The 57126-nt window shown below is 60.0% G+C and carries 54 protein-coding genes (1 of these 54 only partly in view); 21 read left to right on the top strand and 33 right to left on the bottom strand.

The annotated features are described in order from the left end of the window. From BLW66_RS15695 to recR, 3 genes are all read left to right on the top strand, one after another. Nucleotides 1-4, top strand: the end of a protein-coding gene (locus BLW66_RS15695) for a DNA polymerase III subunit gamma/tau (RefSeq protein WP_089948147.1). It extends 1742 nt beyond the left edge of the window; 4 of the gene's 1746 nt are visible here — the last part of the coding sequence; its start codon lies beyond the left edge, outside the window; its stop codon occupies nt 2-4. Between the two features lie 71 nt (nt 5-75). Further along, complete coding sequence (locus BLW66_RS15690; protein ID WP_089948144.1) at nt 76-420, top strand: YbaB/EbfC family nucleoid-associated protein; 345 nt, start codon at nt 76-78, stop codon at nt 418-420. 61 nt (nt 421-481) lie between these two features. Then, nucleotides 482-1078, top strand: coding sequence for a recombination mediator RecR (gene recR / locus BLW66_RS15685; protein WP_089948139.1), 597 nt, complete (start codon nt 482-484; stop codon nt 1076-1078). Here the strand turns inward: recR and BLW66_RS15680 are convergent. From BLW66_RS15680 to fdhF, 9 genes are all read right to left on the bottom strand, one after another. Then, nucleotides 1075-2721, bottom strand: a complete 1647-nt coding sequence (locus BLW66_RS15680) for a peptidoglycan-binding protein (protein ID WP_089948136.1) — start codon at nt 2719-2721, stop codon at nt 1075-1077. The two genes, recR and BLW66_RS15680, sit on opposite strands and share 4 nt — an antisense overlap. A 13-nt stretch (nt 2722-2734) precedes the next feature. Beyond that, complete coding sequence (locus tag BLW66_RS15675; RefSeq protein WP_394199042.1) at nt 2735-3832, bottom strand: phenylacetate--CoA ligase family protein; 1098 nt, start codon at nt 3830-3832, stop codon at nt 2735-2737. 93 nt (nt 3833-3925) lie between these two features. Next, nucleotides 3926-4747 (bottom strand): ABC transporter ATP-binding protein, encoded by an 822-nt coding sequence (locus BLW66_RS15670; protein ID WP_089948132.1) that lies wholly within the window; start codon nt 4745-4747, stop codon nt 3926-3928. A gap of 62 nt (nt 4748-4809) precedes the next feature. Further along, nucleotides 4810-6081, bottom strand: a complete 1272-nt coding sequence (locus BLW66_RS15665) for an ABC transporter substrate-binding protein (protein ID WP_089948129.1) — start codon at nt 6079-6081, stop codon at nt 4810-4812. Nucleotides 6082-6144: 63 nt separating this feature from the next. After that, on the bottom strand, nt 6145-7221 hold the full coding sequence (locus tag BLW66_RS15660; protein ID WP_089948127.1) for a branched-chain amino acid ABC transporter permease: 1077 nt from the start codon (nt 7219-7221) through the stop codon (nt 6145-6147). A 49-nt stretch (nt 7222-7270) separates the two neighbouring features. Further along, nucleotides 7271-8257: a branched-chain amino acid ABC transporter permease gene (locus tag BLW66_RS15655; RefSeq protein ID WP_089948125.1), complete on the bottom strand. Its 987-nt coding sequence runs from the start codon at nt 8255-8257 to the stop codon at nt 7271-7273. A 74-nt stretch (nt 8258-8331) separates the two neighbouring features. Further along, a complete protein-coding gene (locus BLW66_RS15650; RefSeq protein ID WP_089948122.1) occupies nt 8332-9153 on the bottom strand; it encodes an ABC transporter ATP-binding protein in 822 nt (273 codons plus the stop codon). A gap of 55 nt (nt 9154-9208) precedes the next feature. After that, nucleotides 9209-11140, bottom strand: coding sequence for an AMP-binding protein (locus tag BLW66_RS15645; RefSeq protein WP_244508672.1), 1932 nt, complete (start codon nt 11138-11140; stop codon nt 9209-9211). Nucleotides 11141-11421: 281 nt separating this feature from the next. Next, nucleotides 11422-14187 (bottom strand): formate dehydrogenase subunit alpha, encoded by a 2766-nt coding sequence (gene fdhF, locus BLW66_RS15640; RefSeq protein ID WP_089948118.1) that lies wholly within the window; start codon nt 14185-14187, stop codon nt 11422-11424. Nucleotides 14188-14357: 170 nt separating this feature from the next. On the opposite strand from fdhF, the gene BLW66_RS15635 reads away from it, so the two are divergent. Next, on the top strand, nt 14358-15404 hold the full coding sequence (locus BLW66_RS15635; RefSeq protein ID WP_089948115.1) for a saccharopine dehydrogenase: 1047 nt from the start codon (nt 14358-14360) through the stop codon (nt 15402-15404). Here the strand turns inward: BLW66_RS15635 and BLW66_RS15630 are convergent. The 10 genes from BLW66_RS15630 to BLW66_RS15585 all read right to left on the bottom strand — a co-directional run bounded on the left by BLW66_RS15630 (nt 15401) and on the right by BLW66_RS15585 (nt 27447). After that, nucleotides 15401-15715 carry a DUF3775 domain-containing protein gene (locus BLW66_RS15630; protein ID WP_089948271.1) on the bottom strand — a complete coding sequence of 105 codons (315 nt, stop codon included), beginning with the start codon at nt 15713-15715 and terminating at the stop codon, nt 15401-15403. The genes BLW66_RS15635 and BLW66_RS15630 overlap by 4 nt on opposite strands. 78 nt (nt 15716-15793) lie before the next feature. Further along, nucleotides 15794-17017, bottom strand: coding sequence for a DNA recombination protein RmuC (locus tag BLW66_RS15625; RefSeq protein ID WP_089948112.1), 1224 nt, complete (start codon nt 17015-17017; stop codon nt 15794-15796). Beyond that, on the bottom strand, nt 17014-18870 hold the full coding sequence (mutL, locus tag BLW66_RS15620; RefSeq protein WP_089948110.1) for a DNA mismatch repair endonuclease MutL: 1857 nt from the start codon (nt 18868-18870) through the stop codon (nt 17014-17016). The genes BLW66_RS15625 and mutL overlap by 4 nt, the downstream gene beginning before the upstream one ends. Before the next feature lie 47 nt (nt 18871-18917). Then, nucleotides 18918-20225 (bottom strand): M16 family metallopeptidase, encoded by a 1308-nt coding sequence (locus tag BLW66_RS15615; RefSeq protein WP_089948108.1) that lies wholly within the window; start codon nt 20223-20225, stop codon nt 18918-18920. Then, a complete protein-coding gene (locus BLW66_RS15610; RefSeq protein ID WP_089948269.1) occupies nt 20222-21571 on the bottom strand; it encodes a M16 family metallopeptidase in 1350 nt (449 codons plus the stop codon). The genes BLW66_RS15615 and BLW66_RS15610 overlap by 4 nt, the downstream gene beginning before the upstream one ends. Before the next feature lie 82 nt (nt 21572-21653). After that, on the bottom strand, nt 21654-22172 hold the full coding sequence (locus BLW66_RS15605; RefSeq protein WP_089948106.1) for a DUF3035 domain-containing protein: 519 nt from the start codon (nt 22170-22172) through the stop codon (nt 21654-21656). A gap of 69 nt (nt 22173-22241) precedes the next feature. Further along, nucleotides 22242-22712 (bottom strand): signal peptidase II, encoded by a 471-nt coding sequence (gene lspA, locus BLW66_RS15600; protein WP_342027829.1) that lies wholly within the window; start codon nt 22710-22712, stop codon nt 22242-22244. An 11-nt stretch (nt 22713-22723) separates the two neighbouring features. After that, the gene (purH, locus tag BLW66_RS15595) at nt 22724-24310 is read right to left on the bottom strand and encodes a bifunctional phosphoribosylaminoimidazolecarboxamide formyltransferase/IMP cyclohydrolase (protein ID WP_089948101.1); all 1587 of its coding nucleotides are present in this window, start codon (nt 24308-24310) and stop codon (nt 22724-22726) included. A gap of 29 nt (nt 24311-24339) precedes the next feature. After that, nucleotides 24340-26088 carry a heparinase II/III family protein gene (locus BLW66_RS15590; RefSeq protein WP_244508671.1) on the bottom strand — a complete coding sequence of 583 codons (1749 nt, stop codon included), beginning with the start codon at nt 26086-26088 and terminating at the stop codon, nt 24340-24342. A gap of 66 nt (nt 26089-26154) precedes the next feature. Further along, entirely contained in the window at nt 26155-27447 is a 1293-nt protein-coding gene (locus BLW66_RS15585; RefSeq protein WP_089948099.1) for an RsmB/NOP family class I SAM-dependent RNA methyltransferase, read from the bottom strand. A gap of 60 nt (nt 27448-27507) precedes the next feature. Between BLW66_RS15585 and BLW66_RS15580 the strand changes: the two genes are divergently transcribed. Next, nucleotides 27508-27681: a DUF1674 domain-containing protein gene (locus BLW66_RS15580; protein WP_089948097.1), complete on the top strand. Its 174-nt coding sequence runs from the start codon at nt 27508-27510 to the stop codon at nt 27679-27681. A 127-nt stretch (nt 27682-27808) separates the two neighbouring features. Here BLW66_RS15580 and BLW66_RS15575 read toward each other — a convergent pair whose 3' ends face one another. Then, entirely contained in the window at nt 27809-28651 is an 843-nt protein-coding gene (locus tag BLW66_RS15575) for a hypothetical protein (protein ID WP_089948094.1), read from the bottom strand. A gap of 177 nt (nt 28652-28828) precedes the next feature. Beyond that, complete coding sequence (gene dapB, locus BLW66_RS15570) at nt 28829-29629, bottom strand: 4-hydroxy-tetrahydrodipicolinate reductase (protein WP_089948090.1); 801 nt, start codon at nt 29627-29629, stop codon at nt 28829-28831. Nucleotides 29630-29707: 78 nt separating this feature from the next. Here dapB and rbfA point away from each other — a divergent pair, with 78 nt between their 5' ends. The 6 genes from rbfA (at nt 29708) to BLW66_RS15540 (ending at nt 34003) form a co-directional block, all read left to right on the top strand. Continuing rightward, nucleotides 29708-30127, top strand: coding sequence for a 30S ribosome-binding factor RbfA (rbfA, locus tag BLW66_RS15565; RefSeq protein WP_089948263.1), 420 nt, complete (start codon nt 29708-29710; stop codon nt 30125-30127). Next, the gene (locus tag BLW66_RS15560) at nt 30111-30845 is read left to right on the top strand and encodes a phosphodiester glycosidase family protein (protein WP_170833504.1); all 735 of its coding nucleotides are present in this window, start codon (nt 30111-30113) and stop codon (nt 30843-30845) included. Before rbfA ends, BLW66_RS15560 begins: the two co-directional genes overlap by 17 nt. A 79-nt stretch (nt 30846-30924) precedes the next feature. Then, nucleotides 30925-31851 (top strand): tRNA pseudouridine(55) synthase TruB, encoded by a 927-nt coding sequence (truB, locus tag BLW66_RS15555; RefSeq protein ID WP_089948088.1) that lies wholly within the window; start codon nt 30925-30927, stop codon nt 31849-31851. 186 nt (nt 31852-32037) lie between these two features. Next, complete coding sequence (locus tag BLW66_RS15550) at nt 32038-32505, top strand: hypothetical protein (RefSeq protein ID WP_089948257.1); 468 nt, start codon at nt 32038-32040, stop codon at nt 32503-32505. A 32-nt stretch (nt 32506-32537) separates the two neighbouring features. Beyond that, nucleotides 32538-33044 (top strand): DUF1643 domain-containing protein, encoded by a 507-nt coding sequence (locus BLW66_RS15545; RefSeq protein ID WP_089948086.1) that lies wholly within the window; start codon nt 32538-32540, stop codon nt 33042-33044. 56 nt (nt 33045-33100) lie between these two features. Continuing rightward, nucleotides 33101-34003 carry an alpha/beta hydrolase gene (locus BLW66_RS15540; RefSeq protein WP_089948084.1) on the top strand — a complete coding sequence of 301 codons (903 nt, stop codon included), beginning with the start codon at nt 33101-33103 and terminating at the stop codon, nt 34001-34003. A 12-nt stretch (nt 34004-34015) separates the two neighbouring features. Here BLW66_RS15540 and BLW66_RS15535 read toward each other — a convergent pair whose 3' ends face one another. After that, nucleotides 34016-35395 (bottom strand): calcium-binding protein, encoded by a 1380-nt coding sequence (locus BLW66_RS15535; RefSeq protein ID WP_089948081.1) that lies wholly within the window; start codon nt 35393-35395, stop codon nt 34016-34018. A gap of 366 nt (nt 35396-35761) precedes the next feature. Between BLW66_RS15535 and rpsO the strand changes: the two genes are divergently transcribed. Beyond that, nucleotides 35762-36031 carry a 30S ribosomal protein S15 gene (gene rpsO / locus BLW66_RS15530; RefSeq protein ID WP_089948078.1) on the top strand — a complete coding sequence of 90 codons (270 nt, stop codon included), beginning with the start codon at nt 35762-35764 and terminating at the stop codon, nt 36029-36031. A 287-nt stretch (nt 36032-36318) separates the two neighbouring features. Here the strand turns inward: rpsO and BLW66_RS15525 are convergent, their stop codons facing one another. After that, entirely contained in the window at nt 36319-37029 is a 711-nt protein-coding gene (locus BLW66_RS15525) for a DUF2971 domain-containing protein (RefSeq protein WP_089948076.1), read from the bottom strand. Nucleotides 37030-37361: 332 nt separating this feature from the next. On the opposite strand from BLW66_RS15525, the gene pnp reads away from it, so the two are divergent. Together pnp and BLW66_RS15515 are read left to right on the top strand one after the other, a co-directional pair. Next, complete coding sequence (pnp, locus tag BLW66_RS15520; protein WP_089948074.1) at nt 37362-39494, top strand: polyribonucleotide nucleotidyltransferase; 2133 nt, start codon at nt 37362-37364, stop codon at nt 39492-39494. A gap of 169 nt (nt 39495-39663) precedes the next feature. Further along, nucleotides 39664-40224, top strand: coding sequence for a L,D-transpeptidase (locus tag BLW66_RS15515; protein ID WP_089948072.1), 561 nt, complete (start codon nt 39664-39666; stop codon nt 40222-40224). A gap of 75 nt (nt 40225-40299) precedes the next feature. Here BLW66_RS15515 and BLW66_RS15510 read toward each other — a convergent pair whose 3' ends face one another. After that, the gene (locus tag BLW66_RS15510; RefSeq protein WP_089948071.1) at nt 40300-40950 is read right to left on the bottom strand and encodes a peroxiredoxin; all 651 of its coding nucleotides are present in this window, start codon (nt 40948-40950) and stop codon (nt 40300-40302) included. 81 nt (nt 40951-41031) lie between these two features. Here BLW66_RS15510 and BLW66_RS15505 point away from each other — a divergent pair, with 81 nt between their 5' ends. From BLW66_RS15505 to BLW66_RS15490, 4 genes are all read left to right on the top strand, one after another. Continuing rightward, nucleotides 41032-42456: an aldehyde dehydrogenase family protein gene (locus BLW66_RS15505; RefSeq protein WP_089948070.1), complete on the top strand. Its 1425-nt coding sequence runs from the start codon at nt 41032-41034 to the stop codon at nt 42454-42456. A 110-nt stretch (nt 42457-42566) separates the two neighbouring features. Next, the gene (locus tag BLW66_RS15500; RefSeq protein ID WP_089948069.1) at nt 42567-43451 is read left to right on the top strand and encodes an MBL fold metallo-hydrolase; all 885 of its coding nucleotides are present in this window, start codon (nt 42567-42569) and stop codon (nt 43449-43451) included. Between the two features lie 10 nt (nt 43452-43461). After that, a complete protein-coding gene (locus BLW66_RS15495) occupies nt 43462-43845 on the top strand; it encodes a rhodanese-like domain-containing protein (RefSeq protein ID WP_089948068.1) in 384 nt (127 codons plus the stop codon). 54 nt (nt 43846-43899) lie between these two features. Further along, on the top strand, nt 43900-44481 hold the full coding sequence (locus BLW66_RS15490; protein WP_089948067.1) for a VOC family protein: 582 nt from the start codon (nt 43900-43902) through the stop codon (nt 44479-44481). Between the two features lie 6 nt (nt 44482-44487). Here the strand turns inward: BLW66_RS15490 and BLW66_RS15485 are convergent, their stop codons facing one another. The 8 genes from BLW66_RS15485 to BLW66_RS15450 form a co-directional block, all read right to left on the bottom strand. Next, complete coding sequence (locus tag BLW66_RS15485) at nt 44488-45108, bottom strand: RluA family pseudouridine synthase (protein WP_089948066.1); 621 nt, start codon at nt 45106-45108, stop codon at nt 44488-44490. Nucleotides 45109-45124: 16 nt separating this feature from the next. Beyond that, on the bottom strand, nt 45125-46018 hold the full coding sequence (gene rarD / locus BLW66_RS15480) for an EamA family transporter RarD (RefSeq protein ID WP_089948254.1): 894 nt from the start codon (nt 46016-46018) through the stop codon (nt 45125-45127). A 37-nt stretch (nt 46019-46055) separates the two neighbouring features. Further along, nucleotides 46056-48497, bottom strand: a complete 2442-nt coding sequence (locus BLW66_RS15475) for a GcvT family protein (RefSeq protein ID WP_089948065.1) — start codon at nt 48495-48497, stop codon at nt 46056-46058. Nucleotides 48498-48527: 30 nt separating this feature from the next. Next, a complete protein-coding gene (locus BLW66_RS15470) occupies nt 48528-50981 on the bottom strand; it encodes a GcvT family protein (RefSeq protein WP_089948064.1) in 2454 nt (817 codons plus the stop codon). 99 nt (nt 50982-51080) lie between these two features. Next, the gene (locus BLW66_RS15465) at nt 51081-51701 is read right to left on the bottom strand and encodes a LysE family translocator (protein WP_089948063.1); all 621 of its coding nucleotides are present in this window, start codon (nt 51699-51701) and stop codon (nt 51081-51083) included. Nucleotide 51702: 1 nt separating this feature from the next. Then, complete coding sequence (locus BLW66_RS15460) at nt 51703-52275, bottom strand: helix-turn-helix domain-containing protein (RefSeq protein ID WP_089948062.1); 573 nt, start codon at nt 52273-52275, stop codon at nt 51703-51705. Between the two features lie 82 nt (nt 52276-52357). Beyond that, a complete protein-coding gene (locus BLW66_RS15455; RefSeq protein ID WP_089948061.1) occupies nt 52358-52813 on the bottom strand; it encodes a GAF domain-containing protein in 456 nt (151 codons plus the stop codon). Further along, the gene (locus BLW66_RS15450) at nt 52810-53976 is read right to left on the bottom strand and encodes a thiolase family protein (RefSeq protein ID WP_089948060.1); all 1167 of its coding nucleotides are present in this window, start codon (nt 53974-53976) and stop codon (nt 52810-52812) included. Before BLW66_RS15450 ends, BLW66_RS15455 begins: the two co-directional genes overlap by 4 nt. A 97-nt stretch (nt 53977-54073) precedes the next feature. Between BLW66_RS15450 and BLW66_RS15445 the strand changes: the two genes are divergently transcribed. The 3 genes from BLW66_RS15445 to BLW66_RS15435 all read left to right on the top strand — a co-directional run bounded on the left by BLW66_RS15445 (nt 54074) and on the right by BLW66_RS15435 (nt 56759). Then, nucleotides 54074-54427, top strand: a complete 354-nt coding sequence (locus BLW66_RS15445) for an STAS domain-containing protein (protein ID WP_089948059.1) — start codon at nt 54074-54076, stop codon at nt 54425-54427. After that, a complete protein-coding gene (locus tag BLW66_RS15440) occupies nt 54424-54957 on the top strand; it encodes an ATP-binding protein (protein ID WP_139254582.1) in 534 nt (177 codons plus the stop codon). The genes BLW66_RS15445 and BLW66_RS15440 overlap by 4 nt, the downstream gene beginning before the upstream one ends. A gap of 221 nt (nt 54958-55178) precedes the next feature. Continuing rightward, nucleotides 55179-56759, top strand: a complete 1581-nt coding sequence (locus BLW66_RS15435; protein ID WP_089948057.1) for a gamma-glutamyltransferase family protein — start codon at nt 55179-55181, stop codon at nt 56757-56759. Here the strand turns inward: BLW66_RS15435 and hspQ are convergent. Continuing rightward, a complete protein-coding gene (gene hspQ / locus BLW66_RS15430) occupies nt 56756-57085 on the bottom strand; it encodes a heat shock protein HspQ (protein ID WP_089948056.1) in 330 nt (109 codons plus the stop codon). The two genes, BLW66_RS15435 and hspQ, sit on opposite strands and share 4 nt — an antisense overlap. Nucleotides 57086-57126: the final 41 nt, after the last annotated feature.

Raw genomic sequence — 57126 nt, 5'->3', positions numbered from 1 at the left:
CTAGCCAGACCGATGCGCCGCCCCTATATGGCGCCTATCAACCACCGCACTCAAATTCTCAACGGAGACCTTCACATGCTCAAAGGACTTGGCAACCTCGGCGATATGGCCGGAATGATGAAAAAAGCCAAAGAAATGCAGACCAAGATGACGCAGATGCAAGATGATCTGCAAAACATCGAAGTCCAGGGCGAAAGCGGCGCGGGGCTGGTCAAGGCCACCGCAACCGCCAAAGGCATCCTGACGGCGCTCGATATTGATCCGTCAATTTTTCACCCTGACGAGAAAGAGGTCGTCGAAGATCTTATCCTCGCCGCAATCAAGGACGCGCAGTCCAAAGCCGCGGATAAAGCCGCCGCCGAGATGAGCAAAATCACCGAGGAAATGGGCATCCCCGCCGGAATGAAGCTGCCCTTCTAGGCATCACTGCTTCTTAAATACCTCCGCCGGAGGCTCCGACCCCAGCAAAAGGCGCATCCGCTTGAGCAATATGAAAGACATCGACGCGCTGATCGCGATGATGGCCAAGCTGCCCGGGCTCGGCCCCCGCTCGGCGCGTCGGGCGGTGCTGCATATGATCAAGAAGCGCGCGCTGCTCATGGTGCCGCTGGCGGACACATTGCAACACGTCGCCGCCACCGCCCGCGAATGCGTCAACTGCGGCAACGTGGGCACCGCTGATCTGTGCGATATCTGCGTCGCTGACAAACGCGCCAACGGCGAAATCTGCGTCGTGGAAGACGTCGCAGACCTCTGGGCAATGGAACGCTCCGGGGTATTTAAAGGCCGCTACCATGTCCTCGGCGGCACCCTGTCGGCGCTCGACGCCGTGGGGCCGGACGAGTTGCGCATCCCGAAGTTAATGGAGCGCGTCTCGGGCGAGCAGATCAGCGAAGTCATCCTCGCCCTGAACGCCACCATCGACGGCCAAACCACCGCGCATTACATCGCAGGGGAGCTGGAGACGCGCGGCGTCGCCGTCACGTCTCTTGCCCAAGGCGTCCCAATCGGCGGGGAGCTGGACTACCTCGACGACGGCACGATCACCGCCGCCCTGAAAGCCCGAAAGGCGCTCTAGCGCAAAACGGCATCTGCCAGCAGGCGCACCACCGTTTGCTGGTTCAAGTAGCCCGTACGCGTCAGGTTCCGCGCCTCCTGATAGCGGCGGATTGCGCGGCGCGTGTCATCGTCAAACGCTCCGTCCACGGGGCCAGGCTTCAGGCCAAGGCTCTCCAGCCGCCCCTCCACCAGTTTGCGTGTCGTATCTGTCAGGCCCAACCGATCCTCGTTGCGCTGCGCAGCTTCCAGCGCATCGGCGTTGTCTGCCTCGAACTCCAGCTCTTTGATTTGCGCACGGGCCTGCTCGACAAATGCCCCTTCGGGGTTGGCCTCGACGTAGTTGTTGTACGCCTCGAGTGTCCCTGCGGCCTCTGCCGCATCCCATTCCGCACGGTCCTGCTCTGCGGCCTCCGCGCGGCGCGCGTCCTCGAACGGCTCCAGCCGCTGCGTCGCGATTTCTGCAAACACCCCATCGGGGTAGCGTTCCAGATAGGCCCGCAGCCCGGCTTCATCGCCGTTCTGGCCCGTCGCGTCCCAATAGGCGCGGTCTTTGCGCTCCATCTCCAGCTTGCGCTTCTCGGCCTCTATCTCCAGCTCCTGCGCACGGCGGTCCGCCTGCGCGCGGAGCCGCTCAATCTGCGGCTGCGTCAGGAAGCCCGTGGCGTCCGCGCCGTTCACATTTTGCCATTTCTTGATCGCCGCGCGTGATCCGCGCCCGAAAATTCCATCAATGCCTTTGGGGTCATAGTCCAACAGCGACAAAGCCCGCTGAATTTCGCGTCGCGTGTCGCGGCTCAGGTTCAGCGCCTTCTCTGCCGCCTCCGCCCTCAACTCAGGCTGCGCATCTATCCGCGCGATCTCGCCCCGCGCCTCCTCGGCATAAAGCCCCTTCGGGTAACGTTTGAGGTAGGCCTCATAGGCCTCCCGCGACCCGATATCCTGCGTCACTTTCCAAAGCGCGTTCTGCGCCGCGTCAGGATCGGGCTTCGCAACAACAGGTGCTGCGCCGTCACCGGCCGGCGAGAACGGCACCAAAGGGGCCATAAACCCCGCACCACTCAGGCTCGGCCACGCCTCTAGCGCGGTGGCAATGGATTGACCCGTGACGCTGAGCGTGTCCTTCGCAAAATCCGCGACATCATCCGACGGGCCGGTGATCACAGTCACCCCTTGCGGAATGTCCATAAAGCCCACGCCAGCCTCTACGCCCCCGCCAAATTCAAACTCTGCGTCCTCAATGCCCAAGGCCACAACCGCGCCACCCGGCGCACGGGCCGCAATCTCCATAACCACGCTTAGGGGCAGCGCTTGACGGCCGACAGTGGCCAAATCAGGTCCGTCGGCATCCGCGCCCAGAAACCACGTGCCGTGCGCGCTGTGCCCGAAATTTCCGGACAAGGCGATAACAACCCGCCCCGATCCATCCGCTTTCGCGTTCACCTCCGAGACGTAGACCTCCAGCGCTTCCGCACTCAGATCAGCGCCGCTAAACACTTCAAAACCTGCCTCCCTCAAGGGGGCCACAGCGTCCAGCATCTCGTCGGCGGCGCGCAAATCGCGCCCGTTGGCGTAGTCTTCGTTGCCGACAACAAGCGCCACGTCTCCTGCCCAAACCGGCACCGACATCATTAGGAAAGTGGCTAGGCTGGTGCGGAGTTTCATGGCGTGGTCCTCTCTAATCGTAGCTGCGTTGGTCCTCGATCACGAGGCCATCGTTGGGCAGGCTGCCCACAGGTACAACTTCCACCGCGCCTTTTAGTTTCAAAACTTCTGCAACCGACGCCGCGTAGGTGTCCGCGTCACCGCCCTCTGCCTCGATCAAAACACGCATCACGTCCATCTCGCCGTCGCGCGCGGCCACGACCCGCGCACGCGCGATCTCAGGGTGTTTCGCCACCAGATCCGCGACTTGTTCGGGGCGCACAAACATGCCCTTGATCTTCGTGGTCTGGTCCGCGCGCCCCATCCATCCTTTGATGCGCATGTTGGTGCGCCCGCAGGGGGAGGCGCCCGCCATGACCGCACTCATGTCACCAGTCCCGAACCGGATCAGCGGGTAATCGGGGTTCAGGGAGGTCACGACAATCTCGCCCACCTGCCCCTCCGCCACAGGCGTTCCGGTGCCGGGCGTCACGATCTCGACGATAACGCCCTCATCAACGATCATCCCTTCCATGGCGTCGCTCTCAAAGGCGATATGGCCCAGATCGGCGGTGGCGTAGCACTGCAGGCAGGAAATCCCGCGATCTGCATAGGATTGGCGCAGCGACGGGAACAACGCCCCGCCCGAGACCGCCGCCTTGGTGAAACTCAAGGCCTCCCCCATCGCATCCGCTTTCTCAAGGATCACGTTCAAATAGTCCGGCGTGCCCGCATAGGCCGTCGCGCCCACGTCCCGCGCGGCGCGCACCTGCAACTCGGTCTGCCCCGTACCCGCCGGCAACACTCGCGCCCCAACGGCCCGCGCGCCGTTCTCGAACATCATGCCCGCCGGTGTCAGGTGGTAGCCAAAGCAGTTCTGCACCACATCATGGGCCCCGATACCGCAAGCATTCAAAAACCGCCCGAAGCGCCACCAATCGTGGCTCACCCCGCCCGGCTCATAAATTGGCCCCGGCGATTGAAACACATGCGCCACGTCGCCCACATGCATCCCGCCAAAGGGCGGCTTGGCCTTTTGCTTGGCCGACAGGTCGGATTTGCGCAACACAGGTAGGGACGCCAGCTCGGACAGGCTGCCCAGCTTGACCCCAAGACCGTTTAACGCCGCCACATGCGCCGCTTCGCGGGCGTCCGCGCTGCGGGTCTCCAGAGTGTCAAAGAATCCCACGTCACGTCTCCATTTGGTTAAAAATACTCAAAAATGCTACGACAGCCACCGCTTGCGACGTCTGTAGCTGCGCACATCGCGGAAGGATTTTCGGCCTTCATCCGACATGCCAAGGTAGAATTCCTTCACGTCGGGGTTCTCGCGCAATTCGGCGGCGGGGCCGTCCATAACCACGCGGCCCGATTCCAGAATATACCCGTAATGCGCAAAGCGCAGCGCCACGTTGGTGTTCTGCTCGGCCAGCAAAAAGGACACGCCCTCCTGCTCGTTCAGCGACTTCACGATGCCGAAGATTTCTTCCACCAGTTGCGGGGCCAACCCCATCGACGGTTCGTCCAGCAGGATCGTCTCCGGCTTGGCCATCATCGCGCGGCCAATTGCCACCATCTGTTGCTCCCCGCCAGAGGTGTAGCCCGCCTGCGACGTGCGCCGTTCGCGCAAGCGCGGGAAGTAGGTGTAGACCTTCTCCAGATCCGCCGCCACAGCGCCTCGCCCGTCGGACCGCGTGTAGGCGCCCGTCATCAGGTTTTCTTCCACGGTCAGGTGCTCAAAGCAGTGACGGCCTTCCATCACTTGAATAACGCCGCGCTTCACCATGTCGGCAGGGTCCAGCCCCGCGATGTGGTCGCCACGGTACACGATAGAGCCCTTGGTGACTTCGCCCCGCTCCGAGTGCAGCAGGTTCGACACTGCCTTCAGCGTCGTGGACTTGCCCGCGCCATTGCCGCCCAAAAGCGCCGTGATGCCGCCACGTGCCACTTTCAGCGACACGCCTTTCAGCACCAGAATGACGTGATTATAAATCACCTCAATGTTGTTGACCTCCAAGAGGGTCTCAGTTTTGGAACCATCCAGCATTTCAACATCCTGTCAAAGTTGGTGGATCCCCGGCCAGCACCTGCCAGCCGGGGAAGTTGCGTTTACTTGCAGCCGGCTTCGATGCCAGCTTCTGCTGCGAATGCGGCGCTGTCCTCGTCAACCAAGGCTTGGATCACGTCCTGATCCGACCCTTCGTAGCCGGTAATCAGCGACCAGGACTTGGCTTCTGCGTCCCATTGCGCCACAGCGCCAAGGCCGTTGCCGCCGTGGTTCTGGCAGGACACTTTGAACTCTGGCCCAAAGCCCGGAAGGCCGATAGCGGCCATTTTGGCCTCGGTCATTTCCAGCGCTTCCATGCCGTCGCGCATCAGTGCGGGGGTCAGATCTTTCTCGCCGGAAATCTCCTGCGCGGTCTTGGCAGCCTCTGCCGCCAACATCGCCGCGTACATGCCGCGGTTGTACAAAGCCGTGCCCAGCTGATCGCCAGCGCCCGCCGCTTTGCCCGCGTCGACCACGTATTTACGCAGATCGTCATACAGCGGGTAGTCGTCGCCCAAGTTGTGGAATGTCAGCGCCTTGTAGCCATTGGCACGGTCGCCCGCTGGCAGCACGTCATTTTCCGAACCGGACCACCAGATGCCGATGAAGTTTTCCATCGGGTAGCGGATGTTGGCCGCCTCTTGAATGGCCACTTGGTTCATAACGCCCCAGCCATACATGATGACGTTGTCAGGCTTTTGCTGGCGGATTTGCAGCCATTGCGACTTTTGCTCTTGGCCGGGGTGGTCAACAGGCACCAGCATCAGCTCGAAGCCATGCTTCTTGGCCAGTTCTTCCAACGTGCGGATCGGCTCCTTGCCGTAGGCGGAGTTGTGGTACACCAGCGCGATTTTCTTTCCCGCGATGTCGCCTTGCGACATGATGTGGTTCACCGCATGCGACGCGCCATCCCAGTAGTTGGCAGGGTAGTTGAACACGTTGGAGAAGACTTCGCCGTTCTTGGCGGAGGTCCGGCCGTAGCCCATAGTGTGCATCGGAATGCCGTCGGCCGTTACCTTCGGAATCAGCTGATAGGTGATGCCGGTCGACAGCGGTTGATAGACCAACGCGCCCTCGCCCTTGGTGGCTTCGTAGCATTCCACACCCTTCTCGGTGTTGTAGCCGGTTTCGCACTCAATCACCTTGGTTGGAACACCGCCGATACCGCCGTCACGTTCGTTCAGAAGGGTGAAGTAATCCTGATACCCGTCAGAGAACGGGATGCCGTTCGCCGCGTAAGGACCAGTCCGGTAGCTTAGGTCGGGGAACACAAGGTCCGCCATCGCGGGGCTTGCCGCCATCAAGGCCGTCGCTGCAAGAGTTGTTAGTTTCATCAAGTTTTTCCTCCCAAGGATGATTTGATATGTCGGACGGGGTTCACCCCGCCTCTGTTGTGATTAATGCGGGAACGGCCACAGCCGCAGCTTCTCTTTCGCCAGGCGCCACAGTTGCGCCAGCCCGTGTGGTTCCAGAATCAGGAACACGATGATCAGGCCACCAGAAACGATAAACTGCAAGTGCGCCGCCAGATCGGTGGGCCAGCCCAGTAGGCCGACAAAGACGTTCTTCAAGAACACTGGCAGCAGCACCATGAAGGCCGCCCCCGCGAAGGAGCCGAAAATAGACCCTAATCCGCCGATGATTACCATGAACAAGACAAGGAATGACTTGTCGATGCCGAAGCTCTCCCCCACTTCGGCGGCCCCCAGATAGACACTAAAGAACAGCGCACCTGCGATACCGATAAAGAAGCCCGAGACAGCAAAGGCCGTCAGTTTCGCCATCATCGGGTTCACCCCGATGATTTCGGCAGCGATATCCATGTCACGGATCGCCATCCATTTGCGCCCGACAGAGCCGCGCGTCAGGTTGCGCGCGATAAGTGCCGCCAAGGTCACGAAGATCAGGCAGATCATGTATTTCGCCCAAGCCTCGGTGTTCGGGCCGGTAATAATGATGCCGATAACGTCGCGCTCCGGCGCAGAGATTTGCCCCGATGCGGAGTAGTTGTAGAACCACGGAACCTTGTTGAAGAGCCACACCAAGAAGAACTGCGCCGCCAGCGTGGCCACCGCCAGATAAAAGCCCTTGATCCGCAAGGAAGGCAGACCAAACAGGGTCACGACCCCCGCGGTAATCAGCCCAGCCAATGGCACATGCACCAACATTGACACCTCTGGGAACGCCGTCATCAGCTTGTAGACAGCATAAGCGCCCACAGCCATGAAGCCCCCCGTGCCAAGTGACACCTGCCCACAGTAGCCGGTCAGGATGTTCAACCCAATCGCCGCAATCGCGTAGATCAGGAAGGGCACGAACACCGCGTTCGCCCAGTAGTCGTTGATGATGAACGGGATGACCAAAAACGCCACGGCAAGCACCGCGTAATATCGGTAGCGGTCAAACTTGATCGGGAAGGTTTGATTGTCTTCAGCATAGGTCGTGCTGAAGTCGCCTGACTCGCGATAAAACATTAGGACGCTCCCCTAGTGATTTCAGGTGTGATCAACAGCGCAGTCATACTCACACCCTCTCGATGATTTTTTCGCCGAACAGCCCTTGGGGGCGGAACACGAGGAACAGCAAGGCCAGCACATAGGCGAACCAGTTTTCGGTCGCCCCGCCGACCATGGGGCCGATCAGGAACTCGAACAGTTTCTCACCCACACCGATGATCAACCCACCCACGATGGCACCAGGAATGGAGGTGAACCCGCCCAGCATCAGCACCGGCAGCGCCTTTAACGCGATCAGGGACAAGGAGAACTGCACGCCCGATTTGGCACCCCACATGATCCCCGCGACCAGCGCCACGAAACCCGCGATGGACCAGACCAGAACCCAGATGAAATTCAGCGAGATGCCAACCGATAACGCCGCTTGGTGGTCATCCGCCACCGCCCGCAAGGCGCGGCCTTGCTTGGTGTACTGCGAAAAGATGATCAGCGCCGCCACCAAAATAATCGCCACAATCGTGGCCGAAATATCTAGGTTGTCGATGAAGAACCCGTAGCCGAATACCTCGAACGTGGTGATGTCGATCCAGTCGTTGATGCCCTGAGGCAAACCAACGTCCAGCTTCTTGATGTCGGACCCCCACATCAAGTCGCCCACGCCCTCAAGGAAATAGGCCAAGCCGATGGTCGCCATGAACAGGATAATCGGCTCTTGGTTGACCAGATGGCTGAAGATAAACTTTTGCACCAGCCACGCAAAAACCACCATGACGCCAGCCGTCAGGATGATCGCCAGCAGCGCGGGTACATGCCAGCCAAAGTGGTGCAACTCGGTCCCGAATATGGCGTTGATGATGTGGGCAAAAGGTATTTGCCCGTCCATGATCCCCACCAAGGTCAACGCCGCGAACAGCGCCATGACGCCTTGGGCATAGTTAAAGATGCCCGACGCCTTGAAGATCAGCACAAACCCCAACGCCACCAGCGCATAAAGCACACCGGCCATCAGCCCGTTCAGGGTCACTTCCATCGCAAAAAGTAGTTGCTCAGGCATGTTGGCCTCCGTTGATGAGTTCACGTTTCAGGGTCGGCTCTGCGCGCAACGCTGGTTCGGTGCAGACGTCGGGCCTAGTCATGCGCGACACCCAGATAGGCGTCGATCACCTCTTGATTGTTGCGTACGTCGTCCGGTGTCCCGTCGCCGATCTTCTTGCCGTAATCCATCACCACAACGCGGTCGCTCAGGTCCATGACCACGCCCATGTCGTGTTCGATCAGGGCGATAGTGGTGCCAAACTCGTCGTTCATGCTCAGGATAAAGCGGCTCATGTCCTCTTTCTCCTCAACGTTCATGCCCGCCATAGGCTCGTCGAGCAGCAGCAATTTAGGCTCTGCCGCCAAGGCCCGCGCCAGCTCCACCCGCTTCTTCAACCCGTAGGGCAAGCGGCCCACAGGGGTTTTGCGAATGGCTTGGATTTCCAGAAAGTCGATGATCTTCTCGACGATCTCGCGGTTCGCTGTTTCTTCCGCTTCGGCTTTGCCCTTCCAGATCATCTGGCTCAGCATCCCCGCCTTCATATGGGTCAAACGTCCCGTCATCACGTTGTCCAGAACGCTCATCCCTTCAAACAGGGCAATGTTCTGAAACGTCCGCGCAATCCCTTGCCGCGCCACTTGATAAGGCCGCATGGGGGGGCGTTTTTTGCCGTGGAACCAAACCTCCCCCTCCTGCGGGTTATAGAAGCCCGAGATGACGTTCAGCATGGAGGATTTACCGGCCCCGTTCGGGCCAATAATGGCGCGAATTTCGCCTTCGTTGATGTCGAAAGAGATGTCCTTGATGGCCACCACACCGCCAAACCGCAGCGTGATATTTTTCATTTCCATCATGGTGTTACCGATCTTGCGGCCGTCCGCAGTCGTGTAGTTTCCACCTGTCAAAGCGTTCATAGTGCTACCTCACGGGATGGCGGGCGGGGCGATGATGAAATCGAGCGTCGACCCGTCATTCCGCTGCCACTTTCTGGTTGGCGACAACGGCCGCATCGCGAATGTCCAACGTCGCCTTGATCGCGCCCTTGCGACCGTCTTCATAGGTCACCTCGGTCTCCGTCGAGATTTTCGAAGATCCGTCGTACAAGGCTCCCAAAATATCCGCGAACTTCTCCTCGATGATCCGGCGGCGCACCTTCAGCGTCCGCGTCAACTCGCCGTCATCCGCGTCCAACTGTTTGTGCAGCACCACAAAGCGGTGCACTTGGCAGCCCGACAACATCGGGTCTTCCGCAACACTCGCGTTCACCTCTTCCACGTGCGACTGCATCGTCGCCAGCACCTCTGGGTGCCCCGCCAACTCTTGGTAGCTGGAGTACGCGATGTTGTTGCGCTCCGCCCAGTTGCCAACAGCGGTCAGGTCGATGTTCAGGAACGCGGTGCAGTAGTCCTTGCCGTTGCCGAACACCACGGCTTCCAGCACGTTGGGGAAGAACTTCAGTTTGTTCTCCACATATTTCGGCGCGAACAGCGATCCGTCGGCCATTTTGCCAACGTCCTTGGCGCGGTCGATGATCCGCAAATGCCCGCTGCTTTCCTCGATAAAGCCGGCGTCGCCCGTCGCAACCCAGCCCTCGGCGTCCTTGGTGTCCGCCGTGCTTTCGTCGTTCTTGAAGTAGCGCACGAACACCCCGGGGGAGCGGTAGAACACTTCGCCATTGTCCGCGATTTTCAACTCCACACCCGGGCTTGGCACGCCCACCGTGTCGGAGCGCACTTCGCCGTCCGGCTGCTGCGTGATGAAAACAGAAGCTTCCGTTTGGCCGTAAAGCTGCTTCAGGTTAATCCCGAGCGAGCGGTAGAAGTCGAAAATTTCCGGCCCGATCGCCTCGCCCGCCGTGTAGCCAACGCGCACGCGCGAGAAGCCCAGCGTGTTCTTCAGCGGGCCATACACGAACAATTCGCCCAGCTTGTATTTCAACTTGTCCGCAAGCCCGACAGGCTTGCCGTCCAGCAGGTCCGGCCCCACCTTTTTGGCGTGCGCCATGTAGTGGTGGAACAGCCACTTCTTGAAACGGCCCGCGTCTTCCATCCGGATCATCACGTCGGTCAGTTGGGTTTCGAACACCCGTGGCGGCGCGAAGTAATAGGTCGGCCCAATTTCGCGCAGATCACTGTGCATAGTCGCGGGGCTTTCGGGGCAGTTGACGCAAAAGCCCGTCCAAAAGGCCTGCCCGATCGAAAAGATGAAATCCCCGACCCAAGCCATCGGCAGATAGGCCAGAATTTCATCGTCGGCGCGCAGGTCGTCAAACTCCGAAGACGCCTTGGACGTCTCGATAATGTTGCGGTTCGACAGCACAACGCCCTTAGGCTTGCCCGTGGTACCGGACGTATAGAGCATCACGCAAGTGTCGTCATATGTCGGTAAATCGCGGCGGCGGTTCAACTCGACGCGGTCACCGTCGGCACGGCCTTTTTCTTGCAAAACTTCGTATTTGGTCAGCGCCGTGTGGTCATACTTTCGCATGCCGCGCGGGTCCAAATAGATCATATGCTCAATAGCTGGCAGCTGGTCTTGGACCTCGAAAACCTTGTCGACCTGCTCTTGGTCTTGGGCCACGACAAAGCGCGCGCCGCAGTGATCCAGCACATACGCCAGTTCTTCGGCCACGGCATCTTGGTACAAGGGAACCGGTATAGCGCCGACCATTTCGGCGGCGACGAAGCTCCAGTAAAGGTAGGGGCGGTTGCGGCCGATGATGGCGATGTGATCGCCCTCGTTCACGCCCAGCGTCAAAAACCCCAGCGCTAAGGCTTCGATTTCTTCGGCAGCCTCTGACCACGTCCAGCTTTGCCAGATGCCAAACTCTTTTTCTCGGTAAGCAGGTTTGTCACCGTACTTGGCAACGTTCCGCGCCAAAAGGCGGGGTAGCGTATCCAAACCGGCCGAAGCAGATGAATCGTGAACCAAATCTTCCTCCCTGTGCCGGATGAACCGACGTCGGGGCTTTGCGCCCCTGATTAAGGGAATACTGTGCGGCGATCCGTGACAGGTCAATGTTTTTTTTGAACAGTCGTTCATATAGGGCGTTCACCCCTTGGCACGCTTCAGAGATTATGTCTTGGCGAACAAGGGTGTAGGCGCAAAATCGGACAGCACATAGGGCGCTTTGTCACTGTGCAACAAAGCGCCCTACGCCAAGAATCACGAAAGGGTTTGGCCTACTCTGCGGGCACGGATTGCTCCGCCTTCTCAACCCGCACGGCAGCGAACTTAAATTCGGGAATTTTGCCGTATGGGTCCACCGCCGGATTGGTCAGGATGTTCGCCGCGGCCTCAACATAGGCGAACGGCAAAAACACCATGTCGGGGGCCACTGCGCGGTCGGACCGCGCCATCACGTCAACCGTGCCGCGGCGCGTTGTCAGGCGCAGTATCCCGCCCGGTTCCACTCCAAGTTTGCGCAGGGTCGACGGATGCAGGGAACAGTTTGCCTCCGGCTCCATCGCGTCCAGCACGGACGCGCGGCGGGTCATGGACCCCGTGTGCCAATGCTCCAACTGACGGCCCGTGGTCAGGATCATCGGGTATTCCGCATCGGGGCTTTCATTCGGCGCGATTACATTTGCAGGCGTGAATTTTGCACGCCCATCAACGCGCGGAAAACCACTGCCGAACACGATTGACTGACCCGGATCCGTCGGCGAAAGCGATGGGTAGGTCACCACGTTCTCGCGCTCCAACCGATCCCAAGAGATGTTGTTCAGCGACCCCATGTTCAGCTTCATCTCCGCGAATACTTCTGCGGGGCTCTCGTAGGTCCAGCCCAAGCCAAGGCGCTTGGCCAGCTCCACCTCGATCCACCAATCTTCCCGTGCATCGCCGGGGGGCGGCACGGCGGGGCGGCCCATCTGGACCTGCCTGTTGGTGTTCGTCACAGTGCCGGATTTCTCTGCAAAGGCGGACGCCGGCAGGATCACATCCGCAAAGTTCGCGGTTTCGGTCAGGAAGATGTCTTGCACCACAAGGTGGTCCAGCTTCGCCAACGCATCCCGTGCGTGTTCCACATCAGGGTCGGACATCGCCGGATTTTCGCCAAGGATGTACATCGACTTGATGTCACCCGCATGCACCGCATCCAGAATTTCGGTCACGGTCAGCCCCTTCTCGTTCGAGAAGTCGCCGGAGCCCCAAACATCACTGAACGCAGAGCGCACGCCGTCGTCCATCACGCTTTGATAGTCCGGCAGGAACATCGGCATCAGCCCCGCATCGGACGCGCCTTGCACGTTGTTCTGCCCCCGCAACGGGTGCAACCCCGTGCCCGGACGCCCGACTTGCCCCGTCATCAGTGCAAGGCTGATCAGGCAACGCGAATTGTCGGTACCGTGGATGTGTTGTGATACGCCCATGCCCCAGAAGATCATCGCGGATTTGGCCCCCGCAAAGGTGCGGGCCACGTCGCGCAGCATCTCCGGCGCGATGCCGCAAATTTCGCTCATTTTCTCTGGGGTGAAGTCCGTAAGGTGGGCTTTCTCCGCCTCCCAATTCTCTGTGTAGGCGTCGATATACTGCTGGTCGTAAAGCCCCTCTTCCACGATCACATGCATGATCGCGTTCAGCATCGACACATCCGCACCGGGGCGGAATTGCAGCATATGGCTGGAGTGACGCTTCAACGCCTGCCCGCGCGGGTCCATCACGATAAGCTTGCCGCCGCGTTTGGCGAACTGCTTGAAATATGTCGCCGCGACCGGATGGTTCTCCGCAGGGTTCGCGCCGATGACAATCGCGACATCCGCGTTTTCGATCTCGTTGAAAGAGGCGGACACCCCGCCGCTGCCAATGTTCTCGATCAGGGCAAACACCGACGATGCGTGGCAGAGCCGCGTGCAGTGGTCTACGTTGTTGTGCCCGAAGCCTTGGCGGATCATCTTTTGGAACAGATACGCCTCTTCGTTGGTGCATTTGGCAGAGCCAAAGCCCGCAACCTCACGGCCACGCCCCTTCATGCCGTCCGCCGCCATGTCCAGCGCCTCGTCCCACGTGGCTTCGCGGAAGAACTCCTGCCAGTTGCCCGGATCTACGTTCAAGCCCTTGGCGGGCGCGTCGTCGCGCCGGATCAGCGGCTTGGTCAACCGATGGTCATGGTGGATGTAGTCAAAGCCGAACCGGCCTTTGACGCACAGGCGTCCCTCATTGGCGGGGCCGTTGATCCCCTCCACGTATTTCACTTTGTTGTCTTTGACCTTTAGCGATATCTGGCAACCAACGCCACAGAACGGGCAGATGCTCTCCACCTCGCTGTCGAAGTCCTTGCTGTCGCCCACTTGGTTCTCGTCCGTCACCGTCGCTGGCATTAACGCCCCTGTCGGGCAGGCTTGCACGCATTCGCCGCACGCCACGCAAGAACTCTCGCCCATCGGGTCCGCGAAATCGAACGTCGGGTAGGCGTCGTGCCCACGGCCCGACATCCCGATCACGTCGTTCACCTGCACCTCACGGCATGCCCGCACGCACAACCCGCATTGGATGCACGCATCCAAGTTCACCGACATAGCCACATGGCTGTCATCCAGTAACGGGATGCGGCCTTCCTCCAGCTTGGGGAAGCGACTTTCTGAAACTCCTTGCAGCGCGGCCATATCCCACAGGTGGGATGATTTATCGTGCGCGACATCCGGCGCAGGCTGATCTGCGACCAACATCTCGACAACCATCTTGCGGGCGGTCTCCGCGCGGTTGGAATCGCTGGTCACAACCATCCCTTCGGATGGCTCCCGTATGCAAGACGCCGCCAAGACGCGCTCGCCTTCAATCTCCACCATGCAGGCGCGGCAGTTGCCGTCTGGCCGGTATCCGGGTGCTGGCTTGTGGCACAGATGCGGTATGACAAGGCCGCGGCCGTTGGCCACTTCCCAAATCGTCTCGCCGGCTTTCGCCTCTACCTGCTCCCCGTTGAGCGTGAATTTGATCGTATCGGTCATTGGCGTCTCTCCCTACGTGCGGCAAGTTAAACCATCGGGGCGCGGTTTTCAGAGCACCATGCGCGACCTCAAACACCGTATTTGCGTCAGCGTGTTTCCCATCGGCTCAGGGGTGGCGCGTATTGGCGGCCTCGCGTAAGCCTTAGCCTAACACAAATAGGGGCACCGACATGACACATCTTTGGGTTCGATCCGAAAGCCGCGACCACGAACAACGCGTCGGCGTGACCCCCGAAGGCGTCCGCGCCTTGATGGAGGCGGGGATCAAAGTCACCGTGGAGCAAAGCGCCACTCGCGCCATACCAATCGACGGTTTCGCCGCCACAGGCTGCGACATCGCCGCCGAAGGCAGCTGGATCAACGCCCCCCGCGATGCAATTGTCTTTGGCTTGAAGGAACTGCCAGAAGACGGCACCCCCCTGCCCCATCGCCACATCATGTTCGGGCACGCTTACAAAGGCCAGCCATCCGGCCGCATTCTGCTGGATCGCTTCAAGGCAGGCGGCGGCGCGCTTTACGATCTGGAATATCTGGTAGGCGAAGACGGTCGTCGTGTTGCCGCCTTCGGCTACTGGGCGGGCTACGCGGGGGCCGCCGTCAGCTTGCTCTGCTGGATCGCGCAACAACAAGGCGGCATCGCCGCGCCGGTTGGCGTCTACCCGTCCTCCAGCGCTATGCGCGATGACCTGTCTGCGCGGCTGAAGCCACTGGGCAATAAGCGTCCCACCGCGCTGATCATCGGCGCGCTCGGCCGCGTGGGAACCGGCGGCGCGGATCTGTGCACCTCCATGGGCGTGGACGTCACCAAATGGGACATGGCCGAAACCGCAAGCGGCGGGCCGTTCCCCGAAGTTCTGGCGCATGATATCTTTCTGAACTGTATCCTCGCCCGCCCCGGCACACCTGTATTCGTGCCTGCCAGCGCAAAGACCGCGCTGCGCAGCCTATCGGTCATCGGCGATATCGCCTGCGACCCTGACAGCGACTTTTCCCCGATAAAGGTCTATGACCGCGCCACCACATGGGACGCACCCGCACTGCGCGTGCATGACGCCCCCGTGTTGGATGTGACCGCGATTGATAACCTCCCGTCGATGCTGCCGGTTGAATCGTCCGAAGATTTTGCCAGCCAGTTGCTGCCAAGCCTTCTGACGCTGGGCGCGCTGGATCAGGGCGTCTGGGGCCGCGCCAAAGCGACGTTTGACGAAAACCTCTAAAGCAGGTCGTCTTCCGCGTCCGAGAGGTCAAAGCCCATCATTTCCGCGCCGGTTTCCAGATGGTCGGCAACATGCGGCATGCCCAGCAGGTAGTCCTCCGTCGGCGTCACCTTTTCTTGGCGCGCGGTCGTCAGTGCCTCTTCCCATTCGGTGGGCTCAAAGCTGCCGCGCCCGATCCACGCCAAAGCAACCAATTCCGCCTGCTCGTCCTCGTTCAGCCCGTCAATGAACGCGCGTAACTCCCCCTCGGCACGGTCGAGTTCATGGGCGAACAAGACCACTTGCGCGACCTTGGAAAGGGAAATGTCCATCTTCATAGCTCCAGCTTGTTGCGTGGCTACCCTAAGGGGCGGTGGGGCAGCCTCATATGATTTGGATCAAACGCCGCGTTAGCCTTTGGGATGGTCCAAGGGTACCACATTTGTCACGTCCGGCGCTAATTCTTCAAAGTCGAAGTTGTCCAGCCGGTCCGCCCGCTTGCTTGCGCGGGTCGCGGCGGTCAACACACCGGCCACGTCCTCGCCCGCTTGGCGCAGGTGCGTTTCCAGCTTGCCCGCCTTCTCGCCGATGATCTCCACGTCGCGGTGCAGATGGCGCAGGGCTTTGCGGATTTCCCCCGCCTGCTCGCGCATCCGCGAATCCTTCAGGATAGAGCGCATGGTGTTCAGCGTCGCCATGCACGTCGTTGGCGACACGATCCACACCCGCGCCGCAAAACCTTCGCGGATGATATGGGGCAGACGCGCATGCAGTTCCGCATAGACGGCCTCTGACGGCAGGAACATCAACGCGCCGTCCGCCGTCTCCCCCTCGATCTGGTAGCTTTCCGATATCTTCTTGATATGCACACGGACCGCTTGCCCCAAGGCCGTCAATGCCCGCGCCTGCGCATCCTTGTTGTCGGCGGCGACGTAGGCCTCATAGGCCTCCAACGGGAACTTGGCGTCGATCACAATCGGGCCGGGCGGGTTGGGCAGGTTGATCAGGCAGTCCGCGCGCCGCCCGTTCGAGAGGGTCGTTTGGAACGAATAGCTGTCCGACGGCAGCGCCTTCGACACAATATCGTTCAGCTGGATTTCCCCGAACGCCCCGCGCGTTTGCTTGTTCGACAGGATGTCCTGCAACGATAACACGTCGCCCGACAGCTTTTCGATATTGGTCTGGGCGCGGTCGATGGTCGCCAGCCGCTCCTGCAATTGCGTCAGCGACTTGGTGGTTTTCTCCGAAGAGCCGTGCAGCGTGTCGTTCATCCGCTCTTGCAAGTCCGACAGTGACCGCGCCGAGCGCATGGCGTTCTCATGCAGCCGCTCCGCCATTTTGTGCTGCACTTCCGCCAGCCGGACTTCCATCGTTTGTATCGTCATGCTTTGGCTTTTTGACAGGCTTTCCAACCCGCCTGTCAGCTGCGCCTGCCCCGTGCCAAGGTTCTGCACCGTCTGGTTCAACTGGCCCATCTGCATCATCATCGGCTGCGCCATACGTGCCGCCCGCCCCGCAGAGCGCGCGACCGTGATCAGCAGCACAATCATCAACAGCAAAACTGCCGCCCCGATCAGCCCAGCAATCACCAGCGGGTCGTCCCACTGCAACACCGTGTCGCCAACTGTGATCATGTGCGCCCGAACAATCGCTCAATATCGGCCAATTTCAGCTCCACATAGGTCGGGCGGCCATGGTTGCACTGCCCCGAATGGGGCGTTGCTTCCATTTCGCGCAGCAGCGCGTTCATCTCGTCCGCGCGCATCCAGCGCCCCGACCGGATAGAGCCGTGGCACGCCACACGGCTCAGCACCGCTTCGATCTTATCAGCCACCAGTTGCGTGTCGCCCAGATCATCCAACTCGTCCAGAATGTCGCGCACCATCGCCTCGGCGTTGACTTCGCCCAAGATCGCAGGCGTTTCGCGCACCGCGATGGCCCCTGCGCCGAACGGCTCTAGCGTGAGGCCCAGTTTCGACAGCGCTTCCGCGTGGGTCAGCAGCACAGCCGCGTCCGCGTCGGACATCTCCACAATCTCGGGGATCAGCAGCGCCTGCGCGGCGATGCCATTCTCCGCCATTTGTTTCTTTAACTTCTCATACACCAAACGCTCGTGCGCCGCGTGCTGGTCAACGATGACCATCCCGTCCTTGGTTTGCGCGATGATGTAGTTCTCGTGCACCTGCCCGCGGGCCGCCCCCAAGGGGTGATCCGGCGCGGCCTCCGCCGCTGGCTCCACCACGTCAACACGGCTGTAAACGGCCTGCGTTTCCGCAAACCCCGGAGTCTCGAACTGCGGGGCCTGCGCATGGTAGGAGGCGCGCAACGCGCCCTGCGACGGGCGGTCCATCTGGTAGACAGGGCGCTCCACGCGCTCCGGCTGGAACGCGCCCAACGTTGCACTCGCCACCGTGGTGGAGGCGCGGTGCCCCGCGTCCGCCAGCGCATGCTTCAACGCCGACACGATCAGCCCGCGCGCGGTCCCCGGATCGCGAAAACGCACCTCGGCCTTAGCGGGGTGCACGTTCACATCCACCTTTGTCGGCTCCAACTCCAGAAACAACGCGACGACGGGGTGACGGTCGCGGCTCAAGAAGTCCGAATAGGCCCCGCGCAACGCGCCAACCAACAGCTTGTCGCGCACAGGGCGGCCATTCACAAACAGGAATTGCGAGATACTGTTGCCGCGCGAATAGGTCGGCAAAGCCGCGTATCCGGTCAGGGTGACCCCGTCGCGTTCCGCATCAATGGCCAGTGCATTATCGGCGAACTCCGCCCCGAGGATCGACCGCAGCCGACCGCTAAGTGCATCGAACATATCCCCGCTTTGCGCATCCGCGCGAAACGTAACGCGGCCTTTATCATCACGGGACAGGTCGCGGATAGTGAAGCCGACGTAAGGCTCCGCCATCGCCAGCTTCTTCACCACATCCGCGATTGCGCCCATTTCCGCGCGGTCGGTGCGCAGGAATTTCAGGCGGGCCGGTGTCGCGTAAAACAAGTTGCGCAGTTCCACCACGGTGCCCTTCGTCAGGGCCGCAGGGGTCACCGCCCCCATCGCGCCGCCGTCCACAACGATCTGCGCGGCATCCTGCCCCGCGATCCGCGATGTGATGGTCATGCGCCCCACCGCCGCCATCGACGGCAAAGCCTCCCCGCGAAAGCCGAAGGTGTGGATGTTCAACAGGTCGGTGCCGTCAATCTTGGACGTCGCGTGGCGCGATAAGGCCAGTGGTAAATCCTGCGCCGGAATGCCGTGCCCGTCGTCGGTCACGCGGATCAACGTCTTGCCGCCGTCCTTCACACACAGCTCGATACGGGTCGCCCCCGCGTCCAGCGCGTTCTCGATCAATTCCTTAACCGCAGAGGCAGGCCGTTCCACCACCTCGCCGGCGGCGATACGGTTTACGGCAACCTCATCCAATTGCTTGATCTGAGGCCGTTTTGCGGGCTGGCTATCGCCTATGTTGGGTGTCGGAGCATTCATACCCCCAATTGTAGCACGCCGATTCCCGATTCGGCCATGACACTTGGCTAGTTGGAGGCATCCAATCCGGTCGGTTGACCAACCACCACGAAATGCAGGTTTTCAGGCTTCAGCAACCGCTTGGACACGCGTTTGATGTCCTCCAACGTGACCGCTTCAACCTTGTCGTTGCGCGTGTCGATGTAGTCGATCGGTAGCTCGTCAAATTGCATCGCCGCCAGAATGTTGGCGATCCGCGCGTTGCCATCGAACCGCAGCGGATAGGCGCCTGTCAGATAGGTTTTCGCCCGCTCCAACTCCTCCGCCGTCACGCCGTTTTCGGCCATTTTGGCCCACTCGTCGCGGATCACGGAAATGGCTTCCGCCACGCGGTCATTGGAGGACGACACCTGCCCCATCATCAGGTTCACATGCTCGCGCGAGGCCAGATAGGAATAGACCCCGTAGGTCAGGCCGCGCTTCTCGCGGACCTCGTCCATCAACCGCGATCCAAAACCGCCAGAGCCTAGGATTTGGTTCATCACATAAGCCGCGAAAAAGTCCGGATCATCGCGCGCGATGCCCTCATGCCCGAACCGTGCCACGGATTGCGGGGTGTCGTAGGCCACCACAGTCTCGCCGCCCGCCAGCAAGAACGGGGCCTCTGCGGGCAGATCAACCGTGCTTGTCGGTAAGTCGCCCAACAGCATGTCGAGCATGACGCCCAACTCCTCTGCGGTGATGTCGCCAACCGCGCCGATATAGACCCTATCCCGTGCCAAAAGCGCTTTATGCGACGCAATCAGGTCGTCGCGTGTTAGCCCCGCTACAGACTCTGCGGTGCCTTCAATCTTAGTGGCATACGGGTGGTCGCCATGTGCCAGCGCCGCGAAGGTTTTGCTGGCAATGTCGTTCGGGTCTTCTTCGTCAGACGCGATGATCGACAGCACTTGCCCGCGCACGCGGTCGATGGCGTCTTGGTCAAACCGGGGCGCATTGATCGCCTTGCGCAACAACTCCACCGACTCGCCGCTGTTCTCCGATAGAAACTGCGCCGAGATAGAAAAGCCGTCAGAAAACACGTCGAAGTCGTACTTCAACGCCAACTCTTCAGCCGCCAGCGCGAACTCGGTGGAGGTCAACTCCGCCGCGCCCTCGTCCAGCAGGCCCGACATCAAATAGGCCGCGCCACGCTTGCCTTCCGCATCCAAGGACGCGCCGCCCTTGAAACGGATTTCCAAGGCGGTGAACGGGATCGAGGATTCCTCGACCAGCCACGCCTTGATCCCACCGGGGGAGGTGACTTCCTTAATATCAATCGCCGCTGCGGGCAGCGCGACCAGCGCGAAACAGGCGGCTAGAACTACGCGGATCATTGGGACACCTCTTCGGTCATAGGCTTGCGGAACCAGCCGGTCACCGCGTTCTTGCGGTCAAACACCATACGGGCGGCTGCCATCACGTCATCTTCGGTCACAGCATCCAAAATCTTGGGCCAGTCCTGCACGTCTTGCACGGTCAGCCCCGATGTCAGCGCCGCGCCGTATTCGCGACCAAGGGAGGCCACGTCATCCTGTCCGTAGATCAGCGACGCGCGGATTTGCGACTTCACGCGCGCCAAATGATCCGCGTCCACGCCGTCCTTCAGGAATTGCGCCACCACGGCGTCCATCTCGTCCTCGCCCTCTTGCAAGCTCAGGCCGGGGGCGGGCACCATGAACATGCCAAACGTTGTGTCGTCGTAGTTCACGCCAGAATAATACGCGGCGGTATAAACCGCCTTGTTGCTTTCGAACTGCAACGCGCGGCCCAGCACCGATGTCTGGCCGGTGCCGCCAAGGATTTCGGCCAGCACGGTCAGCGCGGCGGCTGTCTCCTGCGCGCCCGCGTCCCGTTCGGGGGCGGTGTAGCTGCGGATCACATAGGGTTGCGCCACTTGCGGGTCTTCATAAACGATGCGCCGCTCCGCGCGTTGCGGTGGCTCCGCGGGGCGTTCGCGCTCTGGCAGGCCAACGGTCGGCTCCAACGGGCCATAGTATTTCTTCGCCAGCGCTTCGACCTCCAACGGATCCACGTCCCCCGCAACAATCAGCACAGCGGCGTTCGGCGCATAGTATTTCTGGTAAAACGCCAAGGCGTCCTCGCGGCTCAGCTTTTCCATCTCGTGGCGCCAGCCGATGATCGGGATGCCGTAAGGGTGGTTCAGATACTGCGCCGCATTGCGCTGCTCGCTGAACAGGGCACCCGGATCGCTGTCGGTGCGCTGCGCGCGCTCCTCAAGGATCACCTTGCGCTCTGTCTCTACGTCCTCTTCGGTCAGCCGGATGTTGCGCATCCTGTCGGCTTCCATCTGCATCATCAGTTCCAACCGGTCGGCGGCGATGCGCTGGTGGTAGGCCGTGTAATCCCAAGAGGTGAACGCGTTGTCCGATCCACCGTTGGCTTCCACCACGGCAGAGAACTCACCCGCCTCCATCTTGTCCGTCGCCTTGAATAGCAAATGCTCTAGGAAGTGCGCGATGCCGGACACGCCGGGGGCCTCGTCAGCCGCGCCCGCTTTGTACCACAGCATATGCACAACAACCGGCGCACGGTGGTCCTCAAGCACAACCGCCTGCATGCCATTGTCGAGCGTGAATGTTGTTACTTTCTCGGCCGCTGCGGCAGGAAGGGCCATCATGACGGGGGCAATCAGACAAGCAATTAGACGGCGCATAAGCATCCCTTTGAAAATCACATCTAATGAAAACATGGCACGTGCAGCGAGGAATACAAGCTAGGCCACGACCTTGTGACCAGCCCGCTTACTCAGCGCCCTCAGGCGGGGCAGAGTTGGTCCGCACGCCAAGACGGCGCAGGCGCTCAAGCTCGGCATATTGGTCCAGCGACTGTTTGCGGTACGCCTTGTAGTAGACGTTCACGTTGAACAAACGCTCCAGAACACGGCCATCATTCTTGCGGCGGAATTCCAGATCTTCGGCGGCAAGCTCACCACGGATGTTGGGCGATATGCCAAAGCGCGAGGCGTAGTTTACCAAGCCGCCATCGTTGATCCCGCCGTTCGGGTTTCCGCCCAGCGCCACGACCGCATCTTGCAGCGGGGTCACGTCGGTGCGGTTGCTTCCGCCCTTGGTGGGCGCAGGCAATGCGGCGAAGCTGTCAGGCAGCGTCAGCGGCTTGGAGGGCAGCACCGCGAATTCGTCAGGGCCGCCTTCTTGGTTGGATTTGACGTTGAGCAGGACCGGCTGTTTGTTCCGGTCGCACGCCGACAGTACCAGTGCGGCACAGACCATCCCGAATAGGACCATCGCTTTGCGTTGCATGAAAGACCACTCCTGCTCTTCTTTTGAAGCCGTTTTAGCGCAATCTAGCGCGGTCGTCACGAGGCTTATTTATCCCGCCGCCTGCTCACCCTTGGTGTCGTCAAATGCGACAAGGGCAAACGCACCCGCAAAGATGAAAATATCAGCGATATTGAAGGTATAGGGGTTATTGATCCCGCAGCACGAGATGTTCAAAAAGTCCGCCACCGCACCATAGATGACGCGGTCCAGCGCATTCGCCAGCGCCCCGCCGATGATCGCACCCGCGCCCATGCGCGTGATCACACGCCCCAGATTGCGGTTGCCCCACCACAGCAAAAAGCCGGACACAACAATCGCAAACACCACCAACGCGACCCGCATAAACTCCGGATTGTCGGACAGCAGGCCAAAGTTGATACCTGTGTTCCACCCCATGCGAAAGTTCAGCAAGGGGGGAAGCACGTCGATGGAGCGCACCTCGATCAGGTTCAGTTTATGAACAACTGCCCATTTGGACAGTTGATCAATGCCGAACGCAGCCAGCGCTGTAAGAAGCATCACCCGCATGATTAGTGCCGGAAGTGACGCATGCCGGTGAAGACCATGGCCAACCCCAACTCGTCCGCTGCTGCAATAACTTCGTCGTCCCGCATGGAGCCGCCCGGTTGGATCAGCGCCGTCGCACCGGCCTCTGCGGCGGTTTGCAAACCGTCCGCAAACGGGAAGAACGCATCAGACGCCACGGCGGACCCGATGGTGCGCGGCTCTGTCAGCTTCAACAGCTCTGCCACGTCCTGCGCCTTGCGCGCCGCAATGCGGGAGCTGTCAACGCGGCTCATCTGCCCCGCGCCGATACCAACCGTTGCGCCGTCTTTGACGTAAACGATGGCGTTGGATTTGACGTGTTTGGCCACGCGCCATGCAAACAGCATGTCGGCAAGTTCCTGCTCGGTCGGGGCGCGTTTGGTCACGACCTTCAAGTCATCCGCCATGATACGGCCGTTGTCTTTGTCCTGCACCAACAGCCCGCCGGACACTTGGCGCACGGTCAGGGCGGCGGCCACCGGATCAGGCAGGCCGTTCGTCGTCAGCAAACGCAGGTTTTTCTTTTTGGCGAAGATCGCGCGCGCATCGTCGTCCGCGCCTGGCGCGATAACGACTTCGGTGAAGATGCCGCTAATCGCCTCTGCCGTGGCCCCGTCCAGCGGCTGGTTCACCGCGATGATACCGCCGAACGCAGATGTCTGATCGCACTCGAACGCTTTGTTGTAGGCTTCCGCCACCGTCGCGCCACGCGCTACGCCGCATGGGTTGGCGTGCTTGATGATCGCCACAGCGGGGCCGTCCTTGGGGTCGAATTCGGCCACCAGTTCAAACGCGGCGTCGGTGTCGTTGATGTTGTTGTAAGACAGCTCTTTGCCTTGGTGCTGCTTGGCCGTCGCCACACCCGGACGGGCGGAGCCGTCGGTGTAGAACGCGGCCTCTTGGTGTGGGTTCTCGCCGTAGCGCAGTGTTTGCGCGATGGTGCCGGCAAAGGACTTGCGGCGCGGCGTCTCACCCAATGCGCCAGCCATCCAACCCGACACGGCCGTGTCGTAGGCCGCAGTGCGCGAATAGGCCGTCAGCGCCAAGCGCTGGCGGAAGGCGTAGGACGTCGCACCGTCTTGGGCGTTCATCTCGGCCAGCACGGCGTCGTAGTCCTGCACGTCGGTGACGACGTTCACAAACTGGTGGTTCTTCGCCGCAGAACGCAGCATCGCAGGGCCGCCAATGTCGATGTTCTCGATGCACGTCGCGTAGTCGGCACCTTTGGCCACGGTTTCTTCAAACGGGTAGAGGTTCACCACCAGCAGGTCGATCGCGTCAATGCTGTGTTCTTTCATAGAGCCCACGTGCCCCTCGTTGTCGCGCAGCGCCAGCAATCCGCCGTGCACAATCGGGTGCAGCGTCTTTACGCGGCCATCCATCATCTCTGGGAAACCCGTAACCTCGGACACATCTTTCACGTCCAGCCCCGCGTCGCGGATCGCGGCAGCGGTGCCGCCCGTCGAGAGAAGCTCTACACCGTGGCCCGCCAAGGCACGGGCGAAGTCAATCAGGCCAGTTTTATCGGATACAGAAAGCAGCGCGCGGCGCACGGGAACGAGATCGGTCATAGCAGTCCTTAAAGCTCAAGCAGCAGAGGTCAGTTCAGCGCCAGCTCAAGGTCCTCATCCACATCGCGCAGGTAAGACGGCGTGTCTTGCGCTTTGGCCAATGACCAGCTGACCTGGCTCGCATACTCCATCACGCGCGCGGATAAAACGATCTGTTTGGACGCACGGGGCTTTAATCGCCCTTTTTCCAGATAAACACTGGGTTCAATCGTCATTTTCGCGGAAAACGATGGTTTGAACACCCAGATTTCGCCACTTTTTAAGGCAAGCGAGATCGCGGTCCCGCCCATATCAAGCGATGCGTCGACCTCTGGATGCAGGTGAAAGCGGATCGAATAGGGCACGCCTTGCAGCGAAACCTTGTTCATATGCGCCTCGAACCGCACGCGGTCGGGGTCGGACAGCGCGGCCAGCGTGTCCTCTCCGGTTACCCTGCGCCCATCAAGGCTGAGGTCCATTTTGCGCACGTGGGTCAGACCGTATTCTGCGCAATAGCTGTCGTGGCTGGTGATAATCTCGTGGCCGCTTTCGCTGACCGTGCGTTGCTCCGTCACCTTCAAAGGGCCGGAAGTCAGGAACTCGCCGTGCAGTTGCGCCGTCAGCTTGGCCGAGGACACACCATCAATGGACAGCGTTGAATGCGACGGTGTCGCCCGCCCCGCCCTGCGCCACTCCGCACCGAACGGTGCGCCGGAGCCGCAGTTCACGATCAGCGCGCGGCGCCCCGATGTTAACTCGAACGCCAAGGTGCTTGCGTGCGCCGTGCGCGACACGTTGCGTGCGGGCGGTGCGCTAGCGTCCATCACAACGCTGGTGCGCCCGCCGGACATCCGCGCGTAGCCCATGACCAAACCACGCGACTGCGCCGCCTTCACACCGGAATACGCCAATGCGTGATCCAGCCGCCCTTCCAAACCGCGCCCACCGCCGTGGAACCGCGCCAAGCCACCGTCGGCATGGCGAAGCGCACGCAGGGTTGGCGCGATACGCTCTATGGCATCCAAATGCGCGGGCAACGGGGTGCGCCCCGCCTCGCGCAGCGCCGCTGCGGCCCATGTGAGCAACGTGAACACTTCCAGCAATTCTTCGGGGTTTCGGGTGGGAATCCCCCCCTCCGCGTCAATCTGATCCGCGCATTCGCGCGCAAGGGCATTCGTCGACGGCGTCGCGAACCGCTCCATGCCGCTCAGGCTCAGCGAGGAATACAAAAGCCCCGTCAGCGCCTCGAAGCGCGGCAACCCGCGCGACGCCACCGACCAGCGCCGCCCAAGATAGGCCGTCTGATGCGCCAAGGATTTGTAGTAGATGTCGTTGGTCTCGGGCGTTTGCCCGTTCATCAAGAACAAAGCGTGGTTGATCCAGCGGATCAGCCTGCGGCCCGTCAGGTCCGGTGACCAGCCAAGCCCGCGCCCACGGCCAAAGCGGTCAATCCATTCGTTAACCCATGCCTGCGCCATCAGCCGCGACGCGCGGTCCCCGACGGCGGCCAGATCATCCAGCCACGTGAAGCCGTTCAGCTCCGCCTCATACATCGCGTCGGGCGGTGTGATCTCCCAAAGGGAACGCCCCTCTGCCTGCACCAGATGCCCGCCGAACTGGAAGTTCCCCGCCGCCAGTTGCTTGCCCTTGGCGAAGGAGCCAATCGTGCGGGGTTCCGGCTGCGAGACAAAACCCGTTGCCTGCGCACCCATGGCACTCAGCCGTGCATGCACCTTGTCCATAAATGTAATGTTGCGCTCCATCCCCAAGGATGGTGCGACTTTAGCCTCAATGCCCATATCACCGACTTTTCGTCTGCTTCTTTTGTCCGCGAATCTACGCGGAGCAAGCAGACCTGTCACCGATTATTCAGGTTTGCGCATCGCAATCATGAAAAAGCCGTCCATTCCGCCACGGTCTGCCCAGTAGCTTGGCGACAGTCGAAGCCCGCCAACGCGGCTGCGCCACGCAGGCTCCACGCCTTTCAGATTGGTCTCGATCTCGGTCAAACCATGCCGTGCCATAGCGGTTTTGGCCTGACGTTCCCCCTCGTCGAACAGCAACGAGCAGGTGCAGAACACCAGCCGACCGCCCGGCTTCAGAAGGCCAACCGCCGTGTCGATCATATCAGCTTGCAGCGCAAAAAGTTCGCTCAGCTGCGTCCCGTCCTTGACATAGGGCAGGTCGGGATGACGGCGGATCGTGCCGGTGGCCGAACAGGGCGCATCCAGCAAGATTGCATCGTATAAAATATCGTCCGGCGCGTTCAGCGCGTCCTCCACCATCAGTTTCGCGGTGAGGCCCGTGCGTTGCAGGTTTTCCTCCACCCACGCCATCCGGTCGGCAGAGATATCCAGCGCGGTGACCTCCGCCCCCGTCGCCGCAAGTTGCATGGTTTTGCCCCCCGGTGCGGCGCACATATCCAGCACCTGCTCGCCCTTTTGGGCGTCAAGCATCCGCGCGGCCATCGCGGCGGCGGCGTCTTGAATCCACCACGCCCCTTCAGAGAACCCAGGTAATTCAGTCACTTGCACAGAGCCGGTTCCCCGCAGGGAACCCGTCGGCAGCACCTCCGCGCCAAGCTGTTCGGCCCAGTAGTCGGCCTTGGACTCATCGCGCAGGGTAATATCCAACGGTGCGCCTGCCAGATGCGCGGCCTCAATGCCTTGCACGGTGGCCTCGTCAAACAAATGCACCACACGCGGGCGCAGCCACTTGGGCATGGGCGACGCGGGGATATCCGCCCACATCTGCGGGCCTTCGGTGGCAACCTTGCGCAGCACGGCATTCGCCAGTCCCGCCATCCGCGGGGAACGGCCAGAGCGCTTCATCAGGTTCACGGCGCTATCCACAACACCGTGCGGGGCCTCGCCCTCGACACATAGCTCCACCACGGCAAGGCGCAGAATATTCAGCGCCACATCCGGCGGCATCTTCTCGACGAATTGCGAGATCACCACATCGGCCCGCCCCAGCTCACGCAGGGTCGTCGTCGCCAAACGCTGCGCCCGCGCGCGGTCGGCGGGCTGCAGCCGGTCCAGCACGCCACTGCCGAGCAGCACGGACAGCTGTTCCTTTTCCTCCAACACGCCCCGCAGCAGTTGAACCGCGGCACGGCGGGCATGAAGGCCAGAGGGTGAGGTGTCGTCTTGCGTCATACTTGTCTCCTTGCCCAAGGGCCGTATATCAAGTGCAGGACCGGAACAAGGACGCGAGCCATGACAGACAAAGAAGACCTGCCCCCAGCGGCCCTTCGCGCACTGGAAGAAGCCGCCGCGCGCAAGAAGGCCGCAAAAGAGCTGGACCTCCCCTCAGAACTGGGCGGCCGCGACGGCCCAGAGCCCGTGCGCTACGGCGATTGGGAACGTAAGGGGATAGCGGTCGATTTTTAGTGGGGCGTCCGTTTTGAGGGCAGAATGACCAATGCTGCGAACAGCACGAATGGCGGTTTAGTCGGAAGCTCGCGACCTGAGGCTTAGAGCTGAAAACCTAAATCGTTGTCGGCAGTAACCTTCAAGATCAAACGGCTCGGATCACCTTCGCCCGCTGGATGAAAATGACCGCCAAAAGAATGCCCAGTATCAACACAGGATGATTGAGCCAGTAATCCTTCGGCGGACCGTTGGTGTGGTCTTTTGGATAATACCTGGCCAAATTGAAAAAACTGCTGAAATGATATGCGAAGGCCCAAACTGAGACTAACCAAAGTGTTGCACCTGAGCGCAACCAAAGCCCTAACGCAATTGCCACGATCAAGACGTTCTGTGGCGAAAACCTTAACCTGAAGGATTCACCGCTGGTTACATCCTCGAACAGTTCGATCCAAGTTTGTGACCAGAAAGGCGATATAGCGTTCAGGGCCAACACAGTAAACCAGCCTGTCAGCACCCAATACAACGTCATCATCCAGATCTGATATGAAGATCTAACAGGCATTTTTGCCTCAGTGCGAAGAGGTTCACGGACGATCGTGCGATGGGCGAAATACAAAACGGACAGCACTACCAACGCCAACCATGCAAGCTGTACCTGTTCCGAAGCAATCCAATCGAAACCCGCGTAATAGCTGTAGCCGAATACAGGCAGGTTGGCGCGGGCCCCAATGAATATCGGCGGCGTCGCCACCATTACGGCCAGCACGCCGAAGATTTTTGTCGCGCGATCACTTCCAGCGCGGAGAGCATGCAAGAGACTGATTGATAGCCCCAGCAAGATCGCGGAGATCACCAACGCACCCGTGGAAAGCCTAACATCCCAAATGCCGTACTCTAGGATTGGCGGAACTTGTCTCAAAATTGTCCAGACGGAAAACCAAACGACCCAAAGGGCCAATGTCGCAGGAGCAATGACAAGAAAACTCATGGAGAGACTTTACCAGACAATAATTATCCCCCTTACCCTATGTGACCGTGGACCCTTGTCCTACCCTCAAAACCCCACTTGGTAAGCTGTGTTGCAGATTACCTGCAGGATGTGGGAGCGACTGAATCGCTCCTTACGGGCCCTCGGATAGCAAGTTGGTCACCTAGAAGCGGACATCTACAAGCCCAGCACATCCAGCATATCGTATTCGCCAGCCTCTTTACCCTGCCCCCACAAAGCCGCCTTCAGCGCGCCGCGGGCGAAGACCGCGCGGTCGGTGGCTATGTGGCGCAACACGATGCGTTCGCCGTCGGCGGCGAAGATCACGTCATGCTCCCCCACCACATCCCCGCCACGGATGGCCGCGAAACCGATGTCGCCGCGTTTACGGGCGCCTGTAATGCCGTCGCGGCCACTGTCTTTGACGTCTGGCAGCGCCACGCCGCGCCCCTCGGCTGCGGCCTCACCTAACATCAAGGCCGTGCCGGACGGCGCGTCGACCTTGTGGCGGTGGTGCGCCTCTACGACCTCGATATCGTAGTCTTCGTCCAAGGCGGCGGCGACCTTTTTGGTGAGCTGCACCAGCAGGTTCACCCCAAGGCTCATGTTGCCAGCGCGCACAATCGTGGCGCTCGCAGCGGCGGCTTTGATCTGGGCCAGATCATCGTCGCTCAGACCGGTGGTGCCAATCACATGCACCGCATCCGTTTGAGCAGCGAGCTTTGCCATGGCCACGGTCGCGGCGGGGGAGGTGAAGTCGATGACGGCCTGCGCATCTTTGACCACGGACATGGCGTCGGACACCACGGGCACGCCCAGCGCCGTCTGACCCATCGCGACACCCAGATCCTGACCGATCCATGGGTGGCCCTCCCGCTCCGTCACGCCCACAAGATGCGCGTGGTCGGAGGCCTGAACGACCTTGATCAACATTTGCCCCATACGGCCAGATGCGCCTGTAATCACGATGCCAGTCATTAAAAACCCTCATATCCTATAGCCCAAACGGTGTAGGACCTGTTGCAAGGCGGTGGCAAGGGGCTTAAGTGCGAGGCCATGGCTAAGAACTCAAAATTCGCGGGCGCAGGCCCATCGCAACGTCAACTTCGTGTGGGCGAACTTATCCGGCGCACCTTGTCGGACATCCTGAACCGTGGGGAAATCCATGATCCGGACCTGAACCGCATGTCGATCACCGTCAGCGAGGTGCGTGTCACGCCCGACCTGCGGATTGCGACGGCCTTTGTGCTGCCCTTGGGCGGCAAGGGCAAGGATGAGGCCATCGCGGCACTGGCGCGCAACAAATGGGCGATCCGTCAGGCGATCACCAAGCAGATGTCGGTGAAGCATTCGCCCGACATCCGGTTCCTGCTGGACGACACGTTTGACCGCATGGACGAGACCAACCGCCTGTTCGCGCAAGAAGACGTGCGCCGCGATCTGGCGGCTGACGACGACGATGCTGGCGAAGATTAAATACGCGCTACTGGCTTGCATGTTTGCCGGCGCTGCGGCGGCGGAGCCCTGCCGCGACGTGACGCATCGGGGCGACAGCTACACGGTTTGCACGGTGGAGAACGCGGCGACGATCAACCTCTGGCTGAAAGACAATGACGGGCGCGTGGTGGGGGAGTTCTTCTCCCTGCAAGAGCAGCTGGCAGAGCAGGGGCAGACCCTGACGTTTGCGATGAACGGCGGCATGTACCACGAGGACCGCCGCGCGGTCGGCTTGTTTATCGCCAATCACCAGCAACAAGCGCCGATCGTGACCCGCGAGGGGCCGGGCAACTTTGCGCTGCTGCCGAACGGGGTGTTCTGCGTCGCCAACCAAGAGGCGCGCGTGATCGAGAGCCGCACCTTCGCCACCGACCCGCCCGCCTGCCGCATTGCCACGCAATCCGGCCCGATGCTGGTGATCGACGGCAAGCTGCACCCGAAGTTTATGCCGGACAGCACATCGCGCAAACGTCGCAACGGGGTTGGTGTGGACAAGCTGGGTCGGACGCATTTCGTGATCTCCAACGGGTTCGTGCGCTTTCATGATATGGCAACGCTTTACCGCGATGTGTTGGACAGCCCGAACGCGCTGTTTTTGGACGGCACGGTGTCGCGACTTTACGCCGCCAGTGAGGGCCGAGTCGACGCCGGGCCGCGTATGGGGCCGATCATAGGGCAGGCCTTGCCGTCGCAATGACCCCAAGGCCGGTGATCTGGGGGATTGACGCCCATGCCGCCCCGCAATAGCACCCGATCTTCGAATACAGGAGCACACCATGGGACGCCGTAAAAAAGGCCGCGACATTTCAGGCTGGGTCGTTATCGACAAACCGGCGGGGATTACCTCCACATCTGTGGTGAACAAGGTGCGCTGGGCGTTTGACGCCAAGAAGGCGGGCCATGCGGGTACACTGGACCCTGACGCCACGGGCGTTCTAGCCATCGCTCTTGGGGAAGCCACGAAAACCGTGCCATTCATCACCGACGCGATGAAGGCGTATCAGTTCACGGTACGCCTTGGGCGCGCCACCAATACGGATGACGCGGAGGGTGAAGTGGTTGCCGAGAGCGACGCGCGCCCGAGTGACGACGAGATCATCGCCGCCCTGCCCGCCTTTGTGGGCGACGTCATGCAGGTTCCGCCGAAGTTTTCCGCCGTGAAGATTGACGGCCAACGCGCCTACAAGCTGGCCCGCGACGGCGAAGACGTGGAAATCGCGGCGCGACCACTGTTCGTGGAGGCGCTGACCTTCGTGGCACGCCCCGACGCCGACCACGTGACGTTGGAGATGGTGTGCGGCAAGGGCGGCTATGTGCGCTCCATCGCGCGGGACTTGGGCGCGGCCCTTGGCTGCCACGGGCATGTGCGCGAATTACGCCGCATCTGGTCCGGCCCGTTCGATGTAGAGGACGGCGTGACGCTGGAAGAGTTGGAAGCTGTCGCAAAAACCGACGCAATCATGGACTTTCTAGGCCCGTTGGAAATTGGCTTGGCAGATCTGCCAGAGCTGCCAACGACCGAAAGCGGCGCGGTGAAGCTGCGCAACGGCAACCCCGGCTTGGTGATCGGATCGAGCGTGGAATACGGCGACGAGGCGTGGGCCTCGCTAAACGGGCAGGCGGTTGCGGTTGGTCGCTACAAGGCGGGCGAATTGCACCCGTCGCGGGTTTTCAACACCGCCCAAAGCACCATCAGCGAATAAATTGTAACAATTCAGCCTGTTCGGCGTCTGTGCCGCCCTCAAGGCGGCCCGTTTTACCAAAAAATGGGCCTGAATTGTTACAGTGTTCACGACACTGCCGCGCGGACTACGCATTTGCGTGAGGTATCTGTTCAGATGCGCACCAGCGTTGCACAAAGATTGCGACATTCAACACTGGAGCACATCATGCAACGCCAAATCTGGACCATCCTTCTTGCGGGCGCCCTTGCCACCATCGCCTTTGACCTGTTCGGCCAAGGGCTTTCTCCTGCCTTCGGCTTCGCCAAGCTGGCACCTGTTGGCCTTGCCACTGCGACCCTAAAAACGGTGTTCGGGTCTATTCCGAAGGGTGCGGGCGACATTCTGCACATCCTGACCGGCATGTTTGTGTATTCGCTGGGCTACCTGCTGGTGGCGCGCCCTATCCAGCAAAAGATCATCCCAAGCCTGCATTGGGCTGTCACGGCGACTGTGTACGGCATCGGGTTGTGGGTCTTCGCGCTTTATTTCGTGGCACATCTGATCGCAGGCAACCCGCCGTTCCTTGGCTTCACCGGCATCACATGGGTCGCGCTGTGGGGGCACATCCTCTACGCCTTGGTCGCGGTCTATGTGATTGAGCGTGGACCTTTCGCAGACAAAGCGCAGGCTTGAACCAGACGGCATGGGCTGGCACAAGCCAGCCCATGATTACCCGCACACATATGAAGGATGATGCCGCCTCCACGGCGGTTTATTCCGACTGCGAACGCTACCGCTACACGCTGACGCGCGAATGGGATGGCGCGGGGCGTAAGGTCGCCTTTGTCATGCTGAACCCGTCCACCGCGACAGAAGTGCAAAACGACCCCACGGTCGAGCGGTGCGAGCGTCGGGCGCGTGCATTAGGCTTCGGGGCCTTTCGCGTTTGCAACATCTTCGCGTGGCGCGACACCGACCCGTTTCAGATGAAGAAGGCCGCAGAGCCTATTGGCGCGGCCAATGATGCCGCCATCGTGGAGGCCTGCCAGTGGGCGGACACGGTTGTGGCCGCTTGGGGCACGCATGGCGCGCATTTGCAGCGTGGCCCGCAGGTCGAAACCCTGATGCGGACGGTGGGCAAGCCGCTCTACCATCTAGGTCTGAGCAAGGCCGGACACCCCAAGCACCCGCTCTACATTGCCTATGTGAAGCAACCTGAGCTTTGGGAATAAACCTTGATCGCGCCGCTGCATGCCGCTCCTATAAGAGCGCAAGAACGGAGCGCATCATGACCCAATCAGACCTTCCCGGATTTACCCGCCACCACATTGACGTGGGCGGCGTGACGCTGTCGGTACATGTCGCGGGCACGGGGCCTGCGCTGATGTTTTTGCACGGGTACCCGCAAAACCACATGTGCTGGCTAAACATTGCGCCGCAGTTCACCGACGCGTTCACCTGCATTGTGCCCGACTTGCGCGGCTATGGCGACAGCGACGCGCCGCATGACGACAGCACAGACCACGCGACCTATTCCAAGCGGCAGATGGCGCAAGACCTTGTGGGCGTGCTGAATCATTTGGGGCATGCGCAAGCGCATGTGCTGGGCCATGATCGGGGCGGACGTGTGGCGTACCGCTTTGCGCTGGACCACCCTGACCGATTGGCGCGTTTAGGGATTATCGAGATCGTCCCCACCGGCGACTTTTGGAAATCTTGGACCGCAGAACTGGCGCTGAAGGCCTACCACTGGACCTTTCTTGCCCAACCGCACCCCCTGCCCGAGCGCATGATCGACGCCGACCCTGTCGCCTATATGGGCCACACGCTGGCCAGCTGGGTGAATGCGAAGTCGCTGGACATTTTCCCGCCTGCCGCATTGGAAAGCTACCGCAGGCAAGCCAAGAATCCGGCGCGTATCCATGCGATGTGCGCAGACTACCGCGCAGGCGCGACGTTCGATCGGGCGCTGGATGAGGCCGACCGCGTGGCTGGGCGTAAAATCAGCGCGCCGTTGAAATTCTTGTGGGCGGAAGGCGGGTTTCCCGGCCAAACAGGTGACCCTGCGCGCCTGTGGGACAACTGGGCGGATGACGTGAGCGCGCAATCCTGCGTCAGCGGGCACTTCGTAATGGAAGAAAACCCCGACGCAGTGCTCGACTGTTTCGGGGCTTTCTTTAGATCAGACTGACGGGATCGCCAGTTAGGCTGCGACAGGTTCCTCAGCCGGTGGCATGACGACCACTGGGGTCACCTCTTCCACGACCACAGGATCAGCTTCGCCTGCTGGCTCTTCAGCGGCTGGCTCTTCTGTCACTGGCTCTTCAGCGGCTGGCTCTTCTGTCACTGGCTCTTCAGCGACCGGAGCTTCTTCGCCACTATCTGGAGCTGCTGGTGCCGGTGGATCAATCGTCAGCACGGTTTTCACCTTGATATCGTCCTTGTCCAGATCGCCAGGTGTTTTGATGACCAAGACAACTTTGCCGTCCATGGTGACGTTGGCGGAGCCGTCTTCGTTGGCCTCAACCGTGACCACTGGTGCGTCGGATACCGTGGCATCGTAGTGCAGCTGGATCACGTCCTCGTCAGGATTGAAGTCTTCAACGAAGCCAGCTTCGCCCGGACGGATGATCGTGCCGGACGCGAATGTGTCGGAGCCTTCGCCGCCAACTGCGGTGTCGCCGGAGCCGATGTAGATCACATCGTCGCCCTCGTTCCCGTAGAGCGTATCCGCACCGTCCGCATCAAGCGGGCCGAATGGGGCGTCAGGGTCGAACGCACCCAGCAACAGATCGTTGCCCGCGCCACCGATCAGCGTGTCTTCACCAAGGCCACCGCCCAGAATGTCGTCGCCAACGCCGCCAGCAACGCGGTCGTTGCCGTCTTCGCCATTTACGAAGTCATTGCCAGCGCCGCCGGCCAGATTGTCATCGCCTTCGTTGCCGTAGATTTCGTCGTTGTCGCCTTCGCCTTCGATCACGTCATTGCCAGCACCGCCAAGGATGCTGTCGTTGCCGCCACCGCCTGTGATTGTGTCGTTACCTTCTGCGCCGTTGATCAGGTCATCGCCGCCGCCGCCAGCGATAGTATCGTCGCCAAAGCCGCCGCCGATCATATCATTGCCTGTGCCGCCGTTGATGTTGTCATCCCCTGCGTCGCCCAGAATTTGGTCCGCACCGCCAGCGCCACGAATGATGTCATCGCCTTCGCCGCCAGACAATCTGTCCGCATCGGCGCCGCCGTTGATTTTGTCGTCGCCCGCATCGCCGAAGATCGTGTCTTCGCCGTCGCTGCCACGGATGTCGTCGTCGCCGTCGCCACCGTTCACGGTGTCATCGCCGCGACCGGCTGCGATCTTGTCGTCACCCTCTAGGCCGGAAATCGTATCGTCGCCTGCATGGCCTTCCATGATATCGACGTCGATTGTGCCGTTGATGAGGTTGTCGGAGTTGTCGCCAATCACGCCGTCAATCGGCGTTGGATCGACCTCGCCCTGATCTACCGGTGCTGCGTCATCGTCGTCGGATTCAAAAATTGCACCAAGCAAACCAACTAAAGCCAACAGGCCAACTACTCCGAACATCTCAATAACTCCTCTGAGGGGCGTAAAATACAAACTCAGGTAAGCTTATGTTAAGACCCAGCCGGACTGCCATAAAAATCGCCACATTTGCGCCAAACTTTTGCCACATCCCCGTCTTTGTTCTGCATTCGGGGACAATGCCCCACTGGCCACGATTTTATGCAGAAATCCGCGCGTAACGAGCTTGGTTAACAGTGGCGAGCGGCTGGCAAACCCGACCTTTGCGCCTGACAGAATCAGGGTTCCCTTTTGCGCCTAAACGCCCTATACGCGCCCATCCGCCATTCATTGGTGGGTCACTCCATGGGCCTTGCTGGACGACATCCCGGCCTGCGCCATTCACACTAACCTTTAAAGGAGACCCCGATGTCGATTACTGCTGAAGAAAAAGCACGCCTGATGAAAGAGTACGCAACCAAAGAGGGTGACACTGGTTCCCCTGAAGTACAGGTTGCCATTCTGACATCGCGCATCACCACGCTGACAGAGCACTTCAAGACCCACAAAAAAGACAACCACGGTCGTCGTGGCCTTTTGAAAATGGTTGCCCTGCGTCGTAAGCTTTTGGACTACACAAAATCCAAAGACGAAGCACGCTACCAAGACCTGATCAAACGCCTCGGCATTCGCCGCTAAGGTCAAACCTTGGTTTGAACGGAGTGTGGTGTAGCGGTTTTCACCGAAAACCTGCGGGCCACATACGGTAGAGATTTCAGAAACGCCCGCCCTAACCGGCGGGCGTTTTTGCATCACAGGGGTGCCGGATCGTTCGAGTGAGCGATGTTGATGGAAGGGTAGATGTCTGGTTGGGGGCCTTATCGTCGTGTCTGCACTTTGCTCCGATGGCCGCTATGCGCAGATAGCGACCTTTGCAAAGTCACCGATTTGAGCCGCGCCGACACAATTACTTCAAGAGGATTCGCCTATTTTTTGAGGCTTATGTGCCGTTGTGGGACCATCGCAAATCGACGGAAAGATGGTCGTGCTGTGGTGAATTTTACATTGTCGTCCTCACGAAGAAATGTCTTGAAGCTTTCTGTGGTATGGGCCGATTTAGTTCCAAATATCACTTCTCTTAGAACAAGGTTTGCGTCGAAGTCAGCGAAGATTAATTCATCCGGCTTCGAGAGCTTCAGCTCCTTCTCTTTGTCTGAAAGCGAAAACCAATAGCGCCACTCTTCCTCATAAGACCAATGACTACTTTTGGTCTTACGAGCGATGTTGACCATTTCCTCGTTGTATGCGGCATCCGTTAAAATCCGGCCATCTATAGGGTGCAGGTAATCGACATAGTCAATTTTATCAGCGTATGCGACTTGATCATCCCGACGAATGGGGAGGTCAAAACCCAGACAGACACCTTTATGGTTGTTTGCATAGTGCCCCCACATTGTAGGCACAGCCCAACTCTCAGAAAACGAAATGAATCCTTGAGATTTTGAGTATTTATATATCGCATCAAGCCAAGCCTTTCGGCGCAATCGTGCCTGTTCAACATCCCCAAAATCAAACGGTCGAAATTCGAAGATATCGTTAACATCGTTAGGAAACGATAACTTTAATCGGCGATTCTTCACATTCTCAGCCGCCCAGTGGTCGCAAGTAAAGTAAAATAGTCTAACCGTATTTGACATTTAATTATCCTCTCAGGAATGGCCCCTACGGCGCAAGGTTGGGCTGACAGTAACTAAAGCTCAACCCACCCATAGTCGATGTCCGCTTCGGGCTGGGAACGGTCATTTCTTCCGAAGATACGACCGGCAGCAAAGCCCCCAAATCCGCCATTGGGGCCTGCGTAAAACCTCCCCACTTCCCAAATGCCTTAAACCCCTATATAGCCGCGCTATCTGAGACGTGACGCCCAGACCCCGGGTGCATGCAAGAGGATTGGGGTCGGCGGCAATGGGGCCGCTATTTACACGGGAGACCCGGAAGGCCGGGAGTGCTCCTATATAGGAAACGATACATGTTTAACGTGACAAAGAAATCCATCGAGTGGGGCGAAGAAACCCTGACACTCGAAACCGGCAAGATTGCCCGTCAAGCGGACGGCTGCGTGATTGCCACTTACGGCGAGACCTCCGTTATGGCCGCCGTGACTTTTGCGAAAGCGCAAAAGCCGGGTCAGGACTTTTTCCCACTGACCGTTCACTACAACGAAAAATACTACGCTGCGGGTAAAATCCCCGGCGGCTTCTTCAAGCGTGAGGCCCGCCCCACCGAGAAAGAAACACTGACATCGCGCCTGATCGACCGTCCGATCCGCCCGCTGTTCGCCCCTGGCTTCAAGAATGAAGTTCTGGTGATCTGTACTGTGCTGTCGCACGATCTGGTTAACGATCCGGACATGGTTGCGATGATCGCCGCCTCCGCTGCGCTGACCATTTCCGGCGCACCGTTCATGGGCCCGATCGCCGCGTGCCGCGTGGGCTATGAGGATGGCGACTACATCCTGAACCCAGAACTCGATGACATGCACAACCTGCGTTACAACCCAGAGCAGCGTTTGGACCTTGTTGTTGCAGGCACCAAAGACGCCGTGATGATGGTTGAATCGGAAGCTTACGAGCTGTCCGAGGAAGAAATGCTTGGCGCGGTGAACTTTGCCCACCAGCAAATCCAGCCTGCTATCGACCTGATCATGGACTTCGCTGGCGAATGCGCCAAAGAGCCGTTTGACTTCACGCCTCCTGATTACTCCGACCTTTATGCGGCCGTTGCTAAATCCGGCGAGCAAGCCATGCGCGCCGCTTACGCGATCTCTGACAAGCAAGAGCGCACCGCCGCTGTTGCCGCTGCCAAAGAGACCGCGAAAGAAGGTCTGTCTGAAGAGCAACTGGCCGACGAGAACCTTGGGTCCGCGCTGAAGAAGCTTGAATCCACCGTCCTGCGTGGCGACGTGGTGAAGAACAAAAAGCGCATCGACGGTCGTAACTTGGACGAGATTCGCGACATCGTATCCGAAGTTGGCCTGCTGCCACGGACCCACGGTTCCGCCCTGTTCACACGCGGCGAAACCCAAGGTCTGGTTGTGACCACACTGGGCACCGGCGACGACGAGCAGATGATCGACAGCCTGCAAGGCATGTATAAGTCCAACTTCCTGCTGCACTACAACTTCCCTCCCTACTCTGTGGGTGAAGTTGGGCGTTTCGGCCCTCCAGGCCGCCGCGAAATCGGTCACGGTAAACTTGCATGGCGCGCCCTTCAGGCCGTTCTGCCAGCGCCGACCGACTTCCCGTACACCATCCGTCTGGTGTCCGAGATCACCGAATCCAACGGCTCCTCCTCGATGGCGTCCGTTTGCGGTGGCTCCTTGTCGATGATGGACGCTGGTGTGCCTTTGAAAGCACCGGTTGCCGGTGTTGCTATGGGTCTGATCCTTGAAGACGACGGCTCCTACGCGGTTCTGTCGGACATCTTGGGCGACGAAGACCACCTTGGCGACATGGACTTCAAAGTGGCTGGTACCGAGAACGGCATCACCTCGCTGCAGATGGACATCAAAGTGGCAGGCATCACGCCTGACATCATGTCCAAAGCACTGGATCAGGCCAAAGCTGGCCGTTTGCACATCCTTGGCGAGATGAACAAAGCGCTGTCCACAGCAAGCGAGTTCTCCGAGCACGCCCCACGTATCGAAACCATGCAGATCCCAACGGATAAAATCCGCGAAGTGATCGGTTCCGGCGGCAAGGTTATCCGCGAGATTGTGGAAGTGTCCGGCGCGAAAGTGGACATCAACGACGAAGGCATCATCAAGATCGCATCCGCCAACGCCGACGCCATCAAGAAAGCCTACGACATGATCCACTCGATCGTAGCAGAGCCAGAAGAAGGTGCCGTCTACACCGGTACCGTTGTGAAAATCGTCGACTTCGGCGCTTTCGTGAACTTCTTCGGCAAACGCGACGGTCTGGTCCACGTGTCTCAAATCGAGAACCGCCGTTTGAACCACCCTTCCGACGTCCTCAAAGAGGGCCAAGAAGTGAAAGTCAAACTGCTGGGCTTCGACGACCGCGGCAAGGTTCGCCTGTCGATGAAAGTTGTCGATCAGGAAACTGGCGAAGAAGTCAAAGAAGAGAAGAAAGAGGACTAATCCTCCCGCTCTTTTCTAGAAAATTTAAGGCTCCGGTGGAAACATCGGAGCCTTTTTACCATCCACGCGTTGATCACACGGGTGTTATTGCCCATTTGACCGGTTGTCGGTTAAACTGACGCCAACAATACCGCCCCGCGCCTAACGTCGGGGAGAGGAAGGGACCACGATGATAAACCGCCGCACACTTCTGACCACATCGCTTGCCGCTGCCGCATTGGGCACCCCTGCGCTGGCGCAGCGCAAAACTTGGGTCATGCCCGAGGATTACAAGCCCCGCATTATCAACCTGCAAGGCGACCTGCCTGCGGGTGAAGTCCACGTCGACCCGCGCGCCTTTGCGCTGTATTGGACCCTGCCAGAGGGCAAGGCCATCCGCTACACCTGCGGCATCGGCCGAGCGGGGCTGTACGAGTCCGGCACGTTCCATGTGGGGGCCAAGAAACACTGGCCATCGTGGACGCCGACGCAAGACATGATCAAGCGCGACCCTGCCTCCTACAAGCAGTTTGAGGACGGCATGCCGGGCGGCCCGAACAACCCGCTTGGTGCGCGTGCGCTCTATTTGTTCACACCCGGCAAGGGCGATACCTTCTTGCGCATTCACGGCACATCCGCGCCTTGGACGATTGCCTCCGCCGTGTCGAACGGCTGCGTGCGCCTGACCAATGCCCACATCGCGCATCTGTACCAACAGGTGCCAGAGGGCACGAAGGTTGTGCTTCACTAAGCCAGCCACATCCCCCGAAATGCAAAAGGCCGACCCGTTTGGGTCGGCCTTCGCGTTTGTAGGGCTAAGCGGGGCTTAGGCTGGCGCTTTGACCGTGCGCAGGTACGGCAGGACTTCGGTGACGTCCCCGAACTTGGCGGTGGCGTCTTCAGTGCTGACCGCTGGCGGCACAATCACGTCCTGACCAAGCTGCCAGTTCGCCGGTGTTGCCACGCCTTTGGCAGACATCTGCAACCCGTCCAACGCGCGCAGGATTTCCGCGAAGTTGCGGCCCACGGTCATCGGGTAGGTCATGGACAGCTTCAGCTGCTTGTCCGGCCCCACGATAAAGACGGAGCGCACGGTGGCGCTGTCAGCAGGGGTGCGGCCATCGGGCAGATATGCCTCTGCGGGGAGCATGTCGAAGGCCTTGGCCATCGTCAGGTCAATGTCGGCGACGATGGCGAACTCGGCCTTGGCGTTGGCCACTTTTTCGATGTCGCGCTTCCATTTTACGTGCTCTTCCACGCCGTCGACGGACACGCCCAGAACCTTGGTGTTGCGCTTGGCCCATTCATCGGCCAGCTGCGCAACCGCGCCAAATTCAGTGGTGCAGACGGGGGTAAAATCCTTCGGGTGCGAAAAGATAACGGCCCAGCTGTCGCCGACGAAGTCGTGCAGGCTGATGTCGCCCTTATCGGTCGCTACGGTGATATTCGGGATAGTGTCGTTAATACGCAGGCCCATGGCGGTCCCCTTCTATTTGTGGTTTCTGGTCCCAATATATGATCTGCAGCGCCTATACACACCCCCTCAACGGAGCATCCGATGTCCAATCTGAAGAATTTCTACATTAACGGTCAATGGGTCGCACCCGAGGCGGCGCAGGAATTTGACGTGATTAACCCCTCCAATGAGGAGGTCTGCGCCACGATTTCCCTTGGTGGGCAGGCCGACACCGACGCCGCTGTCGCCGCCGCGCGCGCGGCATTTGACGACTGGGCCTTCACGCCCAAGGCGGAAAAGCTGGCGCTGCTGCGCAAGCTGCTAGAGGTCTACAATGCGCGGTCCGAGGAAATGGCCCGCGCCATATCGCTTGAGATGGGGGCGCCGTTGAAAATGGCGCGCGCGCAGCAAGTTGGCGCGGGGTCTTGGCATCTGGAAGGCTTCATTGACGCGTTTGAAGCATTCGAGTTTGAAACCCCTTACACAGACACTGAAATGACCCTGCGCGAGCCGATTGGCGTCTGCGCGCTGATCACCCCGTGGAACTGGCCAATGAACCAGATTGTGCTGAAAGTGGTGCCCGCAGTTGCCGCAGGCTGCACGGTAGTGCTGAAACCGTCCGAGATCGCGCCGTTGTCGGGCGTGTTGTTTTCCGAGTTCATGGACGAAGCGGGCTTCCCTGCGGGCGTCTATAACATGGTCAACGGCGACGGGCCGGGCGTGGGTTCGCAGCTGTCGGCGCATCCTGACGTGGACATGGTGTCCTTCACCGGATCGTCGCGCGCGGGCAAGCTGATAAGCAAATCCGCCGCTGACACCTTGAAGCGCGTGTCGCTGGAGTTGGGCGGGAAAGGTGCCAACATCATCTTCGCCGACGCCCGCGCGGAGGCTGTGACGGATGGCGTGAGGCACTGTTTTGGCAACACGGGGCAAAGCTGCAACGCACCGACGCGCATGTTTGTCGAGCGCCCGCGCTACGACGAGGCCGTGGCGCAGGCCAAGGCAGCGGCTGAGGCAACCAAAGTGGCCCCCGCGTCCGAAGACGGCCGGCACATCGGGCCGCTGGTTTCGCAGATGCAATTCGACAAGGTGCAAGGCCTGATTGAGACCGGCATCAACGAAGGCGCGACACTTCTGGCGGGCGGCGCAGGCCGCCCTGACGGCCTGAACCGCGGCTACTATGCGCGGCCCACGGTGTTCACCGACGTGACGCCCGAGATGACCATCTACAAAGAGGAAATCTTTGGGCCGGTGCTGTGCCTGATGCCATTCGACAACGAAGACGACGTGATCGCCATGGCCAACGACACCCCCTACGGGCTGACCAACTACGTCCAGACCGAAGACACCGAGAAACGCCGCCGCGTGGCGCGTCGCCTGCGGTCAGGCATGGTGGAAACCAATGGGACGGGCTTCGCCAAGGGATCGCCTTTTGGCGGGTACAAGCAGTCCGGAAACGGGCGCGAAGGTGGCGTGTTCGGGATCGAAGAATTCCTGGAGGTGAAGGCCGTATCTGGCTGGAAATAACCTTTTGCGGGCCGGACAGAGGTTCGGCCCGCCCTACTGCCGCGCATTTGCGTCGGAACGAATTCGCCTTCCGGAATGTTTATGAGAGAAGCAAACACGGAGGGTAGCCAATGTTTTCACGGACCAGCCGCAGCAATGGCGCGCAATCGCCTGAGGTCGTCGGGTTTTATGACGACGACACCGGCAGCATCCAATACCTCGTCACCGACCCTGACACGCGGAAAGCCGCGCTGATTGACGTGGTGATGACCTTCGATCCACAAAACGCCGCTATTTCCTCGGAGCGCGTTGACGCGATCCTGCGGTTCGCGGAAAGCGAGGGCAGCGAGATCGAATGGATCCTCGACACCCATCCGCATGCGGATCACCTAATGGCCTCCAGCTACCTTAAGGAGCGGCTCGGAAAACCCAACGCCATTGGCGAGAAGGTCAAAGACATCGCGGCGATGTGGCGGGACTATTACCACCTTCCGGACGCCTTCGATCCCGCCCAAGATTTCGACCACCTGTTTGCCGACGGCGATACCTTTAAGATCGGCAATCTGCCCGTGCGGGTGATGCTGTCGGCGGGGCACACGCTGGGCTCCATCACCTATGTGGTCGGCGACGACGCCGCGTTTGTGCATGACACGTTTATGCAGCCGAGCGTTGGCACATCGCGCTGCGACTTTCCGGGCGGATCGGCGGAGGAGCTGTATGACAGCCTGAAGTCAATTCTGGCGTTGCCGGAGATGACCCGCCTGTTCATCGGCCACGACTACGAGGATACCCCCGCGTGGGAGTCCACGGTGGCGGAGCAGCGACGGCACAACATCCACATCGGCGGCGGCGTCCACAAGGACGCCTACGTCCAGAAGCGGGAGGCACGCGACAAGACGCTCGCGCTGCCAGACCGCATGTTGCACGTACTGCAATTGAACCTTCGCGCGGGACGGCTTCCCGACGATGAAGCGGACGGCGCGCAGTACCTGAAAATCCCACTGAACAAATTTTAGGAGACGCATCATGAAAACGGAAAACATAGACGGCGGCACGCTGGAGATATGGACACCGAAGGAGGCGCACGACGCGTTTGAGCGCAACGAAATCGTGCTGATCGACGTGCGGACCCCGCAGGAATTCACGTTCGAGCGTATCGGGGGCGCGCTCCTCGCGCCGATGCAGGCTTTCCATCCTGACCACCTGCCAAGCGGTGGGGACAAGCAGTTGGTGCTTCACTGCGGCTCCGGCGTGCGGTCGCGGAAGGTGGCCGAGCTTTGCCTGAAACACGGGTTCGACAAGGTCGCGCATATGGAGGGCGGTTTCGGCGCGTGGAAAGAGGCGGGCCTAACCTACACGGGAACTGACATGAGCACCGGCGCCCCCAAAGAGATGGCCAAAGACGGCTAGCTTGCTTGGCCGCCGCAATCCGCTAGGCTTTTGGCATACAGGAGGAAAACCACCATGCGTAAAATCCAGTCACAGGGCATCCACCACATCACGCTGATGGGGGCGGATCGGCAAACCTCCATCGACTTTTGGGAGGGCGTGATGGGCATGCCCTTCGTATTCGACCAACCCAATCTGGATGACCCGAACGAGGGGCATCTGTATTTCGATCCCGGTGACGGCAGGCTGATCACCATCTTCACCAACGAGAACCGCGCGCGCCAACACGAACGCACGCCGGCAGACGCGGGATGCGTCCATCACTTGGCAATCAACGTGTCACTGGCCACCTTCCGGCAAATTGAGGCACGGCTGGACGCGCGCGGCATCACCCACTCCGGCCACAAAGATCGCGGTTTTATGGACAGCATTTACTTTAAGGATCCGCTTGGCTTCTTGATCGAATGCGCTTGCTACAAGTTTGAGCCGCCCACAGGCTGCACCCACGCCGACGTCATGATTGAGGCGCATAAATTGCGGGTGAAGGCTGGCGACGATAGCATCGGGGAAGTCCATCTGGCCGACGCTATAGAGGCGCTTGTGACGCGAACGCAGAGCTCTCTGTCAGACGATCGCAGCGCTAGATCGCCATATTAGACCCTGTTAGAACGGCACTTTCGCCTTGAACTCCACCGCCTTGCCGCCCTGCGGATGGCGCAACTTCAGGCTTTCGGCGTGCAACATCATGCGCGGATAGTCGTCCGCGTTATCCGAATAAAACGGATCGCCCACAATCGGGTGGCCCATCGCGCGCATGTGGACGCGCAATTGGTGCGAGCGCCCAGTATGCGGGTAAAGGCGCATCCGCGTGGTGCCATCCTTCACAGCGGCGCGGCGCCATTGGGTGACCGCGTGTTTGCCATGCTCAAAGTTGATGTGTTGCAGCGGCCTGTTGGGCCAGTCCACGATCATCGGCAAATGGATTTCACCCGTCTTGCCTTCGACCTTACCGTGCACAATGGCCATGTACGTTTTCTTGGTGTGACGTCGCTCAAACTGAAGGCCCAGATGGCGCTGCGCGGATTTGGTCAGCGCGAACACCATGACGCCGGATGTGTCGCGATCCAGCCGGTGGACGAGTAAGGCGGTCGGAAACACGGCCTGAATGCGGGTGATCAGGCAATCGGCCAGCTCTGGCCCCTTGCCAGGAACCGAGAGCAAGCCGCAAGGCTTGTTCACCAACAACAGCTCGGCGTCTTCGTGGATCACGTCCAGCGGGTCCATGGGCGGGTTGTACGCGCTACTTACCACGGTTGCGCACCATCGAGTATGTGTAGAGCGCCAAGGCGGCCCAGATCATCGGAAAAGCGATGCCACGCGCCCGCCCGAACGGCTCCCCGAAGACGAAAACCGCGACGAGGAAAATCATCGTCGGCGCGATGTACTGCAAGATCGCAATTGTCGTCAGCCTTAGCCGCTTGGCGCCGTTGGCGTATAGCATCAGCGGTACGGAGGTCACCACACCGCAGCCCAGCAACAGCAATGTGTCGGTTGTGAAGTGGCTGCTGCCCGTACCCGTCGCATAGCCCCAATAGGCCAAGGCCGGAATGGACAGGATCAGCACCTCTAGCAGGAAGCCTTGATTGGGGCCGATGGGCAGGGATTTCTTGAAAAACGCGTAGAACCCCCACGACACGGTCAAACCGATTGCAGCAAGCGGGACGCGGCCAGAATCAACGGTTAGAACCACCACTGCGGCAAAGGCCAATGCAATCGCGGCCCACTGCATGCGGGTCAGCCGTTCATTCAGAAGCGCGAAGCCCATAAACACAGAGAACAGCGGGTTTATGTAATACCCAAGTGCTGCGTCCAAGGCGTGGCCGGTGTTGATCGCCCAGACATAGATCCCCCAGTTTATCGAGATGAGCGCGGCAGTGACGCAGCCCATAGCGAGCATTTTGGGCGATGTTAGAGCCTCTTTTATATCTTTGGTGCGCCCCAAAAAGATCAGCACCAGCCCCGCAATCGGGATAGACCAGATCACACGGTGGGCCACCACCTCGGCAGCGGGCACATGCGACAGCGCCTTCATATACAAAGGCAGAAACCCCCACAGGAAGTAGGCCGAGACGGCAAACCCCATGCCTGCGGGGCTGTCACCGGATTTTGCGGGGATATCATTAATACGGACCATGATGGTATTCACCACCATGGTCCGCCAGTTGCAAGCCTTAGACTTTCACGCGTTCAGACTTCGGGTCGTAGAACGGCTTGGAGGAGACCTCCGCCTTGATGCGCGTGCCTGCGACGTCGATCTCATAAGTGGAGGCCAGAACATCCGCGAGTTTCTCGCCGTGGCAGGGCACATAGCCCATGCCCATCGCCGCGCCCAAGTGGTGGCCATAAGACCCGGACGTGAGGTAACCGACCAACTCCCCATCACGCAAAACAGGCTCGGCGTGGTACAACAGCGGCTCAGGCTCAATCAGCTTGAACTGCAAAAGGCGCATGTTTAGACCCTTTTCAGCCTTGTCCAGCACGGCCTCGCGACCGATGAAGTCGGGCTTGTCCTTTTTGACGGCAAAGCCGAGGCCAGCCTCCATCACGTGATCTTCGGACGTGATATCGTGGCCGAAGTGGCGGAAGCCTTTCTCGATCCGGCAGGTGTCCATCATATGCATACCGCACAGCCGCATCCCGAAGTCGTGGCCTGCCTCGGCCAGCACCTCGAACACATGACCCGCCATATCGCTGGAGACGTAGACCTCCCAGCCCAGCTCCCCCACGTAGGTGACACGGTGCACCCGCGCCAAGCCCATGCCGATCTCGATTTCCTGCGCGGTCCCGAAGGGGTTCGCCTCGTTGCTGAAATCGGCAGGCGATACGGCTTGTAGCAACTCGCGAGAGCGCGGCCCCATGACGGCCAACACGCCTTCGCCAGCGGTCACATCGGTGATGACAACGTTGAAGTTGCCGACGTTGCGGCGCAGCCATGTCTCATCCGCAAGCCGCGTGGCGGCGGGGGTCACGACCAGATAGGCGTGCTCCTCCAGCCGCGTGACGGTCACATCGGCCTCGATCCCCGCTTTGGAATTCAGGAACTGCGTATAGACGATTTTGCCAACGGGCACGGAATAGTCGCCGCCGCCAACGTAGTTCATGAAGGCCTCAGCGTCGCGCCCTTCGACCCTAATCTTGCCAAAAGAAGACATATCATAGAGGCCGACGTTCTGCCGGATTGCCATGTGTTCTTCGCGCACGTTGTCGAAGAAGTTCTGACGTTGCCAGCTGTATTGATACTCCGGTTCTTGGGCTTCGCGGGCGAACCAGTTGGCGCGTTCCCAACCAGCCAATTCACCCATCACAGCGCCGCGTTCCAACAGATGTTGGTGGAACGGGGTGCGGCGCACGCCGCGGGCGGTTTTCTTTTGCAGGTACGGGAAGTGATCCGCGTAGAGCAGGCCCAGCGACTCTTTCGAGCGCTCATACAGATAGGTGCGATTGCCTTGGAACGGCTGCATCCGACTGATGTCGACGTCGCCCAGATCGAAAGGCTTTTCGCCTTCGTCCATCCATTGGGCCAGCGCGGAGCCCGCGCCGCCAGCGGATTGAATGCCGATGGAGTTGAAGCCAGCCGCGACCCAGAAGTTGTCCAGCTCTGGCGCCAGCCCCAAGTGGTACGCATCATCCGGTGTGAATGATTCCGGCCCGTTGAAGAAGGTGTGAATCCCCGCCTCCGCCAACATTGGCAGGCGATCTACGGCGGCTTCCAAAATAGGCTCGAAGTGGTCGAAGTCTTCGGGCAGTTGGTCAAACTCGAAGTCCTTAGGAATGTCGAGCGTCCAAGGCTTGGCCACAGGTTCAAACGCGCCGAGGAGCATCTTGCCCGCGTCCTCTTTGTAGTAGGCGCATTCATCCGGCACGCGCAGCACCGGCATTTGGGTTAGTCCGGGCACGCTTTCGGTCACGATATAGAAGTGCTCGCACGCGTGGAGCGGGACGTTTACGCCTGCCATCCGGCCGACTTGGTGCCCCCACATACCGCCGCAGTTTACGACGTGTTCGGCCTGAATAGAGCCTGTTTCACCGTTCTTGTCTTCCCACGTCACTCCAGTGACGCGGCGGCCTTCCTTCTCGATCGACGTGACCAGATAACCTTCCTTGACCAAGGCACCGTTCTGGCGCGCGCCTTTGGCCAAAGCCTGCGCGATGTTGGCCGGATCGCCTTGTCCGTCCAGCGGCAGGTAGACGCCGCCGGTTACGCCGTCAATGTTGAGGAGCTCGTAGCGCTTTTTGACCTCTTCGGGCGAAATAGACTCTGCTTCGACCCCGAAAGACCGCGCCATAGCGGCCTGTCGGTTGATCTCCTCCAGACGTTCCTCCGTCAGTGCGACAGTGATAGAGCCGCAGCGTTTGAACCCCGTCGCGACGCCCGTTTCGGCTTCCAGATCGCCGTAGAGTTCCTGACTATACTTGGCCAGCTTGGTCATGTTTTTCGTCGCGCGCAGTTGCGCGATCAGACCCGCCGCGTGCCATGTGGTGCCGGACGTCAGTTGTTTGCGTTCCAGCAAAACGATGTCTTTCCAGCCCAGCTTGGCCAAGTGGTACGCGACCGAGCACCCGATAATACCGCCGCCGATGATGACGACGCGTGCATGTGTAGGAAGTGTCATGTGATTAGTCCTTTCAAACCGCGAGGTATTTTATGCACGGATGCGGGTGTTTTCAGGGTCCCACAGCGGTTGGTCTTCTTGCACGACCGCGGGGCAACGCTCCCCGAAGATTTCGACCTCTAGCTGCGTTCCGGGCTTGGCGGCGTCGATCCTGACGACCCCCAAGGCAACGGAGTTGTTGATCCGGTACCCCCAGTCGCCGGAGGTAGTTTCGCCAACGATTTCATCGCCCATCCAAACGGGTGACATATAGGGCGCATCAGAGTCTCCAGCGTCCACAATCAGGGTCACAAACGCCTTTTTAGGGCCTGTTTCCGCCTCAGCGGTCAAGGCTGCCTTGCCTGGGAAGTCCTGCTCCTTGTTCAAGCGTACGAAGCGATCCAAGCCGCCTTCCAGCAAGGTGTAGTCGGTCGACAAATCGCCCTTCCACGTGCGGTAGCCCTTCTCGATCCGCATGGAGTTCAGCGCGTACATGCCGAACGGGGTCGCGCCAGCGGCACGCACTGCGTCGTAGACGGCTGCGCTATCCTCAAAGGAGGTGTGAACCTCCCAGCCCAATTCCCCCGCGAAGGAGATGCGGAACAGTTTGGCCGGTTTACCTGCCACGACGGCGTCTTGAATGGTGAGCCAGCCGGTTGTCAGATCCGCGTCGGGGGCCAGTTCTTGGATCAGTTCGCGCGATTTTGCGCCGGTGACCAGCTTGGTCGACCACTGTTTGGTGATGTCTGTCAGCGACAAAGAACCATCGGCAGGCAGGCGCCCTTTGAGGAACTCGAAATCGTGCCACTGCGCGACGGCTGCGGTCATGATCCAGAAGTCGTCCTCACCCCAGCGGATGATGGTCACCTCGGTGACAATGCGGCCACGACTGTCGGAGAAATAGCCGAGGTTCATGCGGCCTGCTTTTGGCAATGCGCCCGCGATCTGGCAACGCAGCCATTCAGCGGCACCGTCGCCGCTGAGCGCATAACGCGAAAAGCCCGGCATATCGAGAACGCCGACACCGTTAGTGCAGGCCTCGACCTCTTCTTGGATACGTACAGCCCATGGGCCGTTGCGATCCCATGTTTGGGTCGCGTCTTCGGAAGTGTCATCGCCGTCTTTGGCGAACCAATTGGCGCGCTCCCAGCCGTTGTAGGCACCCATTTGTGCACCTGACGCCAGCAAGCTTGCGTGGTTCGGGGACAGTTTTTTGTCGCGACCGGCGGGCCATTCGTGATGCGGGAAGTGCATCGCGTATTCGTGGCCGTAGGTTTCGAGCGCCTTGGACAGGCAGTAGTCGTGATCCGCGTAATCGGTGTAGCGGCGCGGATCGACGGCCCACATGTCCATTTCGGTTTCGCCGTGCATGATCCATTCGGACAGCACCTTACCGGCACCGCCACCTTGCGCGATGCCGAAGGTGAAGCTGTGCGCCTCAAACGCGTTTTTGACGCCGGGCATTGGGCCGATCATTGGCAGGCCGTCAGGTGCGTAGGGGATGGGGCCGTTGATGTTGCGCCCGATGCCTGCGGTTGCCAAAGACGGCACACGCTCCATCGCGTCCTCGATGTAATATTCCAGCCGGTCGAGATCATCGGGGTAGAGTTGGAACGAGAAATCCTCTGGCATAGGGTCTTCTGGGGTGACCCAATGCGCCTTACAGTTGCGCTCGTATGGGCCGAGATTCAGGCCGTATTTGTCTTGGCGCAGGTAGTAGCTGACGTCCACGTCGCGGATCATCGGCATCTTGCGGCCGTTCTCTTTTGTCCAAGCCTCGATCTCTGCGATTGGTTCGGTCAGGAAGTATTGGTGTGACATCACGACCAGTGGCACCGTGCGCCCGCCGAAAGGCTTGAACATCTCGCCTACGCGTTGCGCGTAGTATCCTGCACAGTTCACGACGAACTCCGCACGAATTTCGCCTTTGACGGTCTTCACGATCCACTCATCGCCGTCACGGTCCACACCTGTTACGGGGCAGAACCGCTCGATCCGGCCACCGGCAGCGCGCGCGCCTTTGGCCAAGGCCTGCGTCAACTGCGCCGGATCAATGTCGCCATCAAGCGGATCCCACAGACCGCCCTCCAGATCGTGGATATCCATGAAGGGGTTGTGCTCTTTCAGCTCTGCGGGGGTGCAGATATCCATTTGCAGACCCTGATAACGGGCTTGGGAGGCTACTTTCTCAAACTCCTTCATCCGGTCCTTAGTATGTGCCAAGCGGACGGCACCGGTCACGTTGTAGTTCATCGGATAATCGACGTCGTCCGCCAAGGTACGGTACATTTCCAGCCCGTAGCGCTGCATGTTCATCACCGCCCAGTTCGGCGCGAAGTTGGGGCAGTTGCCTGCCGCGTGCCAAGTGGAGCCCGCGGTGAGCTCGTTCTTTTCCAGAAGGACACAATCCGTCCAGCCTGCCTTCGCAAGGTGGTACAGGGTCGATGTGCCGACGACGCCGCCCCCGATAATGACAACGCGTGCGGTTGTAGGGAAATCACTCATGGTTTTGCTCCTCCTGACGGACATGGTCCGCATGTGTTGATGTGCGCCCAATACGGCGAATTTTATAACTGTCTAAACTTGGTCTGACGGGCGTGTTCATTACGCCCGCTGTGGTACTGGAGAGCTGCCAAGCAGCACGCCATAAACGATAAAACATATGGCCATCACGCGCCTGACCCAGACATTCAGAACCGCCCCGATGGCCGCCCGCCCGAGGCCCGCGCCAATTGCGGTGAAGCCTGTGTAGCTTAGTGTTGTGATCACCAATGCCGTGGGCATGATCACCCACATCTGCGACCAAACCGGAATGTCGGGCTGCACAAACTGGGTGAAAGCGGCGAAATAGCCCGCCACGGATTTGACGTTGATTGTCGCGATCAGGAATGCCCGCCCGTAGATGGACCGCGCGGAGACGTGGCGCGGGGACACGGGCTTGTTCGCATTCAAAAGGCCGCGCACGCCAAGGAAAACCAAGAAGCCAGCACCGATGAGCTTGCCCCAAAAGAAGGCCTCCGGCGCGTTGGCGAGCAATGCTGTGACCCCAGCCGCGGAGAGGAGCAGGAACAGCGACGCTTGCGTCAGTATCCCCACGACGCCCCACATAGAGCGCTTGAAGCCGTGCGCCATGCCGTTCTGGATGCAGTTTACCGCGTTTGGTCCAGGGGTTGCCACAAAGACGACCCAGAACAGCGCGAATATGATCCATCCCTCCCAAGACATCTCAATACACCGGCGGCGCGATGACCCAGATCACCACGGCGGGTGTCGGGTGAGGGTTGATCCAGCGAAACGGCTCCCCACGGATGCGGAAGCTGTCGCCCACATCGAGGGAAAAGGTGTTTCCCGCAATCCATAGATCCAGCTTGCCGGACACCACGTAACCGACTTCTTGCGTCGGGCGGCACACGGGCTCTGTGATCTGGCTGTTCGGCTCAAAGGTGGAGTGGACCATCTCGAAGTCATCAGTCAGGTCGGGGGACAACAGCTCCTCGGTCAGTCCCGCCTCGCGGGAGCCGATGGGTCTGCGCGACCCTGCCCTGACAATCAGGCCCTGTTCTTTAACGGTGGACGCCGCCTGACGGAACAGGCTGGACACCGACACGTTTAACGCTTTCGCCATGTGGCGCAGGTCGGTGATGGAGGGCTCGGACATGTCACGCTCCACCTGACTGAGCCACCCCACCGAGCGGCCAAGCGTTTCCGCCAAGTCCGCAAGGTTCAACCCACGCGCCTTCCGCAACGCCCGCAGGTCCGCGCCTAAGGTCACAGTTTGGGTTGGTTGGGTATGCTTCATCCGACTTTCGTGAAATTTGACGACTTTTTTTCACCAAAGTACAAAATGCACGAGTCGCGCAAGTGAAATTTGATCACGCGCGCTAAACTTGGTCGAAAACATCCTTCAAAATCTTCGCCATCTGGTCCGCGTCCTCGGCAGTGAAGGCATCCGGCGTGTCGCTGTCGATGTCAAAGACCGCGATAAGCTGGCCCGCCTTGTTCCAAACAGGCAGCACCAGCTCTGAACGCGTTGAGGACGCGCACGCGATATGGCCAGGGAAGGCGTCGACGTCAGCCACCAGCTGCGTTTGCTCCAAACGCGCCGCCGCACCGCACACCCCGCGCGAGAACGGGATCACCAAGCATCCATGCCCACCCTGATAGGGCCCGATCTTCAGCACCTCGGGTGCGACCACGCGGTAGAACCCCGTCCAGTTAAAGCGGTCGTCGGCGTGATGCACCTCGCAAGCCACGGTCGCCATCAGGGCAACCGCGTCGTCTTCGCCGTCGACCAGCGCCGCGACTGTTTTGGCCAGCGTTGGATAATCGACCATCAGACGCGCTCTATCGCGATTGCCGTGCCTTCACCGCCGCCGATGCAGATTGCCGCAACGCCTCGCTTCAAGCCACGGGTTTCCAGTGCGTTCAACAAGGTCACGATGATACGCGCGCCGGACGCCCCGATGGGATGCCCCAGCGCACATGCGCCGCCGTTGACGTTCACGATGTCCCGCTCCACGCCCATTTCGTGCATGAAAGCCATTGGCACCACGGCGAAGGCTTCGTTTACCTCCCAAAGATCAACGTCGGACACGCTCCAACCGATGCGGTCCAGCAGCTTACGGGCGGCGGGGACGGGCGCGGTCGTGAACAGGCCCGGCGCCTGCGCGTGATTTGCGTGGCCCACAACCCGTGCGCGCGGCGTCAGCCCGTGGGCCTTCACGCCCGCCTCTGACGCCATCACCAGCGCCGCCGCACCGTCAGAAATAGACGAAGAGTTTGCCGCCGTCACGGTGCCGCCTTCGCGGAACGCCGGTTTCAGGTTCGGTATCTTCTCTGGGCGCGCTTTGGCTGGTTGTTCATCCTCAGACACGGTGACGGGCTTGCGACCGCCTGTTTCTACAGCAGCGATCTCATTTACGAAGGCGTTGCTTTCTTGCGCCGCCAACGCGTTCGACAGGGACCGCAGCGCGTATTCATCCTGCGCCTCGCGGGTGAACTGGAAGGATTCGGCGCAATCTTCGGCAAAGGTGCCCATCAGGCGCCCCTTATCGTAAGCGTCCTCCAACCCGTCGAGGAACATCGAATCCTGCACGGCTTGGTGGCCAATTCTGGCCCCGCCGCGCATTTTCGGCAGTAGGTAGGGCGCGTTGGTCATGCTTTCCATGCCGCCCGCAACCATGGTTTGGCTGTGGCCAAGCGCCAGTTGATCGAACGCCATCATCGCCGCCTGCATGCCAGAGCCGCACATTTTGTTAAGGGTCGTGGCCGGAACTTCCTCACCAAGACCTGCCGCGAAGCCTGCCTGTCGCGCGGGGGCCTGCCCCTGACCTGCGGGCAAAACACAGCCCATCAGTAATTCGTCAACGGTGGTCAGGCCGGACTGCGCCAACGCCGCCTTGATCGCCGCCCCGCCCAGTTGTGGCGCATCGGCCGTGGCAAGCGCGCCTTGGAAGCCGCCCATCGGGGTTCGGCTTGCACCAGTGATATATACGGACATTTTGAAACACCTTTGCTGAGAGCGACTGACGAATGCATACAGAATGGTAACCTTTGACGTCTAGTCCAAGACCCTGAAAAGATCAGGAGAGCGGACCATGTTACAAATCACCCAAACCACGGACGGCCTTCTGGTCTTGACCCTAACCGCCAACCGCATTGATGCGGCCAGCGCCATTCATTTCAAGGATAGCTTCAGGGAAGCCACCGCAGATACGTCAGGGCGGGTCATTATGGACCTGTCTGCCGTGACCTTCATGGACAGCAGCGGCCTTGGCGCGATGGTGGCTGCACTGAAGTCCCTGCAAGGCAAAAGCTTGGAACTTTGCGGGCTGACGGCAGCGGTTGATAAGGTCTTCAGGCTGACCCGCATGAACAAAGTCTTCCCGATCCACCCCACGGTGGAGCAAGCTTTGGCGAGCGACGGCCCCGAAGGTGCCAACGCCGCGTGAGCAATCTAGCCACTCAACCACGAAGTTTAGGCGCGCCGCGCCTTCACTTTGAGGAAGTTATCAACGCCGATCCAATAACCGTGCGCGAAACCATTCTTCAGATTATGGAACGGCTGCAACACGAGTTTCCGTCACAATCCGAAGGCGTTATCAGCACAGAAATTGTGCTGGCAGAGGTTCTTAACAACATTTCGGAACACAGTTATCAGGCATCCAACCTCGGGGATGTGACGATCTCTGTGCTGTGCACGGATGATATGATCTCTATCGAGACGCGCGACTTCGGCGTGCCCATGCCGGGGCTCTCCCCGCCTGATTCTGAGTTGGAAGAGATACCAATGGATGTAGAGGATTTGCCGGAAGGGGGCTTCGGATGGTTCTTCATCCGAAGCCTGTCGTCACATCTGGAATATCGCCGCACGGGGACGCAAAATATCTTTTGCGTTCAAATACCTACAGCATCCGCGGAACAAAGCGATCTCGCCAGAGCAAATCTGCCCATCGCCGACGCCCACTTTTTGCCGCATTAAGCACGCAAAATTGCCACATACCCCCCGTGAGGGCGCCTTAATCCGATGCCATCCACATAGGGTAGCTGCAGAGCTTCACTCGGCGTCACGTTTATCAGCCCCCACCCAGATGCGTGACGCCGAGGACACCCCAATGAAACGTCCTCTGCCGCGCAATACCTCATAGACAATCGAGCCTCACCGCCTATCCTCTTGATCGAATTCAAAAGGACGGAGCAGTCATGCGCGACTTTCAACAGCCGGGGCGATCAACGGTTTTTTCCACCAACGGCATGTGCGCTACATCACACCCGCTGGCCGCGAAGGTGGCCGTGCAAATGCTGGAAGCCGGCGGCAACGCGGTAGACGCCGCAATCGCTGGCGCGGTTTTGTTGGGGATTTGCGAGCCGCAGATGACCGGGATTGGCGGCGACTGCTTTGTGCTTATGCAAAAGACAGGGGACACGGATGCCATCGCGTTGAACGGATCGGGCCGCGCGGCCATGGGCACGTCTAGCGCGGAAATGCGGGACCGTGGGTTGAAGACAGTCCCGCTGGACACGCCAGACGCCGTGACGATCCCGGGTGCAATCGATGCATTTTGCAAACTCAGCAAGGATCACGGCAAGCTGGGTCTGAAGGCAGTCCTTGCGCCCGCCATTTACTACGCCGAGGCAGGTGTGCCTGTCGCCCCGCGCACCAGCTTTGACTGGAAGAACGACGCAACGGTTCTTAAAGGGTCAGCCGCGCAGTTCTACCTGCTAGATGGAAAGGTGCCGACTGCTGGTCAGATATTCCGCGCGCCGGAACAAGCCAAGGTGTTGCGCCAGATCGCGGAGTTCGGGCGCGCGGGGTTCTATGAGGGCGAAGTCGCGGAAGACATGGTTGCGTCGTTAAACGCAGCGGGTGGCTGCCACACGCTTGATGATTTCGCCGCCACCAGCTGCGATTATACGACGCCGATATCCGGCACCTACAAAGGCACCGAACTGGTGGAACACCCACCGAATGGCACGGGTGCAACTGCAATCTTGATGAACAACATGCTGGCGCAGTTTGACCTGCCGTCTATGGACCCGTTCGGCGCAGAACGCGCCCACATCGAGGCCGAGACCACCAAACTGGCCTATGACGCTCGCAACCGGTTTTTGGCAGACGCCGATCACACCACCCGAGTGAACCACATGTTGGCCCCCGAAACAGCGCAACGTTTGGCCGCTTTAATAGACCCTAAAAAGGCGATGGAGAGCCCTGCGGCAGTGTCCGAGCAGGTCCACAAGGATACCGTCTATATCACGGTGGTCGACAAGGATCTGACATCTGTGTCGCTTATCTATTCGATTTTCCACAGCTTCGGCTCTGGGTTGGCCTCCGATAAGTTTGGCATTTTGTTTCAAAACCGCGGTGCGGGTTTCACCATTGAAGAGGGGCATCCAAACGAAGCAGGCGGTGGCAAACGCCCAATGCACACAATTATTCCGGGCCTGCTGCGGCGGGATGGCGAGGTCATCATGCCGTTCGGCGTGATGGGCGGCGCATATCAGCCGAACGGGCACGTGCGGTTTTTAACGAACCTTGTGGATTATGAAATGACCCCACAGGACGCAATCGACGCACCGCGCTGCTTCTCAGAGGCCAGCGGAATGCGGGTTGAGAGCGGCTACTCGGACACCGTTAAGCAAGAATTGCGCGATTTGGGGCATAACGTTGTGACAAACAGTGGCCCGATCGGCGGCGCGCAGGCGATTTATATCGACCGCGAAAATGGCGTGCTTCACGGGGCGTCGGACCCGCGCAAAGACGGCTGCGCGTTGGGCTACTAGTTAAAGTCGAACTGCAACGGGTATTTACCGCGTCCGTCGTAGGCACCGAACATGGCGTCAAGGTCTGGGTGGTCAACCGGCTCTCCGGTCATGTCGGCGGCCAGATTCTGCTCCGAAACATAAGCGACGTAATAGCTTTCGTCGTTCTCCGCGAGCAGGTGGTAGAATGGTTGATCACGGTGCGGGCGACTTTCCTTCGGGATATTGTCGTACCATTCTTCCGTGTTCGAAAACTCTGCATCCACGTCAAAAATCACCCCCCTGAAGGGGTGTTTTTTATGGCGCACGATCTGGCCCAATGTGAATTTAGCCTGAGTTTTCAGCATAATGTTGCAACCTTTACACCCTCTAGATAGACCTTCAGGGG

It is taken from the genome of Litoreibacter albidus (assembly GCF_900107015.1).
GTDB classification, from domain to species: Bacteria; Pseudomonadota; Alphaproteobacteria; order Rhodobacterales; family Rhodobacteraceae; genus Litoreibacter; species Litoreibacter albidus.
Note: the sequence above shows the minus strand (reverse complement) of the source record. Positions and strands in the feature narration are given on the sequence as shown.

What these genes read in the sequence shown, in the direction of transcription:
- BLW66_RS15690 (WP_089948144.1), top strand. Translation starts at nt 76, where the DNA reads ATGCTCAAAGGACTTGGCAACCTCGGCGATATGGCCGGAATGATGAAA.
- BLW66_RS15680 (WP_089948136.1), bottom strand. Translation starts at nt 2,721, where the DNA reads ATGAAACTCCGCACCAGCCTAGCCACTTTCCTAATGATGTCGGTGCCG.
- BLW66_RS15670 (WP_089948132.1), bottom strand. Translation starts at nt 4,747, where the DNA reads ATGCTGGATGGTTCCAAAACTGAGACCCTCTTGGAGGTCAACAACATT.
- BLW66_RS15665 (WP_089948129.1), bottom strand. Translation starts at nt 6,081, where the DNA reads ATGAAACTAACAACTCTTGCAGCGACGGCCTTGATGGCGGCAAGCCCC.
- BLW66_RS15660 (WP_089948127.1), bottom strand. Translation starts at nt 7,221, where the DNA reads ATGTTTTATCGCGAGTCAGGCGACTTCAGCACGACCTATGCTGAAGAC.
- BLW66_RS15655 (WP_089948125.1), bottom strand. Translation starts at nt 8,257, where the DNA reads ATGCCTGAGCAACTACTTTTTGCGATGGAAGTGACCCTGAACGGGCTG.
- BLW66_RS15650 (WP_089948122.1), bottom strand. Translation starts at nt 9,153, where the DNA reads ATGAACGCTTTGACAGGTGGAAACTACACGACTGCGGACGGCCGCAAG.
- fdhF (WP_089948118.1), bottom strand. Translation starts at nt 14,187, where the DNA reads ATGACCGATACGATCAAATTCACGCTCAACGGGGAGCAGGTAGAGGCG.
- BLW66_RS15635 (WP_089948115.1), top strand. Translation starts at nt 14,358, where the DNA reads ATGACACATCTTTGGGTTCGATCCGAAAGCCGCGACCACGAACAACGC.
- BLW66_RS15630 (WP_089948271.1), bottom strand. Translation starts at nt 15,715, where the DNA reads ATGGACATTTCCCTTTCCAAGGTCGCGCAAGTGGTCTTGTTCGCCCAT.
- BLW66_RS15625 (WP_089948112.1), bottom strand. Translation starts at nt 17,017, where the DNA reads ATGATCACAGTTGGCGACACGGTGTTGCAGTGGGACGACCCGCTGGTG.
- mutL (WP_089948110.1), bottom strand. Translation starts at nt 18,870, where the DNA reads ATGAATGCTCCGACACCCAACATAGGCGATAGCCAGCCCGCAAAACGG.
- BLW66_RS15615 (WP_089948108.1), bottom strand. Translation starts at nt 20,225, where the DNA reads ATGATCCGCGTAGTTCTAGCCGCCTGTTTCGCGCTGGTCGCGCTGCCC.
- BLW66_RS15610 (WP_089948269.1), bottom strand. Translation starts at nt 21,571, where the DNA reads ATGCTTATGCGCCGTCTAATTGCTTGTCTGATTGCCCCCGTCATGATG.
- BLW66_RS15605 (WP_089948106.1), bottom strand. Translation starts at nt 22,172, where the DNA reads ATGCAACGCAAAGCGATGGTCCTATTCGGGATGGTCTGTGCCGCACTG.
- lspA (WP_342027829.1), bottom strand. Translation starts at nt 22,712, where the DNA reads ATGCTTCTTACAGCGCTGGCTGCGTTCGGCATTGATCAACTGTCCAAA.
- purH (WP_089948101.1), bottom strand. Translation starts at nt 24,310, where the DNA reads ATGACCGATCTCGTTCCCGTGCGCCGCGCGCTGCTTTCTGTATCCGAT.
- BLW66_RS15590 (WP_244508671.1), bottom strand. Translation starts at nt 26,088, where the DNA reads ATGGGCATTGAGGCTAAAGTCGCACCATCCTTGGGGATGGAGCGCAAC.
- BLW66_RS15585 (WP_089948099.1), bottom strand. Translation starts at nt 27,447, where the DNA reads ATGACGCAAGACGACACCTCACCCTCTGGCCTTCATGCCCGCCGTGCC.
- BLW66_RS15580 (WP_089948097.1), top strand. Translation starts at nt 27,508, where the DNA reads ATGACAGACAAAGAAGACCTGCCCCCAGCGGCCCTTCGCGCACTGGAA.
- BLW66_RS15575 (WP_089948094.1), bottom strand. Translation starts at nt 28,651, where the DNA reads ATGAGTTTTCTTGTCATTGCTCCTGCGACATTGGCCCTTTGGGTCGTT.
- dapB (WP_089948090.1), bottom strand. Translation starts at nt 29,629, where the DNA reads ATGACTGGCATCGTGATTACAGGCGCATCTGGCCGTATGGGGCAAATG.
- rbfA (WP_089948263.1), top strand. Translation starts at nt 29,708, where the DNA reads ATGGCTAAGAACTCAAAATTCGCGGGCGCAGGCCCATCGCAACGTCAA.
- BLW66_RS15560 (WP_170833504.1), top strand. Translation starts at nt 30,111, where the DNA reads ATGCTGGCGAAGATTAAATACGCGCTACTGGCTTGCATGTTTGCCGGC.
- truB (WP_089948088.1), top strand. Translation starts at nt 30,925, where the DNA reads ATGGGACGCCGTAAAAAAGGCCGCGACATTTCAGGCTGGGTCGTTATC.
- BLW66_RS15550 (WP_089948257.1), top strand. Translation starts at nt 32,038, where the DNA reads ATGCAACGCCAAATCTGGACCATCCTTCTTGCGGGCGCCCTTGCCACC.
- BLW66_RS15545 (WP_089948086.1), top strand. Translation starts at nt 32,538, where the DNA reads ATGATTACCCGCACACATATGAAGGATGATGCCGCCTCCACGGCGGTT.
- BLW66_RS15540 (WP_089948084.1), top strand. Translation starts at nt 33,101, where the DNA reads ATGACCCAATCAGACCTTCCCGGATTTACCCGCCACCACATTGACGTG.
- BLW66_RS15535 (WP_089948081.1), bottom strand. Translation starts at nt 35,395, where the DNA reads ATGTTCGGAGTAGTTGGCCTGTTGGCTTTAGTTGGTTTGCTTGGTGCA.
- rpsO (WP_089948078.1), top strand. Translation starts at nt 35,762, where the DNA reads ATGTCGATTACTGCTGAAGAAAAAGCACGCCTGATGAAAGAGTACGCA.
- BLW66_RS15525 (WP_089948076.1), bottom strand. Translation starts at nt 37,029, where the DNA reads ATGTCAAATACGGTTAGACTATTTTACTTTACTTGCGACCACTGGGCG.
- pnp (WP_089948074.1), top strand. Translation starts at nt 37,362, where the DNA reads ATGTTTAACGTGACAAAGAAATCCATCGAGTGGGGCGAAGAAACCCTG.
- BLW66_RS15515 (WP_089948072.1), top strand. Translation starts at nt 39,664, where the DNA reads ATGATAAACCGCCGCACACTTCTGACCACATCGCTTGCCGCTGCCGCA.
- BLW66_RS15510 (WP_089948071.1), bottom strand. Translation starts at nt 40,950, where the DNA reads ATGGGCCTGCGTATTAACGACACTATCCCGAATATCACCGTAGCGACC.
- BLW66_RS15505 (WP_089948070.1), top strand. Translation starts at nt 41,032, where the DNA reads ATGTCCAATCTGAAGAATTTCTACATTAACGGTCAATGGGTCGCACCC.
- BLW66_RS15500 (WP_089948069.1), top strand. Translation starts at nt 42,567, where the DNA reads ATGTTTTCACGGACCAGCCGCAGCAATGGCGCGCAATCGCCTGAGGTC.
- BLW66_RS15495 (WP_089948068.1), top strand. Translation starts at nt 43,462, where the DNA reads ATGAAAACGGAAAACATAGACGGCGGCACGCTGGAGATATGGACACCG.
- BLW66_RS15490 (WP_089948067.1), top strand. Translation starts at nt 43,900, where the DNA reads ATGCGTAAAATCCAGTCACAGGGCATCCACCACATCACGCTGATGGGG.
- BLW66_RS15485 (WP_089948066.1), bottom strand. Translation starts at nt 45,108, where the DNA reads ATGGACCCGCTGGACGTGATCCACGAAGACGCCGAGCTGTTGTTGGTG.
- rarD (WP_089948254.1), bottom strand. Translation starts at nt 46,018, where the DNA reads ATGGTCCGTATTAATGATATCCCCGCAAAATCCGGTGACAGCCCCGCA.
- BLW66_RS15475 (WP_089948065.1), bottom strand. Translation starts at nt 48,497, where the DNA reads ATGACACTTCCTACACATGCACGCGTCGTCATCATCGGCGGCGGTATT.
- BLW66_RS15470 (WP_089948064.1), bottom strand. Translation starts at nt 50,981, where the DNA reads ATGAGTGATTTCCCTACAACCGCACGCGTTGTCATTATCGGGGGCGGC.
- BLW66_RS15465 (WP_089948063.1), bottom strand. Translation starts at nt 51,701, where the DNA reads ATGTCTTGGGAGGGATGGATCATATTCGCGCTGTTCTGGGTCGTCTTT.
- BLW66_RS15460 (WP_089948062.1), bottom strand. Translation starts at nt 52,275, where the DNA reads ATGAAGCATACCCAACCAACCCAAACTGTGACCTTAGGCGCGGACCTG.
- BLW66_RS15450 (WP_089948060.1), bottom strand. Translation starts at nt 53,976, where the DNA reads ATGTCCGTATATATCACTGGTGCAAGCCGAACCCCGATGGGCGGCTTC.
- BLW66_RS15445 (WP_089948059.1), top strand. Translation starts at nt 54,074, where the DNA reads ATGTTACAAATCACCCAAACCACGGACGGCCTTCTGGTCTTGACCCTA.
- BLW66_RS15435 (WP_089948057.1), top strand. Translation starts at nt 55,179, where the DNA reads ATGCGCGACTTTCAACAGCCGGGGCGATCAACGGTTTTTTCCACCAAC.
- hspQ (WP_089948056.1), bottom strand. Translation starts at nt 57,085, where the DNA reads ATGCTGAAAACTCAGGCTAAATTCACATTGGGCCAGATCGTGCGCCAT.